This is a genomic window from Streptomyces sp. DH41 (genome assembly GCF_029813785.1).
Lineage (GTDB): Bacteria > Actinomycetota > Actinomycetes > Streptomycetales > Streptomycetaceae > Streptomyces.
The window spans coordinates 1-45,695 of record NZ_JARVKY010000039.1 but is presented as its reverse complement, the minus strand read 5'-3'; the positions used below and the strand labels follow the sequence as shown (position 1 = coordinate 45,695).

The following is a 45,695-nucleotide window of genomic DNA, read 5'->3' as shown; positions in this document are numbered from 1 at the left end:
AATTGGCACCTGGCCGCAGCTTCGGGAGTACCGGGCCCAGCGGGGGCTCTACCGCTCGCGCAGCTCGTACGGGCTGATCTCCTCGTACAGGTCGTCGGACTCATCCCGGCCGAAGCTTTCCTCCCAACCTTCCGGCCAGTTCGCCGGACCGCCGACGCGGAATCGGTCGTCCGCCCATCGCGGTTCTCCCACGCAGAAGGCGTGAACCTGGGGCTGGTCATCACCAGACCGGCGGACGAACTTCTCGTCGTAGATGAGGAAGTGGCCCATGTCGTCGCGGTCCTCGCGAACCTCTTCCGGCAGCGTGACCACACGGGTCACCTTGTCGTCGTCGACATCGACCTCGACCATCACCGGCACCACGTACCGGACCCACCGCTTCGCCACCACTCAACCCCTTCTGCCAGGTCTACCAGCGGCAAGCTATCGGGGAGAGCACCACCAGAGGGAGTTAACCCCAGAGCATCACTCTCAGCTACTTGTCACTTCGCTGTAGCTTCGGGAGTACCGGGCCTGGACGTAGACCGGAGGTGTTTGCCCGCTGAGGCCCTGCTCCAGCAGCCAGTCCGGTTCGGGTGGCCGCGCTGCCTGTGCGCGGCGGCGTTCGGCCAGACGGCGTTCCTCGGTCCTGCACTCCCGCTGCGGCGAAGTGACAAGTAGCTCTGTAAGGGCGCCTGTACCCGGTGGGGTGTTGTGCGCTGGGCGATACAGCGTGTGCTCTTGTACGCCCCTTCGGTATACCGCCTCTTCGGCCGGTGCGGGGATAGCTTCGTTGCCAAGTATCCCAAGTGGCGGGCCGGGCCCGCCGGGCTGGAAGGAGTGCTGGCGTGCTGAAGCGTGCGGGGTTGTCGGTGGCTGCGGCCGCCGTGCTGGCTGGGGCTGTAGTGCCGGTCGGTCTGGCGAGTGAGGCTTTCGCCGCTGGGGCCAAGGCGGGGGTGTGCAAGGACTCGGTGGACGGTGCGTACTGCGGCTACTACTCGGGGGCGGCGTACACCGATCGCGGTGATGCGGGAGCCAAGGTGAAGGAAATCCAGGCCCTGCTGATCCAGCATCACGGCTACCCGGTGGGCCCGAAGGGCGTGGACGGCTACTTCGGGGCGGGAACGGAGTCTGCGGTGAAGCGGCTCCAGAGGGCCCATGGGTCGAAGGCCGATGGCATTGTGGGTGCGAAGACGTGGGTCTGGCTGCGTGGGGAACCGGCAGATCGCTGAGGAGATCTTCTCTCGTTGCCCCCCCGGTAGCGGATAAGGGGGCCAGAGCTCCTCAGTGGCCAACATCTACCGGGCAGAGGCCGCGGGCCGTCCGTCGCGGTAAACCGCGTATTTACCGCGACAGACTCGGATGCCCTGTCACTCCCGCTACATGTCCATCTACCGTAGCTATACGAGAACCGGGCCGATAATGACGTCGGCCAGTTGGTTGACAGCACGGGTCCCGCATCTGGTCGGTAGGTCACTGCTGAGCGCCGCCGCGTGAGCCTCGGGAGCCGGGCGTGGTGGCGGCCTCGGTGACGTCCCACCCGTCGTCAACGCGTTTGCGCAGGGTCGGGTAGGACACGACGCAGTCGGGGTGCTTGCTGAGCTGGGAGAGGGTGTAGCTGCCCCCGAGGACGTCGTAGACGGTGACGGCGGGGCCGCGCTGCCCGGCGCCGGCGGGCCTGGATCCGGTCGGTTTCGGGGTGCGGGGCTTCGCTGTGCGCTGCTTGGGCTGGGGGTCAGGATTCGTCCGGTAGACGGTCCGGAGCTTGGCCGCTTCGAGGGGGCGGAAGGGGAAGGCGTCGATGCAGCGCTCAGCCGCCTCGTGCACGGCGTCGGACCACAGCTCGCGGGCGTCCTGGGGGGCGTCGCTGTGGAAGTCGACGGCCTGGCTCCAGGCGGTGTCCAGATCAGCCAGCAGCATCCGGGGGGCCACCTGGGCGGAGGACCGTCCCGAGATCGTGACGGCATGCAGGCGCAGGTTGCGGCCGATGGCACCGGCGTAGCGGGCCATGTTGGCCAGCTGTTCGCGCGCGGCGGGGTCGGCGAGCTGGCCGGCGGTGCCCAGCTCCATGGATGCGACGGGGATGTCGCTGATCGAGGAAGCGTGCCGGTTGGAGTGCACGGTGGTGGAGAGCACGCCGCGCACGAGGAGGTCGGGTTCGAGGGCGCCGCGCTGGGCTGCGGCTGTGACGTGCTGGATGACGGCACTGTGCTCGCGGGTGCTGTCGAGGAGGACGGCGGCGCGCCAGGGCTGGGGCCAGCCGCTGAGGTCGAGGAACGGGAAGGGGGTCGGCTGGCCGGCCTTGCTCGTGGACCAGGCGGTCATCGGGTCGAGGGGGCTGGTCTGCTGCCAGGCGTCGGTCATGCGGTCGCCGTCGTGATGCGCGACGGCGTCCACGGTGCCGGTGTCGGTGGCGTGCAGCCGGAGGCGGCGACTGGGCCAGGTGAGCAGGTCCAGGCGGCCGGCGGGGGTACGGGTACGCGTCACGGCCGGTGGGGTGTCGCGCTCCCAGACGGGAGTGTCACCGGGGGCGCGCGGCGCGGGGGGCAGGTTGAGCAGGAGGGTGTCCTTCAGGGTCCGCCCGGTCAGGTGGCAGTGGGTGGCCGAGGCGACGGGACCGAGTTTGGAGCCGTAGACCTTGCCGCCCTTGGTGGCGGGGTCACCCGGCGCGGCGCGCTTGATCCCGGCGACGTCGTAGGTGAGCAGGTGCAGCAGCAGTAGCGCGGCCTCGTCGGCCGGGTAGGGCGGGAGCGGGCCGTACAGGGCGGGGTTGAACCAGGCCGCCGAGTCGCCGCCGAGACTGCCCGGGTGGAGGGCCTCGGGGCCGCGGGCGTACTCGGTCAGCGCGGCGCTCTGCAGGGCGGGGTGAGCGGGGTGGAAGAGGTCGAAGTGGTCGTTCCACCGCTCCAGGTAGGCGGTCACCGCGCCGGTGTCGAGCGTGTCGGCCCTCCAGGCGGCGTCCCACTCGGCGGCCTCGCGCGGGGCGGCAGCCGCGTCGTAGAGGGCGACCAGGAGACGCAGCGCGGCGACGTCCTCGGAGCGGGCTACGGACAGCACCAGGCGGTGGGCGCGCACGAGGGCCTCGTGCAGGCCGACAGTGCGGGGTGTGCTGGTGTCCAGGTCCCACACGGGCAGCCAGGACTCGGTGGTGAGCAGGTACGGGATAGGCACGGCGAAGAGGCTCCCTCGGACGGCAGGAGAAGGGGCCGCCGGCACGGCGGCCCCCGGGGGAGAAGGACGGAGGGCGGTCAGGCGGTCGGCACCGTGAAGAGCACGTCCGCGGTCCGCCGGACGGTCGCGGTCCGCGCGTGGGCGATGAGGCTGGTCTCCATGGCGAAGTCGTGGATCTCGCGGGCCGCGTGTTCGGCGGTGACCCGGCTGCTGCCGTCGCTCAGACGCAGCTCGTCCAGGACCTGGGACCGGGTGAGCACGGTGACGTCGCTGTCGACCTGGTCGGCCTGGCCGATGCGCAGGACCGGGTCGCCGTCGTCGTCCAGCGCTAGGTACAGCACGGGGTCGCCCGCCTCGTCGAGGAGTTCTTCGACGTGCTCTGGTGTGACGTCGGGCAGCTCGGGCAGAGGGCCGGGCACCCCGTCGACGTCGGTCACCGCGAACCGCTCCTGGAGGCCGTCGTCGTCGGTGCCCAGGTTCTCGGCGCCGTCGCGGACCAGCGCCTCGTAGCGGGCGTCGGCCTCCGTCTGGGAGTCGCTCTCCTCCACCTCACGGACGACCGGGTCGCTGTAGTCGACGGCCCACATCGTCTCGCCCGAGCCGGGCGCCTCGTAGGTGTGGAGGCGGACGCGGAAGTCGGTCTGTCCCCACTCGTTGACCTGGGTGGTCTCCCGCTGCGGGTTCTGGGCGGCGATCAGCTCCTTGACCTGTTCGGCGTACTCGTCGCTGACATCGCTGCTGGTGACGTTCGAGATCACGTTGCGCATCGGCCGGTGCCCCCTCGACTGCAAGTCCGCCTGACGCGGCGGATGGCGGCGCCCGGCGGACTGCCCGGCACACCCCCACACTAGAACTTTAAAAATTGCCGGGCAACTAGGTTCGCGAGAAACTTTAAAGTTTTCGGGCGGGGGTGTGTCAGTTGGCGCGCAGCTTCCCGCCCCACCGCTGGACGGCCTTGGCGTCGCAGAACTGGCACAACGGCGAAAGGGCTCCGGAGCCGTACTTGTGGGTCGGCCGGCCGCACGCAGAGCACGGGCCGACCTGATCGCCGGGGCACGTGCGCGCCGAAGCGTCCGGCTCACTGACGGGCGGTACAGGGGCAGTCATCGGGGGTCCTCGCCATCCCGGCGGCTACGGGCAGCCGCCTCGAACGAAGAATAGAACGAGATCCTCTCCGCCCCTGGAAAGTCAGCTTCACGGGCTGCCGCCCGCAGGTCCGCGACGATGCCCTCCAGCGTTCCCGGGAGGTGGGTGCGGGGGCGGGTCGCCATCCCGTGGCTCCAGCACAGATCCACCCAGTGCGCCCCGCGTTCGGGAAGCACACGGCGCGGGCGGTGGCCGCAGCGTCGCCGCACACCGTGCAGGGCCGGGGCGGCATCTCCTGGACGCGGGCCAGCGCCTCCCGCCGCACGGGCGGGCCCGGAGCCGCATCCAGGCCGGTCGGCTCGATGCCGTGCTGGTCGAGCAGGTCGGCGGGCTCCATGACGTCCCCGTTTCGCCCACCCCTGGATCGATGCGTGACCGACACACCATAGAATCGAACGCATGAACGATCCAGGTTCGGCGCGTCTGGCGCAGCTCCGCTTTCTGGAGCGGGTGCAGCTGCGCGACCTGGACCGCACCCGCCAATGGATCGCCGACGAGGAACGCCGCGAAGCCGAGCGCCGACGCGGCGCAGAGGAGAGGCCCGCCCCGCCCGACTGGCTCCTGGAGCAAGGGCTGAACCGGGACAGCCTGCCTGTCTACGTCCACGTCGGCGACTGCTGGAACGCAGGCGCCCGCAGCAAGGGGATCAAGCAGGACCAGGCCCGCCGCGCCCTCGCGGACGGTGTCAGTGCCTGCCCACACTGCCGTCCGGACAGTGCGCTGCGCATGCTCGACTAGGACGCGGTGACCGTCACAGACGCTTCAGGCACGTGGCGGGCACCTGGCCTCCCCGGACGATCCTCCAGACGTGTCCCCCGCGGCCGCACTTGTGGTACGCCGGGCCGCTCTGCGTGCGGGCAATCGCCTCGACGCACGAGGTCACCACGTCCCCCCGGTACAGGTAGCGCACGACCGGCGAGTCCGGCGACGCCACGGGCTGGTTGCCCTGCGGCATCCGGACCGCGACCTTCTTGCCGGTGACCTCCCACTTCTTCGCGCACGCTTTCGCACTCGGTGCGGAGACAGCGGACGGCGCCGCCATTGTCGGAGCGGCCGCAGCCGGGGTCACGGTGAGGGCCGCCGCCACGGCGGCCAGCATCATCTTCTTCATGATCGGCTCAACTGATGCACCATCCGTCCCGAGACGCCGCGCCCGGCGTGATCACCCAAGCGAGCGAACCGGCCCCGCCCTTCACCTCTCCTGAACTCACCTCTTAAGAGGTGAGTCGGCGATGTTGCGGCGCCCCGGCCGGGACGACGGGGTGAGTCACGGCGTCCTGCCTCCGCACGTCGGTCTGCATGCGGCTGGGCTGAACCGGGTCGGGCGGGGTTGGGGCCGCTACTTCGGCAGGGCGGTGATCCTGCCGACGCCCATGCAGGTGAATCCGTACCGCACGAGGTCCTGGCGGTTGAGCAGGTTGCGGCCGTCGAAGAGGAGAGGGTTCTTCATCGCCTGCGCGGCTTTGGCCCAGTCCACGTCCACCAGCTCCGGCCACTCGGTCACCACCATGGCGGCATCGCAGTCGGTGACCGCGTCGATGACGTCGCTCTTGCGCTCCACTTGGTCCCACGGTGCTTCTGCACCCGGATGTGCCATAGGGTCCCAGCCCGTGACCTGCGCCCCTTCGGACAGGAGCCGGGCGGCGATGATCGCGCTGGGCGCCTCGCGCATGTCGTCGGTGCCCGGCTTGAAGGTCAGACCCAGCAGGGCGATGCGCCGTCCTCGCAGGCCACCGATCTGCTCCTTCAGTCGCGCGATGGCCCGTCGCGGTTGGAGATCGTTGACCTCGATCACGGCGCTGAGCAGCTGGAAGGGGTAACCGGAGTTCGAGGCCATTGCGCGCAGTGCGCGGGAGTCCTTGGGGAAGCAGGACCCGCCGTAGCCGAGTCCGGCCTTCAGGAAGTGGGGGCCGAGCCGGTGGTCCATCCCGACGGCGGCCGCGACTTCTTCCACATCGGCGCCGGTCGCCTCGCACACGGCTGCGATCTCGTTGGTGAATGTGATCTTCGTTGCGAGCAGGGCGTTCGATGCCAGCTTGACCATCTCCGCCGATGCGATGCTCATCGTCTGCACCGGTCCGTCGACGCCCTTGTGCAGGCTGGCGACGAGCTCCGCGGCCACCGGGTCGGCAGTACCGATCACGATGCGGTCGGGGTGCAGGAAGTCATGGACGGCTTTGCCCTCGGCGGTGAACTCCGGGTTCGACGCATAGCCGACATGGCCGAGACCGGCGGCGGTCATCGCGTTCTGTACCTGTTCGCCGGTACCTACGGGCACGGTGGACTTCATGACGACGGCGGCCAGGTGGGGGGCGTTTCGCAGGTCGTCGATGACGGACCATACGCGGGACAGGTCGGCGTCCCCGGAGGGCGTGGGCGGGGTGTCCACGCAGACGTAGGCGATTTCGGCGTGCTGGAGCGCTTCCTGCGCGTCCAGCGTGAACCTGAGCCGGTCCTCGTTGTTTGCCAGCAGCTCACTGAGGCCCGGTTCGTAGATGGGCACCTCGCCGCGGCGCAGGCTCTCCACGCGGTGCGGCTGAATGTCGCGGACGGTGACCGTGTGTCCGAGCTCTGCCAGGCACGCCCCGGTCACCAAGCCGATGTATCCGGCGCCGAAAACCGCGATGTTCCGCATCTGTCCCACCGTTTCCTGTCCCGTCCTCGCCCTCGTGGCGGCCGAGGCAGCCTATCGAGCAGGTCCCTGTTCCTTGTAACTGCGCAGGCCGGGGCGCGACTTGGAGAGTCGGTCGGCGCCCCGGCGTGTCCACCCGTCAGGGCGGCTGTGTCAGTCCGGCTCGTTCGGCCACCGTGCGGACGTGCTGGTCGAGGAGAGTGAGGAGGTCAGGCGCCTGGCCCTTACGGGTGTAGAGGTGAGCAGTCGCGCACAGTGCTGTCATCGCCAAGTCCAGCAGTTCGTACTCGACGTGCTCCAGCGTGTCGTATACCCCCTTGCGCGGGTTGTGGCCGAGCGCGCCGATGAGAGCGGCGACGACCTCCCCGGCTTCCTCGCTCACCTTGGCGGTACGCCCCCACAGCAGGGCTTCGGGATCACGTTCCCGGTTGGCTGGCGTGCCGTCGATCCACCGCGAGACGGCGAACAGCAGCGCGTTCGTGCCGGTGTCCTCGGTCACCGGTCCGCCGGCCGTTCGGCGATGGCCAGCATGTGCTGGGACAGGCCCAGCACGCTGTGCTCCTCCTCGATGCGCCGCTGAGTGTCCAGGACGTGCTGCCGGCGCTCCGGGTCGGCCATGCGCTCGCCAAGGTCGCCCAGCAGCTTCGCGGGCCCTTCCACCGCGACCAGAGAGCGTACGAGGAGTCCGGCGGAGCGGGCCTCGGCGGCGAGTTCGTCGGGGGCGTGGAAGTACGCGGTGGTCCACAGCCGTTCCTCGCCGCTGGGGTTGCGGTACTCGCCAGTGCGCAACTGCATCTCCAGGGCCTGGGCGACGCCGGGCAGCGGCATCTTGTCCGAGGCGAGGGATTCCCAGCAGGCGTAGTACCGCGACGCCGCGGCGGCAACGATCACGCCTCCGGGCCGCACGCAGCGGCGGGCTTCGGACCACGCCCGGGCGCGGTCGTCAGCCGTGATGAGGTGGTAGAGCGGCCCCAGCAGGAGCACCGCGTCGTGCTGCTCGTCTACGGGCACCTCGCGGGCGTCCCCGCACAAGGCCCGGCGCAGCGCCCGCTCGTGGGCGCGGGAGGCCTGGGTGGCCTGCGAGATGTGCAGGGGGACGGGGTCGACGAGGGTGACGTCGTAGCCGTCGTCGGCCAGAGCGAGGGCATAGGCGCCCGGGCCGCCGCCGACGTCCAGGACCGTGGCGGGCGGTGGGGGAAGGTGGCGGGCGAGGACATCGCGGGTGCGCCAGAACTCGACCGAGCGGCGCGGGTCCTGGAGCCGTGTCTGCTCCAGGCCGAGGTTGTAGAAGCCGAGGACGTCTGAGTCGATCACCGGTTCACCTCCGGGACGGGCGTGGGGGCGGACAGTGCCGTCCGCAGGCGGGCGAGGTAGGTGTTCTGGAAGGCGCGGCGCTCGGCGAGGAGACCGCCGTCCATCACGGGCCCGTGGTGACGGTCGATGACACTGGCGACGGCCCGGCCGATGGCCGGCGCGTGTCCGACGTAGCTGAACACCTTCAGCTGCATCACCAGGAACACGGCACGGGAGGCGGGCAAGTGCGGGCCGACCGGAGTCGGGCTGAACAGGGTGAGGTTGTAGCTGAGGTCGGCCAGGGTCAAGCACCGGTTGGCCAGCTTCGGCCGCGCACGCAGCAGGAGCAGTTCGCGGTCGGTGACATCGCGCAGGACGTGCCGCAACCGCATGAGCAGGATGCGGGAGTGCGGCGACAGCCACGCCAGGCGCGTGAGGCGCTTGTCGACCTGGTCGGGCGGGAGCAGGCTGGGCCGGGACCATGGCAAAGCGGAGTCCGGGGAGCCGGTGAAGGCGTCCCTGACCTGCCGGTAGCCGCTCTCGGCAGCCTGGTGGAGCGTACGCAGGAGGTGCCGGCATTGCGGCGTGGCCAGAAACGGCCAGCCGGGCAGCTGGAGTTTCAGGCCGACGGGCAGCAGCCGCGTGGCGTCCTGGTGCGGGCTGATCGGCAGCAGCCGGCAGCCTGCGGGCAGCGCGTACTCCTTCAGGGCGTCGCGGGCGACGTGCTGAGCGAGGTAGGCAACGGGATCGACCAGGGACCGCCGCAGGGTCGCGTCGGCGATGTCGCGCAGCGACGTGGGCTTCACCCTCTGGCGGACCAGCTTGGGGTACAGGTTGAGGTGCCAGTGCATGGTCTTGTCCCACCACTGGCCGTTGTCCCGGTCGAGCGTACGGTCGTGGTTCCAGCCGACGGTGAGCTGACCGCCGTCGAGCCCGAAGGTGTGCACGGTCTCTGGGTCGCAGACGACATCCGTATACGTCAGCGCGGCCCGCAGGAGTGCCTCCAGCAGCGGGTCGGGAGTGTCGGTGACACTGGTGTGCCGCCCGTGGTCGCTGGCGGCCAGCAGCATGACGTCGTGCAGACTGTGCGGCCATGCCTTGTCGATGACCGCCACACGGTCGGCGCAGCCGTCCACGGGGTATTCGGCGCGGATGTTGGGTCCGTAGTAGGCGCGGTAGTCGCCGTCGTTGGTCCGCTCGGCCGGCGGCGCGGCCAGGCGCGGCGCCGGAAGGGCGGGGTTGACCGGCAGGGCGAGGGCGCCAGGCGGGTAGAGGTCGTCGAGGGTCCCAGCCTCCGGGCGCTTCACCGCGCGACTCCGGCCGCGGAACCGGGCTGCGCTGCTGCGATGGCCTGGGCTGCGGCCATGCCCATCATGGCGGCCTGGACGATGCCCTGGGCGACCCCGGCCGCGTCGCCGACCACGTGCACCGGTAGGCCCGGTACGCGGCACCCGGCGTCGAGCTCGGGCTGCTCCCAGACGAACTCCAGCTCGGGCGCCACGACCAGGACCTGATCCGCGAGGTCGCCGATGGACGCCTCGATGCCGGCGTGCCGCAGAATCGACCCCAGGACGCGGTCCAGGCCCGCGGTCAGGCTGGCGTGTTCCTCGGGGGTGAACAGCTCGTGGACCGGGCCGGTGGTCAGGTCCAGGACGGAGGGCTGGTACGGAAGGCGCTGCTGAAGGTCGGGCCACGCCATGGTGTCCGGGGTGCAGCTCAGGAAGCTGCCCAGCGTCTGGGCGAACGGACGCCCCTGGGTCAGAGCCCGGTAGGTGCCGAGGAAGGACTCCTGGGCCTGCTGGGCGTTCCCGCGGCCCTGCACCTGGCACAGCAGGCCGAAGTTCGCGGCGAGCGGCCGCTCGGCAGGGATCCGGTCGGTCGTCTCGTGCCCGTCGAGCGTGATGACAGCTGGGCCGAAGGCGTTGTGGTAGTGGGTGAACTTCAGCCGGCCCCCGTTGGGGCCGCCGCAGAAGCAGAAGGTCTTGACCTTGTGCACGACGGCTGTGTCCCGCTGACTGATCTTCAGGTCAGGGTGCTCGGTGCCGATCGGGGCAAGGAGCCGTGCGTCCATTTCGAAGCGCACGCCGACGGACAGGTCCGGCGGGGTCATCGCCACGCCCAGCTGCCGCAGCAGCGACGCCGTTGCCGTCACGCCCCGGCGGCCGGTGGCGAGTACGACGTGTCCGGCGTGCACTTCCTTCACGCCGTGGCGGGTTGCCACCTTCACGACCATGCCGCCGCCGACGCGCGGCTGTGCCTCAGCCAGCTCGCTCAGGTACCAGCACTGCGCGCGCAGCCCTTCGTGGCAGGCCTCGATCACCTGCCCGAGATCCTGCTCTCCCAGGACCGCGACCGGGTACTCGCGGATGGACAGGCCGTGGGCGTCGAACGCGGAGACGGCATGGCCGGACAGGGACTCACCGGCCAGCACCGGGGGCTGAGGCAGTGCCGAGGTGAGCCAGGCGTATGCGTCCGCGCACAGCTGGTGCGCGACGGATGCCCCCAAGTGGGGGATCAGACGGCGGCCCGACGGCAGCAGACTCAGCTTCGCGCCGTCGCCGTAGTGCATGCTCCCGCCGAACCCGGAGATCACGTTGCACACCCCGCCGCAACCCGTGCACCGCAGACCGCGGTCCACCGGGCACGGCCGGCGGCGGAAGGCCCGCCCCGCCTCCAGCAGGAGCACCCGCAGATGGGGCGCACGGTCCTGCAGCGTGTGTGCGCAGGCCAGACCCGCAGGTCCAGCCCCGGCGATAACGACGTCGAACTGGTCATCCATGGGGAATCTCCTTCGATTCCGGCCGTCGTAGGCCCGGCCCTCAACGGTTGGTTGAGCTGACGTGGCAGGCTCGGGACGGCAGGTCACGGATCAAGCGAAGGGAACGACATGGCAGTGCAGCAGCCGACCTATGAGGAATGGCTGGCATCGATGGCACGCAGTACGTCAGCCGCGGCCGCCGTCTTCCACGACGCCGAGTTCCGGGTACTGCTGCTGCACGCCACCTACGAGGACTCCTGGCAGCTCCCAGGGGGAACCGTCGAACACGGTCAGGACCCATGGCAGGCCGCTGTCCGCGAGGTGCTTGAAGAGACCGGCCACCAGCTGCCCGTCTGTCCTCAGCTGTTGGGAGTGGACTGGTACCGGCCGACTGGCCTCGACCCGTACGCGCAGTTCCTCTTCAGGGGGCCGCGTGTGGACCGCGCGCAGTTCTCCGTCACGCTGTCCCACGAACACGACGCCTGGGACCTGCGGACGCCAGAAGACTGGGAACCACTCATCGGCCCGCAGCAGGCCGCCCGCCTTACGCTCGCGTGCGATGCACTGCGCACCGGACACCCCCTGTACTTGCAGGACGGGCGACCAGTCGGTTCCTGATCGAGCTCACCGGCAGGCAGTTGCCCTCAACGCCTCCTATGCCTCCTCTCACTCAGGCGAACTCGAGACTTTCCTCCACGGGGCGCACCCCGCCTCGCTGCGGCCGCATAAGAAGAATCCGCGCGACACGGCGTCTTCACCAGTACCGTAGGTGTCGCGAACGGTGGCGAATCCGTCACATGCAGTGACACGAGCCGAAGGCGGCGACGGCCATGGCCAGCGGATCCCGTAACGCACTCCTCGAACTGTGGATCACAGCATCAGGCTTGTCTCACGGTGAAATCGCCCGCCGCGTCGCCACACTGGCCAACGCGCGAGGCCACACGCAGATCGCCCCCGACGCAACCCGGGTCCGACGCTGGATCGACGGCGAAAGGCCACGCCCGCCGGTGCCTGCACTGCTGGCGGAAGTCCTCACAGAGAAGGTCGGCCAGCAGCTCACCCCCGGCGACCTTGGTCTCATGGGTAATGAAGTAATGCTGGATGGCATCCAGCTTCCGCTGCTGCGCGAGGCAGCCGCGCAGACCCTGGCCGGATGGACGCAGATGGACCTCATAGTGAACCGCCGCGACACCCTCAAGCTCGCCCTTGGCGCCCCGCTCATCCTCGCCGCCGAACGGACGCTCGGCGGAACCGCCCGTACGCTCGGCAGCAGCACGAAAGGCTTCGACACCGACACCGTCACCGCGCTGGAGGAGGTCACCCGCTTCTTCGCTGGCGCAGACGCCTCCCGGGGCGGCGGCCTGTACCGCTCAGCCATCGTTGCTCAGCTCGCCGAGGTCGCCCGCCGCATCCAGGACGGCGTCCCACCCTCCCTGAAGACCCGGGTTTTCGCAGCTACCGCCGACTTGGCGGCACTGGCGGGATGGGCCAGTCACGACTGCGGCCGATACGCGCAGGCCCAGCGCTACTGGACCTACGGCGTGTACGCGGCCACCGAGGCCGGGCAACCGGACCGCGGGGTGGAGATCGTCACTCGCATGTCCCATCAGATGATCTACCTCGGTCACCCCAAGGACGCCCTCGGGCTCCTCGGCATCGCCGCGCAGAAGGCCACGCTGCCCTCAACGAAAGCTTTGGTCGCCTCCCAGACCGGGCGAGTACACGCCGCCCTGGGCAACCGCCATGAGTCCGAGCAGCACCTCACCCAAGCCGACCAACTGCTCGCAGACGGACTCGTGCACACCCCTGACTGGGTGGCGTACTTCGATCCCGCCGAGCACGCCGGCGCCCGAGCCGTCTCCGCCCGCGACCTGACCGCACTGGACGGCCGCCACGACCGGGCCAGCACCCACTTCCACGACGCGCTACAGCTGCGCAGGCCCGGCTTCGACCGCGTGAAGGTCATGGACCGGATCGGGCTGGCGGCGGCTTTGTTTGAAGAGGGCGAGGTGGAGCAGGGCGTCACTGCGGCCCATCAGGCACTCGCCGAGGCGGCACGGATCGACTCCGCCCTGGTGGCCTCCCGGCTCAACACCCTGCTGGACGCGGCCCGCTACTACGACTCCACGGCCGTGAAGGACGTACACAGCAGGGCTAGAGAGCTGACCACCGCGCGCCCGACCTCGATCGCGGCCTGAAGGACGGTCGCCCCAACAAGGCTCCGGGCGGCAGCCAGAGGGCCTCGACGAGGGCTGGGACGTCACCGAAGCCGCCACCACACCCGGTGGCCGCGGCTCACGCCGCACGACCTGACGAAGGCAACACCAGGGTCGTTCCGGAGCCCTGCACGGCCTTGAGACAGGAACCATGGACCGCCAGGCAGCCCGCCCCCCCTGGTTCAGTCCAGCTGCATGCAGACTGCCTTACGCAGGTAGCTGGCCTTGACCCATCCCGTCTTCCCGGACTTGATACCGGACGCGGTGCGGTCCATGGTCCACGTCTTCCACCACCCGTCCCGCTTCTCCTGTGGGTTACCCACCCGGTCCCCCTTCCGTAGAAGACCGAGCGACACGTAACCGCTGCCGGGACCGGAGCGGAAGTGAACAGTGGTCGTGGCCTTGTAGCCACAGCCAGACGCTGCGGCCGGCACGGGACCGGAGAAAAGGGCGGTGGCGGTAAAAGTGGCTGCCGCTACGGCAGCGATCATCAGTCGTGTCACGCTTCCCCAACTACAGGCGTGCGCAGCAGGTACGCCTCACAGACAACGATCACCCGGTAGGGGCGTGCGGGTTATCTGGCCAGATAGACCACTTCACGAGGCCGGGCCGGAGCCCGGGCTCTGTGCCCGGGCTCCGGCTGGAACGGTCAGCGCTGGGTGGGCTTGCGTGCTTGCGGCTGCTCGGCGCCACCGCGACGAAGGTGCCCGGCCTGCTCGGTGCTGCCGCCGGGGGCGGGCTTCTTCCCTCGCTTCGTGGTGGTGGACCGGCCGCGGGCGGCAGCCGTGGACACCCCGCGCTTGGCTCCGGGCATCGGCCGGTCCAGGGCCGCCCCCATCTTCCGCATTGCCGGAATGGCCGCCGGGTCCGCCGCGCCGCTCGCGGACGGGGGCGGAGTACCGCCACCCGCACGTCGCGGTCCCCGGTACTCGAGGGCCGCATCTCCCAGCCGCAGGAGCGCCTCCGCACTCGGCAGCGCCTCGCGCTTGTCCGTGCCGCGTTCATCGGGGCGGCGCAGCTTGTCGGCGGCCGCTTGTGCCAGCCCGGCGACCTTCTCGCAGGCTGCGATCGAGACCCGGCGCAAGAAGTCGGAGACGCGACCGTCGGCCATGAGCTTGCCGAAGTGCTCGCCCGCCCGCTCCTTCATGACGTGCATCAGGTGGCCAAAGGCACCCCGCACGCTCTGGATGCGCTGCCACTCCGGCAGGTCTCGGAGTGCAGGCGCGTGGGTGTCGGCCTCCCGCAGCGCCGCGTTGACCTCGTCCGCCGACTGCTGCGGGTCACGGTCCGGCGCCTTCTCCGGCTCGGCAGGTTCCGCGGCCGCCGGGGCGACGGTGGCGGGCTGCTGTGCCTCGGTGGCCGACGCCGCCTCGGGAACTGGCTGCGGTTCGGTGGGCGGGTTCAGCTTGGAGATGGCTTCGGCAAACAGTGCTTCCAGCCGCTGGAGTTCCTCCTCCATGGTGGCGAACAGGTCCGCGCCCGTGCCCTTGTCGGCGGGCACATGTTCGTCCCACGCCTCTTGGACGGCCGCGAAGTCGGCGACGACATCGAGCGGGCGGTCCTCCACCGGCCCAGAGGGCTCCGTCGGGCCGGTCCACAGCGGCAGGTCGGTCTCCGGCTCTGCTGCGGCGGGCGGCGCGGGCTCGGCGGACCCGGGCCGTTCGACGTGGCCCTCGCGCTGCGTGATGTCCGCCGGGGGCTGTTCCTCGCCCGGCTCGGCAGCGCCGTCCGGGCCGGGGGCCGCCGGGCCCTCGGGTGTTACGGGGCGGGCGGGCGTGGCCATCTCGGTTTCCTCCGGAGCGTCAGGAAGCGGGGCAGGCTGGTCGGTCGCCTCGGGAACCGGCTCCGGGCCGGGTGTATCGGCGGGCTCGAGCGGCTCCGCCGTCTCGACGGCCGCCGGGTCCGGAACGGGCTCCGGCGCCGGGGGGGCCTGCTGCACAGTGTCGTCGCGGTCGGGTTCGGCCGGTGCGGCGGCCGCTGCGGCTGCGGCCTCTTGTTCCCGGGCTGCGGCACGGTCGGCCAGCATCGCGTCCAGGGTGGCCTGGAGGCGCCCTTGCATGCGTGTGGTCTCGTGCAGCAGGTTCATGAGCGGGAAGGCGAGGAACTGACGCTCATCGACGGGGTCCGCCGGCAGCGCGGCTCCCCAGGCATTGACCGCCTCCTGGACCGCGGCGAGGTTCACAGCCATCTGCCGCGATCCGTGGTCTTCCACATCTGCCGCACCGAGGCGCCTGAGTTGGGTGCTCAGCGCCTGGAACTGCGGATTCTGCGGGTAATTCGGGTTCGCCCGCGCGGCCGCAAGGGTGATGGTGCGCAGTTGCTGCTCGGCGGTGGTGCGTAGTTCGATGCGCAGCCGGTCCGCCCGTGACTGTGTGCCCCGGACGTTGACGGCGACCGGCGGCTCTCCGTAGGGCTCCCCGGTGACGACCGCGAACATCACGGCGCCCTGACGTGCGGCATCCATGGGTGAGCCGTTGAGTTCGGTGACGTCGGCGGGCATGCCGTCGACCGTCAGCCGGGCGAGCCAGCGGTCGGAGGCGGACAGACGCACTTCAGCGACGGTGGCCTCGCCGTACAGCAGCTCGCCGTTGCGGGGGCCCTCGCCTTCGACCGTGGTCAGCCGGAGTTGGTAGCGGGCGTCGGCGGGGAGCGGGAACGTCTCGGTGAAGGTCCGGGGCGCGGGCGGGTCTTCGACGTCCACGCCAGGCTCCGCTGTCTCCTGCGCCTCGGCTTCAGCCGGGAGGTCTTCCACGGTCGGGGCGGCGGCCGGGACGTCCGTCGCGACGACACTGGGTTCCGGCTCGTCTGCCACTGCTTCCTCCTGGTCTTGCTGGTCGGGGTCCTCATCTGCGCTCTGCGGCGCGGGTGCGTCGTCCGGCGCGGTCTCCTCGTCGGGCGACGCGTCGGGGGCGACCGGGCCCTCTTCTCCGGCTGCCGTGTCCGGGCTGGGGGCGGTGTCCGGGCCGGGAGCAGTCTCGCCGGTCCCGAGGAGGGGGAGCTGTTCGTCCTCGGCGGCCGCGGTGTCCGCCAGCGGCTCCGGTGCGACGGTCTGCGGGGCCTCACTCCATGCGCCGTCACGGAAGACGTAACCGGTCTGCTGCCTGGAGGCGTGGGCCCGCACCCAGGGCATGATCTCCTCCGCCTCCTCGAACCGGCGCAGCCGCTTCGGGGACATGGCGTCCGGGTCCTCATTCGATGCGACGGCGAACTTCGTGCGCCGGTACTCGATGGAGGGTAGGAACAGCAGGTAGCTGGTGCCCGGGAGGGTGATCTCGTAGCGGCCGTCAAAGTGGCCTCGGTACGTCAGGGTCTCGCCGTCGACCAGGCCCAGACTGCCTTCGCGTGGCGCCTCGGCGTCGGCCGCCGTGGTGTCGACCGGGTCGGCCGCCGGTGCCCCTTCTTCCGGGGCGGCAGGTGATTCCGGGGCCGCGGCTGCGAAAAGGTCCAGTTGTTCCTCGTCCCGGTCGGCGGGCGGGCTCTGCTGCTGCACGGAGGCAGGTTCGGGCACCGGCTGCGGCGGCATGCCAAGGAGGTCCCGCCGCTCCTGGTCCGACGCCCTCGGCTCACCGGGAGCACGGGAGGGCTGTTCCTGCCAGGGCAGATCAGCGTGCGGCCCAAGGTCGGTGGGCGGCACGACGGCCTTGGCATCGCCCGTCGAGCCGGACTCGACATGAATGCCGTCGGCCCCGATCGCGGTGACCTTCATCCAGAAGCCATCGGATTCGGGCACGAAACGGTGCCGGGCGCGGACGTAGTCGCCCACCGCCGGCCGCCAGCCAGCTCCGCCCGGGTAGAGGACCTCGTCCACCGCGTCGTGGAACCGGCACACGGCGTCCATGAGCGGCCGGAAGTCGGCGTGGCTGCTCTCCCGGTACCGGGCCAGGATCGCGTGACTGCGCGCCGTGGCGAGGTGACCGTCCCCTTCGGCGAGCCGACCGGCCTCGTACTGGGCCCGGGCCCGCTCCCAGGCCTCGCGCGCCTGGACCAGGGCCGTGGTGGTGCTGCGGCGCTGGATGCCTTCGCGGATGCCCTCCGCTGCGGTGAGGGCTTCTTCGACCTCGGCCAGCGGCGCGGCCAGTGGTACGGCCGCCCGGTCCGGTTCGGGCACGCGAACGCGTTCGCGTGCCCACTCCAGCACACCGTCCCAGTGCACGTGGCGGGTGCTGGTGCCGTCCGGGGCGGTGACCTCCAACCGGTGGCCGTCCTCGCCGGGCTGGCCCTGCTGGTAGACCATCTCCACCTGGTAGTCGGTGCCGCCGACGGTGACGTCCCAGCGCGGGCCGTGCTCGAACGGCCCGCTCCCGCGCGGGCTGTTGGGCTGACGGCTGCTGATGTTCTCGCCCTCGTACAGAGTCAGCTTGCCGCCGTCGTCCCGGTAGTTGAAGAACACCCAGTCGTCGCTGCTGGTCGGGTGGGTCTCCGCAGTGCGGCCAAGGGCCGCCCGCTCCGCGAGTTCGTAGCCGGAACTCGTCAAGATGCCCGTGCCCTGGGAGATGCCGTACAGGTCCCGCAGGACGAACCCGCGGTATCCGCTGGGGGTTTCCTCGGCGAGGCGGTAACGCTTGCCGGTGGGCTGGTGGACGTAGGTCCATTCGTTCTCGGCCGTGCGGCTGCCGGTGACATCGCCCTGTGCGTGCGGGACGGGAACAATGCGGCGGCCGCCGCGCCGGGCCTCGGCGACGTCGGCCTGGCGCTGGTACTCCTTGTAGGACAGGCCGGTGGTCAGCTCGACACAGCTCCCGCACTCGGCGGCCATGGCGCCGCCGTCCTCTGTGCCCCTGTGCCAGCTCCACACCATCGTGTAGCGGTCGGTGTCGGGGGTGCCGCACCGGTCACACTCGCCGTGCCCAGCGTGCCCGTACACGCCCAGCCGTCCATCCTCCGGGCCGCCCTCGGCGCGCGGGTGGATGGCGGGCTCCCTCCGGCTGACGCGCCGTCGGCCGGAGGGTCGACGCGTCGGCGCCGGGGCCTCCGGGGTCTCGCTGGGGAAGAGGTCGAGCTGCGACTCCTCGTCCTCGGCTCCGACGCCCTCGGGTGCTGCGTCGGCCGGCGGCCCGGGGTCGGCGGCCGCCGTGAGCGCGGGGTCCGGTGCTGGAGTGTCCGGTGCCGTCTGAGCGCTGTCTTCGTCCTGCGGGTCGGCGGGGTCGGCCTCCTCCGGCTCTCCGGTCGGTACTGGGGCGCCGGTGTCCGCCGGGGCCGCGGGGTCCACCTCGCTGGCGGCGGAGGCCTGCGTCTGGGTCTGCGCGGGCTCAGGGGCCGGGGCGGGCGCTTCCGTCGTCTCCTGCACCGCCTCGGGCGTCTCCGGCCGGGGGCGGGGCTGGTAGGGCCCGGCGTAGGGGTCCGTCTCACCGATCGGCGGAATGGTGGCCCGCCACCGGGCGGTGTCGTACACCTCGAACTCGAAGCGCTCGGCGGCGTTGCGCAGCACGCGGGCGGTGCGCCGTTCCTCGGCGGTGACGCCGGGGAACGCGTCGGCGGCGGCCTGCGCCGCGTCGCCGAGGGCCTGCATCTGCCCGGCGGTCAGGACGTACTTGCGGTGCGAGGCCACCCACTCCGGCGGCTCGATCGGGGTGCCGTCCGAGTAGGTGGCATCGAGCACCAGGCGACGCAGCTCCCGGACCTGCGCCGTGGTCAGCCGCACCTCGCGGGCGGCGTACTCGGCAGAGACGGGCCAGCGGTGTGTCGGTTCCTTGACCGCGTGCAGTTCGGAGCGGATACTCCCGGCCGCCCGGATCGCCGGTACGCCCGCCGTGGGCGGCAGCGACTCGTGGTAGGGCATGTCATCGGGGGCGCCGCCGCGTGCATCCTGCGCCCACCAGTAGCGGCGGCCGTCGTCGCCGGTGCGGGCGCGGACCCAGCCGATCACCGCGCCGTCGGCGTCGACCACGGTGCCGTGTCCGGCCTCGGTGTCCAGGTCGACCAGCCGGTTGCCGTTGCCGTAGCGCAGCTCGATGCCCTCGGAGGTCGCGGCCTGTGCGGCGTCCGCGGCGTTCTGCCGCTCCTTGGCGGCCCGGTCGGTGTTCTCCGGCTGGGCCGAACCGTCGGGCCACTGCACCTCACCGCGTTCCCAGACCCGCGTGCCGGACTGGGTGGTGACCAGCACCAGGTCGCCGTCGTCGGTGCCGATGACCGTGCCGGGCCCGTCCGGCGTCTGCACGACCACCGTGTCCTCGGCTGCGGGGACGGTGTCGGTGTCGGTGTCGTCGGCCTCCGGGTCCTCCGGCTCGTTCTCCGGCGCCCCCGTGTCGCCGGGTGCGGCGGGCTCGGTCTGCGATTCGGCGGCGGCCGGCGGGGCGGGCTCAGGGCTGACCGTGTCCGGCTCGGGCTCAGCGTCGGCGGCCGCAGCCACCGGAGCGCACTTGGCCCGTGCTTCGGCGAACTGTTCGTCGGTGGGTGGGGCGGCCTCGCGCAAGGCGATGGCCAGGGCACGGAGCGCCAGGGCTGCGGACTCGTTGCGCTCCTCGATCCGGAAATGGATCTCGTGGTCCAGACGGCCATAGCGCCACGCAGGCAGGTCACTGGAGCGGGTGGCGGTGTCGTGCGCGACGGCGGCGTCGATCCAGGCAGGGAGGTGTTCCCAAGGGGTCCTGAAAGACACGTCGCCCTGCGTGATGGTCAGCCCGTTGATGTGGGTCGACAGGCGCACGTCGCCGGCGGCGCGCAGGGCGGGGGGCAGGTCGCTGCTGTCGGAGGCGTAGAAGGCTGTCGTCGGCGTCTGCCGCTGCTCGGCGATCCACTCCCGTACGTGGTCCCCCGGCAGGCGCCGGGACTGGGTACTGACGGGCTGGCCGTCGACTGCGACGGCACTGACCAGTCCGCGCACCTGGTCTTCGCTGAGGACCGCCATGATGGCCCACCCGGCGGACTGGCGGACGGGCGCGAGGACCGCGTCATGCATGGCGGAGACGTCCGCAGTGGGCTCGGTCTGCACCGGCCCGGTCGGGGCCTCGGTCTCCTGCGGGGCGGCCTCAGTGGTCTCTTCTGTGTCGTGCTGGTCGGGGCCGTTGTAGGTGTAGACGACGCCCAGCCGCTCGAAGGCGGCGCGCAGGCCGCGTACGGCCGTGTCGCGGTCCTCGAAGGGGGTGGCGCGGCGCTGGTACCACTTCTGCTGACGGCGCGACCACTGGAAGTTCAGGTCGTTCAGCGCGTCCCGGATGCGCTGGTCCCCGCCGCGCGGGGTGTTGCGGACCTCGGTGCCCTCCGCGTCGTGGTCGATCACGATACGGGCGGCGGCCGCCTCTTCCGCCTCGATCTGCGCCTCGGACGGCAGCTCGATGACGGTTCCGGGCGGGGCGGCGAGGATCGCCTCCAGGTCGACCATGAACAGGGGGTCGGTCTCCCCCTGGTACAGGGTGAGCAGGTCCAGGTTCAGGTTTGTCAGATCGTCGCTCTGCTGCTGACGGCGCTCGCCGACCTGGTAGTTGACCCACTCGTTGTAGCTGACGCGGTAGGACCCGCCGACGCGTTCGGCGACCTTGCCGATCTGGTGGATCAGCTCGGGCAGCGGGTTGTCCGGGTCGTAGGAGAACCCGACGCCGGGCCGGTCGATGTAGGCGACCACGTCGCGGCCGGACAGCTTGTGGCGCTGCAACAGCGGCTCGTAGTACCGCAGGACGGCCGCGCACCGGGCCATGGCCGGCGAGGGGCCGGTGTGCTGCTCCGGCTCCGGCTGCTGCTGCTCCGGCTGCGGGGCAGGGGTGTCCGGCTCACCGGCGGGCGCCTCGGTGGCAGACTCCGCCGGGGGCTGCGGGCCGCCGATGTGCGTGACCGACACCCGGTCGCCGAACAGGTCGACCAGTTCCTGGAGCGGTGCCGTCTCCTCGGGCGAGGCAGGCTCCTCCGGCTCCGGCACGGCGCCGGAGAAGAGGTCGTCCACCGCCTCCCTGAACCGCTGTTCCCTGTCCTGTTCGTCGTCGGCCGCATCGTCGCCCGCGGCCTCGGGCGTGACCGGGCCGGGGGACGGCTCCGCCTCGAGATCACCGGAGCCAGCGGGCTCAGGGGCGCTCTGTCCGGGCCCGGCGTCCGGGCCGGACTGGTCCTGTGCTTCGGCCGGCGGGTCCTCCTGCCCGGGTTCGGCGCCGCCTGCGGACGGACTCGCAGTTGGCCGTTGGGCGCTGTCCTCGGGAAAGAACGCATCGGCCATGTCCTGGGCGAACGCTTCCGCCGCGGCCTTCTCCGCAGGGGTAGGCGCGTCAGGGTTGGGCGCGTCGTCGGACCGGTTCTCGTCCTGCGTCAGGCCCCGGGCCCGGGCCTGGATCTCGTGCTCGTCGGCGATGGTCTTGCGCAGCTTGGCGATGTGCTCGCGCAGCGCTTCGAGTTCCTCGTTGACCTCCTCGGCCGCGTCCTCGTTGACGCTCGCAGCCCGTTCGACCCGCTCGGCGAGGGCGGCCTCCTTCTCGTTGGCGACGACCAGCTTGCCCAGCGCCTTCTCCTCCCGTTCCTTGGAACGGGCCTGGATGCGGTAGGGGTTCTCGTCCTTCGGGCGGAGGTTGGAGACGATCTCCTCGCGGCGGGCCCGCAGGGACTCGGCCGACTGCTCCAGCTTGGTGAGGTCGTCGTCCAGGTGGTTGAGGAAGTGCTCCAGGCTCTGGATGGCGCCGCGGCCGTTGGACTGGGTGACGGATGAGGCCTGCCACTGTGCACGGTCCTCGCGCTGGCCCAGCGGTACGACGTATCCCCAGGCGAAGCGCAGGCGCATCTGGCGGCGGCCGCTGGCCCCGTAGGCGACCTCCGCGTGGAAGTCCTGCCCGCCGAAGGTGCCGACCGGGACGCGCTCGCCGGGCCGCAGCGACTGGTCCTGGGCGACGGCGACCATCTTGGCGCCGAGCGCGTTCGCGGCCGCGTCGCGGCTGCGGTAGGTGGCGTCTCCGACGGTCATGGCGAAGTCGTCGCCGGTGGTCGGGCGCCGGTTGGGGGCCGCCGCCCGCATGCCTTCCAGGGCGGTGTCCGCGCGGGCGAGGAAGTCGTCAATGTCGCCGAGCTGCTGCGTGCGGGTGTCCTGCTGGCGGTCCCAGCTTCGGGCCAGGCCCTGGAGCCGGGCGCGTTCAGCGGTGGCCTCAGCCAGTTGCAGGATTGCCGGGTCACCGGAGGCCAGGGCGGAGAGCATGCCGAGGTTGATGGCGTCGGCGCCGATGTCCTCGATCTCTCGGGCGCTGAAGTCCTTGCGCTGGATCTGGCCGATGAACCTCGCCTTGCGGGCGAGGGTGGTCAGCCGGAACTCATCGAAGGTGCGCTCGGTGATGTAGTACAGGATGCGGACGTGGTCGGGGGTGTTCTCGATCCACGGGGCGTTGAGGTTGCCGCGCCGCTCGATACGGCCGTCGCGCTGGGCCATGTCCGCCGGCCGCCACGGGTAGGACAGGTGGTGCAGTGCGACCGCCCTGTCCTGGATGTTCGTGCCGGTGCCCATCTTCTGCGTAGATCCGACCAAAACGCGGACGCGTCCGGAGCGGCAGTCGGCGAACAGCTTCTCCTTCTTGCGGTCGGTGGCCGCCTCGTGGATGAAGCGGATGGATTCGCGCGGCATCCCCCGCTGCACCAGTTCGTCGCGCAGGTCCGCGTACAGGTCGGCGGCATGCTTGGCGGTGCTGCCGGGGGTGCCTTCGTCCAGGAATACGAGCTGGAGGCCGCCGGGCAGTTCCTGCGGGGTCGGGTCGTCCCCGGAGACCGGGTAGACGATGTCCTTCGTCTCCTGCCAGATCTCCGCGATCTTCTCGGCCGCGTAGGGGATCTTGCTGCCCATCTCCTTGCTGCCGCCGAGGCTGCGCATGTCGACGGCGGCGGCGTCGGCGAGGTCGGCGACCTTCTCCATGTCCAGCACACGCCCGCCGCCCGCCGGGTCCTCGCTAGAGATCTGGTCGGCCGTGATGCTCAGGCCGAGGTTGCGCAGGGCCTCGGTGGCGTCGACCAGGTCCAGGTCGACGGAGGCGCGCAGGCCCTCGCCGAGGGCCTTGAGGACGCCGCCGGGCTTGCGCACCCAGGGCTTGTGCGGCAGCTCCTTGATGAACTGGCGTTGCGCCGGCGTCGGTGGGATGAGGACGGTCTCGCCGCGCTGCCCGTCTTCGTTCTCCAGCACGGGCGGCGTGGGCAGGTCCAAGTCTTCGGCCATCTGCACGTCGGCGAAGACCCTGTAGGCGCTCATCAGCTCTGGCACGTTGAAGAAGCGGCTGAAGCGCGCCTTGTACTTGTACCCGTCGCCCTTGGGATCGGGTTCCAGTTGGGAGACGACCTCGCCGAAGGTGGCGGCCCAGTTGTCGAAGGCGTCGAGCCCCATCTCCTCCAGGATCTGCGGGGCGAGGTAGCGCTTGAGGACGTAGGCCTCGGTCACCGAGTTGGCGATCGGGGTGCCGGTGGCCAGGGTCGCCACGCGGTCGGACTCGTTGGTCGTGCGCAGGTAGTCCAGCACCATGTGGAGCTTGGTGGCCTTCGCCGAGCCCTGGATCGCGGCGCCGGGGATCGCCGAGACGGTGCGCAGGTTTTTGTACTCGTGCGCCTCGTCCAGGAAGACATAGTCGACGCCGGTGTCCTCCAGGTAGACGCCGTTGTCGTCGCCCATGGACTCGATCTGCTGCTGGAGCTTGGCCTCCGCGTTGGCCAGGCTCTCCTCGATCTGCTTGACCGTGTTGCGGTGCATCCCGGCCTGAGCGGCGACGTCGAGCTGGTCGCGCAGCGACTGCATCTCGTGGTCGAGGTAGTTGCGCTGGGTGTCCGGCCGCAGGGGCACCCGGTTGAACGCCTCGTGCGTGAGGATCACGGCGTCCCAGTCGCCGCCCGCGATCCGGCCCATGAATTTCGCGCGGCGCTTCTTGTTCAGGTCGCTCGCGGTGATCGCCAGGATCTTCGCGTTCGGGTAGAGCTGCCGGAAGTCGCGCGACCACTGCTTGAGCATGTGGTTGGGCACGATCAGGCACGGCTTCTTCGCCAGGCCGGTGCGGCGCAGCTCCATCGCGCCGGCGGCCATGGTCGCCGTCTTACCCGCGCCGACGACATGGGCGAGCAGCGCCGTCGGCTCGTTGACGATCCGGCGGATCGCGGCGTTCTGGTGCTCCTTCATCGTCCAGCGGCTGATCAGGCCGGGAAGGGTCAGCGCGGAGCCCGAATACTCGGGCAGCACCAGGTTGTTGAACTGCTCGTTGTAGATCTTCGCGAGGTTGGCCGCGCGGGTCTCGTCGGCCCACACCCAGTCCTCGAAGGCCTCCGCGATCAGCCGGGCCTTCTCCTGCGCCTCGTCCGTGGCGGCCTTGTCGACGTAGGTCCGGCCCTCGTTGTCGCGGTAGGTGACCTGGATGGTCGAGTCGGCCTGCCGCAGCAGTGCGCTGAACAGGTCCTGCGTCGGGCGGGAGCTGGTGCCCCACTCGGTGCGCGCCAGGTCCCCGTTCTTCGCGCCGCGGACCTCCCACACGGTGCCGCCCGCGTGCAGCACGCTGGCGTCCTCGAAGCCCAGGTGGGCGAGGAAGTCGTTGTAGGTCTCGACCGGAATCCACGGGGCGCCGATCTTGGCTTTGATCTCGGAGGGCGCCAGGTCGGCGGGCTGGACCCGTTCCAGGGCGGAGACGTTGCCCTGGAACGTCGGGTCTTCGGCGGCCCGCTCCCGGGCGGCCGCGAGCTTGGTGCGGACGTTGCCGGACAGGTAGCGGTGCCGGGGCTCCCACGCGTCGTCCTGGAGCGGGTCGCGGTAGGCGAGCCCGGCGTCCGCGCACTGCGCGGCCGCGCTCTCCTCGTCCAGCCCCAGGAGGCTGGCGACCCGGCTCATGTCCAGGTGCCCGCCGTCGTACTCCATCGCCAGGGCGATGGCGTCCTCGTGGCTGTTGGCCCGGGCTGGCAGGATGCGCGGCTCCAGGACGCGGGTCAGCAGCACCTTCTGCTCGGTGCCCTTGCCCGTGCGATCGTCCCACTCCTCCAGGCCAAACAGCAGCGAGGCGTCGGGATCGTCGTCAATCCAGGCGAACGCGGTGCGCTGCTTCCACGCGGCCGGGACCTCCTTCAGGCCCTGTGCCTTGGCCTGCTCGCGGGCCTCGGGAGGCGTGAAGACGTAGTGCTGGCGCGGCTTGGTCAGCGGCGGGTGCTTCTTGCGGTAGTCCCGCCAGGCCACCCGCAGTTCCGCGCGGAGCGCCGCGAGCTGCGGAGTCTCCCCCGGCTCGGGGGTGTCCGCCTCCGTCTCGTACAGCTTCAGGGTCAGGCCCTTGAGGCGGATGAGCTGGACAAGCTGGTCGCGCTGGTCGGGATGGATCTCCAGCGGGACCGGGCGGCCGCCGTCGATGATCGTGGGGTTGCCCTCGGCGTCCAGCCCGAGCGCTCCCTCGGTGCCGCCGGTGACGATCGTCTGCACCGGCTCGGTGCGCTGGTCGGCGGCCGCGGTGAGCCCGGCGGCCCGGGCCTCCACCGCGATGGCGGCGGCCGCGGCCGCCAGGGATTCCGCCGGCGCCTGGTCGGTACGGCCGACGACGGTGACCTCCGGCCCCCACTCCCGGGAGCCCGCGCGCAGCTCGCCGAGCACGTACTCGGGGTGCGCGTCGAAGTAGGAGTTCACCGCCAGTTCGTCGTCGTGGCCGGGCAGCACCCGCTTGCGGGACGTCAGCCACGTCTTGTCCCCCGGCTCCTCGCCGGGCATCCGGCGCCGCAGGAACAGCACGTCGGTGACGACGTCCGTCCCGGCCGCCGCCGCGTGCGCCCGGGCGGGCAGACGGACCGCGCCGACCAGGTCGCCGAGCTGGTACATGCGCTCCCGGGCGTCCGACTTCTCCGCGTCCATGGTGTAGCGCGAGGTGATGAGCGCGACGACGCCGCCCGGCCGGGTGGCGTACAGCGACTTCAGCACAAAGTGGTCGTGGATGGAGAGCGACAGGTCGGCGTTGTGGACCTTGTCGAACCGCTTGTACCGGCCGAAGGGCACGTTGCCGACGACGCCGTCGAAGCCACCGTCGGCGAGCGGGACCTCTTCCAGGCCGCTGGTGATGATCTCGGCGTCCGGGTACAGGTGGCGGGCAATCGCCGCGGTGGTCGGCTCGACCTCCACGCCGGTCATCTGCACCGGGGTCGAGGTCAGGATCGGCGCGAAGCCGATGAAGTTGCCGCTGCCGCTGCCGGGTTCGAGGACGCGGCCGCCGGTGAAGCCGAGGCCGCGGACCGCGCCCCAGATCGAGCGGACCAGGTCGGCGTCGGTGTAGTGCGCGTTGATGGTGTTGTGCCGGGCCGCCGCCCACTCGTCCTCGGAGAGGAGTTCCCGGATCTGCTCGCGCAGGTCACTGACCGCGTCCCAGCGCGCTACGGCCCGCTCGTAGGGCTCGTCCGCGTCGAACGCCGCACGCGCCGGCCGCGGGTTGAAGATGACGGGCAGGGCGCCCCAACCGGACCAGCGCGCGAGGGTCCGCTGTTCCTCTTCAGTGGCCGCTCGCTGCTCGCGCTCCAGGACGCGCAGCGTCTCCAGGGCCGCGAGGTTGGCGCGGGCCCGCTCCCCCTGCCCCGCAGGGGCGAGGTCCCGCTGACCCTCCGGCCGGAAGCGGGGCGGGGCTACATCTCCCGGTGCTCCGTCCCCGGCTCCTTCTCCAGCCAGATCTCCTCCGCGTACACCAGCTCCTGCGCCTGCGACCGGGTCGCCCGCCGGGCCGCCGCGCGCTGCTCCATCGGCAGCTTCCGGAGGAGTTCGGTCGTCGTCTGCCCGATCTTCTCCGTCACCCGCAGGTCCAGCTCCTGGAAGAACGCCGCCTGCTGCTCCGGGTTCCCCAGCGACTCCAGGGCCTGCGGCCGGTACGTCTCCCAATACTCCCGAGCCGTCTGCCCGTGCCTGCTGAGCTGCGTCACTGCGGTTCCCCTCGTCCTCGTGGAGCGGCGGCTCCACTCCCTCAATGCTCATACGCGTACTCCCCCGTGGTGCTGGTAGGGCACAGGCCATGGACCCGGCCCGGCACGCCGTCACCGCAGACGGGGCCAGGGGTGCCCCCCGGCCTCGCCCGGATGCTCAAGAGCGGCCGGACATGATCCATCCTCTTTGACCCTACGACTCACCAACAGCGGATTTCCCCTGCCGCACCGGTGGTTGCCTCACGGCACCCTGCGTTCCAGCGGCAGCGGTACGCCTCCCAATTATCTGGCTACATTTCCTCCATGGCGATGGTGAAGATGAAGTTCCACGTGGCGGTGACCGAGGACGCCTTGAAGGCGCTCAACGCGCACCGCAAGGACGAACGGGACCGCGAGGAGGAGTGGATCGCCACACGCCGGCGGGAGCTGATCATGCCCGGCATGTCGCGGCGAGAGGCAGCCGCCATCCGGCGTGACATCCGGGCCTGGGTTGCCCGGATGCGACGCACCGGCGAGTTCGGCGGCACCCGGGACGACATCGTGACCCGCGCCGTACGCGAGGAGCTGCGCGCCCGCGGCATGGACCGCGAGTGGCCCAAGCCCCCGGAAGGCGAGCTGGAGGCGCCGGGCCGCCCGTGGGGCACCCCGCCCAGTGCACCCATGGGGGACGGCGGCTACACCCATCGCGTGTCGGTGAACCTGCCGTACAAGCTCGGTGACACCGTCCGCCGCGCCGCGTACTGGACCAGCAAGGAGGCCGTCGAAGCACTCCAGGACTGGGCAGACCGCTGGGGCGACGGGGTCGAGGTCGCCCTCCGCGAAGCCGAACGCGACGGCATCCCCGCCGAACTCGCCCTCACGGCCGCAGCCGGGCGACCGTCCGCACCGCAGTCCGCGCTGGAGATCCGCGACCGACTCCGCGCCAAGGTACTCACCACCGGCGACCTACTCCGCGCCGCGATCAACCGAGCAGCGGGAGCGAGTCAGCCCGAAATCCCCGAACAGGCTTGAGAGTAGAAACAACTGTTTCCAAGTCGTTCGATTTCACTCGAACGCCATTGCTCTTTCCGGTAGGCCGCGATGCGCATCGACACCCCAAACGTCTGGCAAGCTGTGCCCGATCCGAGTAACCGCCTCTCGCGCGGTGAAATCAACGGAAGGCCTCGGAATGAGTACACCCACAGCCCTGTCAACGGCCATCGACACGGCCGCTGACGCTGTCGCCAGAACGGCGAAAGTGATCGTCGTCATCCAGCAGAAGGGCGGCGCGGGCAAGTCCACCATCGCCGTCAACACGGCCGCGTGCGCGGGCCGATCAGCGGTGATGTCCAACGCGGACGAGTCCGCAGGCGCTCCCGTCGTCGCGGCCGGCATCGACGTCCAGGGCACCCTGGAGAAGTGGTGCGCAGGCGTACGAGAGGAGGCCCTCCCCTTCGACTTCGTCGTCACCAAGTCGAAGCTGCACATCTTGCCCGGCATCATCAACGATCCCGACCGGCGACGGATCATCGTTGACACCCCCGGCTTCCTGGACGTCGACCCTGACGCCGAGTGGGGAGCCGATCCGCTCGGCGAGAGCCGGACAGCCGACGCGCTGCGCGAGGTGCTGGAGGTCGCCGACTTGGCGATCGTCCCGATCACCCCGTCAAAGATCACCTGGGATGAGTGCGAGTACACGATCGAGCGCGTACTCAAGCCGCGCGGCATCCCCTTCCTGGTCGTGATCAACATGCATGATCCCGGCAAGGACAAGTTCGAGACGCAGCTCAACAAGGTCAAGGCGTGGATTGACGAGCGGAACTATCCGCGGGTCGCCGACCCGATCCGCCGGTACACCATCCACGAGCACGCCTACGAGAACGGCACTCTGGTCACCGAATACAAGATGTCGGGTACGGCCCTCAAGGCGCGTGAGGACTTCATGCGCGTGGCCCTGACGATGGAACAGATGCTCTGATGGGTAAGGCGATCAATGTGGGCGGCGCTCCTGCCGCCCCGGGACGTCCGGACAACGCGATCGAGTTGGCACGCGCACTTGGCGACTCCGCGAAGCTTCCCACGAAACAGCTCACCAACACTCCGGCGCTCATCGCGCAGGAGCAGGACATGCTGGTCAAGTGCGAGAGCGCCATCGAGAATCTGCGCTTCGCCTTTTGGGCCGCAGGTAAGGCACTCCAGGTTGTGCGGGACGCCCGCCTCTACCGGGCGCAGTTCGAGACCTTCGAGGAGTACACCCAGGCCAGGTGGGACATCACCCCGCAGTACGCGGGCAAGCTGATCCGCACTTGGCGTGTAGCCGAAGCGCTGTTCCAGGCCAGGCCAGGAGGCGGTTTGGAAACAATTGTTTCTACGAAGCTGGGGTACGGACACGCGTGGGCATTGGTGCCACTGGTCGAGGAACACAGCGTGCAGGCGGCCGTCTACCTGTACCTGGGGCTCGTTAAGGTCAAGGGCTCAAGCGTCACCGCCGCACTCGTCCAGGGCGCCGTGGAGGCCCTACCGAAGGCCGCTGCCGGGCAGAAGGGGAAGACCGAGGATGCGGTGATCGCCTACCTCGCGTCTCTGGAGGCCGGGACACCTTCAACTCCAGCCGCCGACCCCGCGAAGGCCGTTCGAGCCCTGTCGAAGGCCGCGAAGACCTTCGACACGGGCACCGTCCAGGCCGCGCTGGCGCACGACCCTAAGCGCGCCCGCACTGCGGTGAAGTCCCTGATCGAGGTCCTGTCCTCGGTCAGCGGGGTAAAGGTCACGTTCCTGGAGAGCGAGCCCGACGCCGAGACTGCCGAGCTTGAAGGCGGGGCCACTGACGCGACCGAAGCCGCAGAGGAGAGCCCCGAAGGCGAAGCTGCGGCAGCGTAGACCGCCTGAACGCAAAGAAGCGGGCCCCGTCCGAGGACGGGGCCCGCTTCTTGTTGTTCAGCTCAGGTGCCGCGTACAGGCCGCGATGAACGTCCGGCCCGGCGGACGGTGTCAACGGGGTTCCAGTTCTCCTCGGTTGTCGAGCTGGACGGGGAGTGCGGGGGCGGCCATGCATCCGGCCAGAAGTCCGGCCGCTCCCGCGTCGGTGGTCAGCCGACGTTGCGCCGCGGCGTTGGTGTCGACGTCGAACAGGCCGATCTGCATCTCCGTCAGTTCCTGCGTGCGGCGGTCGTTGGCGCGGGCCCGCTCGGCGGCGAGCGCGTCCCGCCAGCAGGGCCAGCACCAGGGCCGCAGTTCTTCCAGCGGCGCGGCCGCGTTCTGGACGTCCGTGGCGTGCGGGGTCTGCGGGGCGGCCAGCAGGGGCTTGTTCTTCCCGCTGCTCGCGGCGTTGCAGCGTTCGCCGTCGCCGGTGTGCGTCTTGCCGCAGGCGCCCTGACAGGCGCAGTGCCCGCCGTGCGTTTCGAGGACGGCGGCCAGGACGTTGTCGGGTCGCTTCACGATCGTTCCCTCTCAGCCTTCGAACCGGTTGTGGGTGCGGGCAATGACGCCGCGGGTGTGGGTGGTGATCTCGGTGTTGTCCTGGACGACCGTGCCCTCGTAGTGGTGGTGGACGACGGGCGGGGCGGCCTGCACTGTTTCCTTGGCCCGGCGGACGAGGCGGCAGAGGGCGAGGACGACGACCGTGGGGGCACCAAGGACGATGCCGCAGACGACGGGGTCGGCGTACTGGGACAGGTACATCAGGATTCCGGCGGACACGCTGACCATGGACACGGAACCCGCACCGGCGAGCATGAGGACGCTGGCATCGGTGGCGCCCTGGCTCATGGGCGCGCGGCCGGGCTGCGTCTCGGGCGGGGCGGTGCCGACGGTGGGGGCGGGGACTGCGTCCTTGTAGAAGGTGGTGACCGGGGCGTTGTTGCTGTAGCCCTCGGCGATGAGGCGGGCGGCTTCGGCCTCGGCTTCGGCTTCGCTGAGCGCGCGGCCGGCGGGGCGGTCGGGGTGGTTCACTGGGGTGGCTCCTTCGATGCGTTGGGGGAGTGGGCAGGGGACCGGCCGGTCTTGACGGAGTAGCCGGTCCCCTGCCGTTTCGGGGCGGGTCAGGGCAGGCGGTAGACGCCCCTGCCGAGCGCGACGAGTTCGCCCTCGGCGGCGAGCGTGCTGACCTCGTTGTTCACGCTGCGGGTGGCGGGGCCGCCCTCGGTGCCACAGCCGACGGCGGCGCGGATCTCCTTGAGCGCCAGGCCCTCGGGGTGGCCCTGGAGGGCGGCGAGAATCCGCTCGCGGATCGTCGGGGCCTTCGCCTTGGCGGCCGCCATGGGCGACGGCGCTTCGGGGAGTTCCTCGGCGTCCCGCTCCTTGCCCTTGCTGTCGGCCTCCAGGAAGCCCGTGGAGGGCCCCGGCTCACCGTCGGGGCCGCCGCTGCCAGCGGTGCCCTGCGGGGGCTGCGACGGGCCTTCTGTGGCCTTTCCTGCCTCCTTGGCGGCCGCGGTACCCCGGTGGGCGTACGCGGCGCCGGCGGCTCGGGCTTCACCCTCGGTGAGGGTGGGCATCGGGTGACCGTCCATCAGCTCCTGGAGCTGGGGGTAGAGGCCGTTGACCTTCTTCAGGACGAAGGTGCGGAACAAGATGGCCTTGCCCTCGGTGATCAGCCAGCCCATGCCGGGGGTCGGTACGCCCTCGGTGTTGGCGGTGCCCTCGAACAGCTCCTTGGCGCCCGCGCCCTCGTAGATCCGTTCCGGGATGGGGGAGATGTGGGCGCCGATCGGGGCGATGCCGTCCAGGCCCATGCCCTGAGTGGAGGAGGAGGCGGTGCGGAGTAGGAAGACGTGGCCTTCCTTGCCCTTCTCGCGGATCTCGTGGTTGTCGCCGAGTTCCTTGAGGTGGAGTGACTGGACTGCGAGGTCGATGCCGATGCCGACTTTCTGGCCCGTCTTCTGGAGGTCGCCGATCATCCAGGCGGCTTCCTTGCGGACGTCCTGGTCCAGGGAGGACAGGAGGCGGTTGATCTCGTCGCCGGTCCACTGGATAAGGCGCCACGGGCCGTTGAAGTCGAAGTCGCCCCGGCCGTTGCTGTGGGCTTCGCGGTACCGCTTGACCGCGTGCAGGGCGCGGAGCTGCTGCATCGTCTCTTCGGGGCCCTTGGCGAACCAGTCGATGCGGCCCTCCATCTCGGGCATCGACATGCCGCCCTGGACGTCGGCCATCCAGGAGATGACGCCCGAGATGCGCTGTGCGGCGCCGAAGAGGCGCATCAGGCCGGACTTGCCCGCGCCGGTGGTCCCGGCGGTGATGCCGTGCTGTGCGCGGCCCGTGTCGTAGTTGAACAGTTGGATGCGGGCGACCGTGCCGTCGTGGGCGACGCCGATGGAGATGCGGCCGCGGTCGTCCATCGTCAGGTCTTCCTTCGTGGGGGGCCTGACGTGGAGGAGGGGGTTGGCCCGGTAGATGTAGACGACCGCTTCGCGCGGGCCCGCGCCTTCCATGACGAGGCGGGAGATGTCGTCAATGCCGAGCGCGGAGCACAGGGCCTCGTGGTTGACCCGCAGCGTCTTGCCGCGCGGGGCGGCGATCCGTAGCCGGATCTGGTCCTCGCCGATCGCGTACGCGACCAGGTCGACGCCGGGGGCGGCACCGCCGGTGTTGTTGACGTGTTCGGCCCAGATGCGTTCCAGGGCGGCGCCCGGGTCCTCGGCTTCCACCTCCAGGGCTTCCTGTACGCGCCGAGCCTCGGCGAGGCGGGGGGCGACCTGGATGGCGAGGCGGCCCGGGCCGTACCCGTCGACCGCCGCGGTGCGGACCGCGTCGACCGGGACGTCGAAGACTCCGGCGATGGCCCGCTCGTCCAGCGTGCGCGGCACGGTGTGGCCGGCGGGGGCCAGGACGATCGCCTCGAAGTCCGGCTCGTGGGGGTCGTACTGGCGGATGCCCTCCAGGGTGGTCTCCCCGGTGGCCTGCGACTGGTTCCACAGGGCCCGCATGTGGTCCGCGAAGGTGACCGGCTCCGCGTCCACGACCTCCGGCTCACCCGCGAGGACCGGAAGGTTGTCGACGGCCCGCTTCAGGCCCTTGGACCGCGTCCAGGGCGTCATGGGGATCATCACGGCCGTCCAGGCGGCCGCTCCCAGCATCGGCCACCCGTTGGGGTAGTCGAAGACGGGGACCAGGAGGCCGCCGGTGTAGGCGGCGGTCCAGCCGAGTACGGGCAGGGACCGCAGGGACGAGACGAGCCGCCGCGTCCAGTCGTCGGTGTCGCTTCGCTTCCACAGAACGACACCGGTGAGGGCACCGGTCGCCAGGGATGCGCCGTGCGCCCACCACGGCACGTCCATCTGCGGGCCGATGGCGGCCCAGGTGCCGGCGGCGGCGTACACGGTGCGCTCCGCCCAGGCGAGGCGGCGGGCGGTCTTGCGTGTCAGCCCCCGCTCACCGGCGGCGGCATCGGCTTTCACGACGTCGGTCGTCGTCATCGTCATTTCCCCTCCGGGAGGAAAGAAGGGGAGGGGCTCCGGCGAATTCGCCGGAGCCCCTCCCGTGAGGGCTTTCCGCCCCGGCGCTTTCGCGGCCGGGGCGGCTATTCAGTTACTTGACTTCGTTGAATCCGGGCTTGGGCTGCTGCACGCCCATGGACTGCACGGCCTCGTAGATCCCGCCGTATTCGCCCTGGTGGGCGTCCTTGAAGCCCTGAGCGTTCATCTGCATCTCGTCGGCGGCGTTCACCAAGTCGCCCGAGGCTTCGGCGACTTCCCGCAGCGAGGTGGCACCTTCCATGATGAGAGCGGTGAATCGCGGCTCGACTTCCGCCGCGTCACACATCTCCGACATGTTGCTCGCCTTATCGGCGTTGCGACGAAAGAGCGCCTGGAGAGCCCAGATCTTCTCTTTGAGCAGCAGTGCCCGCGCGGCGAGCGTGGTGACGGCAAGACCAAGGCTGAGGAAGCCCAGGTTGCTGTCGGGGATCGCCGGGAGGTTGTCGCCGCTGTCGGGGACCGCGGGAACGTAGCTCTCGCGGGGGACGATCTCCCCGGATACGACCTGGCCGGGCACGATTTCTCCGGACACGGGGGCCTCCTAGTTCTCGTTGTGCACGCGGGCGGACGGGGTGCGAAGGCCCGCGTCCGCGGTCGCCTGGGTGAGCGGCCGGTACGCGTCGTCCAGCTCGGTCTTCGCGGTCTCGCAGGTCTCGGCCGCGTGGAGCGACTTGGTGGACATCTCCTCGGCCTTGCGGGAGAGGACCTCCATCGACTCGGCGAGCTTGCGCATCGCCCAGGCGGTGACGGTGCCGATGATGTTGTGCTTGGCGGCCAGCCGGGCGGCCACCTCGTCCAGCGCGTACATCAGCTCCTTGGCCTTTGCGGCGAGCTGGAGGCATTCGTCGTGGGCGGCGAAGGCCTCCGAGACCACCTCGTCCAGGAAGTCCACGACGTCATCGAGCGTCACTTCCGTGGCGTGCTCGGGGTTGATGCCGTCGTCCATCGCGGTCGTGACGGCTCCGGTCTGCACGGCGGGCGAGTTGCCCACGGGCGCCTCCTTCGTGGTCGTGGTGGGGCTGCCGTTTCCGGCGGGGAGGCCGCGGGCCCCGGTGGTCAGGGGCTCGCGCGGGGAGGCCTGGTAGCCGGGCGGGAAGACCTGCTCCGCCTTCCACACCTCCTGTTGCTGCGGGTCGGTGTCCCGCATGGAGTCGTAGGCGCTGCGCCGTTCCCCGCGCGGTGGCGGGGTGTAGAACTCCCAGCCGCTTCCGGCGGAGTCGGCGGTGTCCTCCGTCTTGGTCCGGGCCCGTTCGCTCGCGCGGCGGGCCCGCTCCTTGCGGCTGGCCTTGCGCCGGTCGGCGGGGCCGGTGCCCGTGGCGGAGCCGCGCCTCCTCTTCGACTTCACCCGGACCTTCTTCTTCCTGCCGGGCCCGGAGCCCTTCGTGTCGCCGGGCTTCGGCTTCGGTTTCTTGGTCAGGTCGACCTTCGGGCCGGTGCCCGTGGCGGAACCGCCGGCGGGCTTCGGCTTCTTCGTAAGGTCGACCTTCGGGCCGGTGTCCGTGGCGGAACCGGCGGCGGGCTTCGGCTTCTTCGTGAGGTCGACCTTGGGGGCGGTCCCCGGCTTGGGCTTCGGCTTCTTGGTCAGGTCGACCTTCGGCCCGGCCGGTGCGGTGCCGCCGCTCTTGCCTCCCTTCTTCTTCGACTTCTTGCGCTTGACCGTGGTCAGCACGGGCGGGGCGAGGTTCTTCCGTCGCTTCTTCAGTCGGCGCCGGGCCTCCTTCTTCGTGGCCTGCCACAGCGTCGTGCGGTCCGCGTCGGCGGCTGCCGCCGTCTCCTTCTTCTTCCGGCGGGCCTTGGCCCGGGCCTTGCGCGCCTTCTGCTTGGCCTCGAACCGGTCCTGCCGCACCTGCTCCTTGCGGGCCTGCTTCGCGTCGGCCCTCGCATTGCGGACCCGGTCCTTGGTGTCCTGCCGGGCGTCGGCCCCACGGGTCTTACGGTCACGGGCGGCGTCGCGGTCCTTGGCCCGGTTCTCCGCCCGGGCCGCCTGCCGGTCCGCGCGCCGCTGAATCTTGGCACCCTGCCGTGTGGCGGCCCGTTCCTGGCGGCCGCGGGCCCGCTCCATCGCTGGGCTGGACTTCTTCGAGCTGGGGGACTTGCCATCCGACGGCGACTTGATCCCCGACCCCGAGCCGCCGTTCTTCCCGGACGATCCGTTCTTCCCGGAGCCCGAGCCGGGCGACTTCGAGCCGCCCTTGCCTTTGGTGCCGACCGAGCCGAGCCCGTTGGATGTCTTCGGCGAGGTCTTCTTGCTGCTCGGCGTCAGCCCGCTGCCGGGCCCTCCCTTGCCGCTGCGGCCGGGCCCGGTCCCGCCGGCACCCTTGCCGCCGGGTCCGCTGCCCTTGCCGCCGCCTCCCATGAGGGAGCCGCGGCCGCCCCCCAGCGACTTGCGGCCGAAGTCCTGGCTGGAGGGGATGGACTTGCCGCGCTTCTGCGCCGCCTTGTCGCTGATGCCCTGCATGGCGAGGGAGTGCTTGGCGGCGGCCTCTTCGCCCGCAAGTTGGTGCTTGAGGCGGGCCTCGCGCAGCGGGGCCAACTCCTCGGCGCGCTCCTGGTGCCGCTGGCGCCAGTCCGTCAGCGCCGTCGCAGTGCCCCGGAGGGCGGCCAGCGCGATGGCCAGGGTCGCCGCGAGACCGAGAGCGGCGACGCCGGGACCGTCCGCCTCGGCGTCCCCGTCGTCCCGGCGGGCGGGCGTCGTCCCCTCCGAGCGGAGAGCGACGGTGCCCGCCGCGCCAGTCGAGACGGGGGTCGGCGGGAGTGCCGGGGTGAGGTCGGCCAGGGAGTCGGCCGCCGACCGGCGCCGCCGGGTGGGGACCATCATCCCGTCGCCGCCGCCTGCCTCCGGCTCGGCGGCCGGTGGCGCCGGTTCGGCGGACGGGGCAGGGGGCGCCGGGGGAGGGGCGCCCGGGATCGGGGGGAGCCCCGGCGGGGCCCCTCCTCGTGATCGGAAACGGACGACGTTGTCGCTCCGGTTGTCGTCCCGAGGGTCATCAGCCACGTGCTCTCCAGGGTTGACAGAGGGTGACCGGATGGGAGATCCTCGCGCGCCCGCGCGCCCGTGCGCCCGCGCGCCCGCCTCGGCCCCCAAAACCGGTCCGCCCCCGGGTGATGATGATGGTGATGACGCTTACGCGCCGTGACTGCCGTCGTGACGGCTGGTCCAGTTCTCCAGCGTCCGCGCGAGGTCGTTCCACAATTCCGGATCGGCCTTGCAGAGCGCGCGGGCCCGGTCCCACCAGGCGTCGGCCAGACCCGCGTCGCCTCGCGCTTGGACCTGCCGGGCCTGCCGCTCCGCCCAGTGGGCGGCGCGGCGGGCCCGGCGAACCTCGGAGGTCGAGGGCACCTGCTGCACTGATCAGGCTCCCTTGCGGTCGAACAGGTCGTTGACGCCCCGGACGGTCCGACCTCCGGACCCCTTGGCGGCGCTGTGACCTGCGGTTTCCTCACTCGACTCCTCGTCGCCGTCGGGTCGGGTCGCCATCGCGGCGACCGTCTTGTTCAGCGACTTCGTGGCGAAAGCGTTCACCTGGCCTCGTCGGTCGGCCTTGGCCTTCGCCTTGGCCGCCCGCTGACCGGGCAGGGCCTGAACGGTGCGGACGTGGTCGGCGTACGCGGTACGCAGGCCCTCCGAGGCCTGCGCCGCGTCCCGCGAGGCCTTGACCAGGCGGTTCAGGTGCTTCCCGACCTTCCGGGCCCGCCGCCGGGCGGCCCACTTGCCGTCTCCCTCCACGTGCTGGGAGAGGAGGACGGTCTGGAACAGGGCGCGAACCGCCTCGTAGTCGCCGTGGTCGGCGTTGTGCTCGCGCTGCCGGTCCAGCGTCCAGGTGGCCAGGTGGTCCAGGTTGAGCAGGGGCCGGAACTCCGCCGGCACCCGGTTCAGGACCTCGGTGTTGATGTGCTCGATCTCGGGCACGGGGTGTTCTCCTCTCGGGGGAAGGGGCCCGCCGACTATCGGGGGCAGTGGCGGGCCCAGCCCGCGACGTACGGCGCCGCGCGGATCAGCGAGCGGCGAGGTGCTTCTCTCGGTCCGCAGGGCTCAGGAGCCCTGCTTCGTCCAGCAGCCGTACGGCCCGGTCGCGGTTGCAGCCGACGGCCGTACGGGCGGCGTTGACGGTGACGTAGTCGCCGTCACGGTCCAGGCCCCGCAGGATCTGAACCGCCTCGGCGTCCGTACGGACAGCCGCCGTACGGCCGCCCGTACGGGGCGCGGGTGTACGGGCCGTACGGGTCTTCGCCGTACGGGCCGCCGTACGGTCCGTACGGTCTGCGTCCGTACGGTCTGCCGTACGGGCCGTACGGGCGGGTTCCGTACGGGGTTCCGTACGGTCGGGGTTCGGGTCGCCCGTACGGTCCGGGTTGGGGATGGTCGTACGGTCCGGCTCACCCCGTCCGGCGGACGGGGCGGTCGTGTCCGCCGCGGGCTCGGCGGGCGCCGTCTCCTTCTCCTCGTGGTCGTCCTCCAGGAGGCGGTGGACGCGCCAGACGATGGCGACGACGACGAGGACCGCGACGACGATGAGCCCGATACTCGGGTGCTGCTTGCCGTCGACCACCGTCACGCCGTGGCCGGTCATGTCGGCCACGTGGTACGTGATGTTGGTGGCGGCCATCAGGCCGAGCGCGTAGGGCACGTCCCGCTTCATGCGGAAGGCCGTGACCGCGTAGACGTCGAGACCGAGAGGCAGCGCCCACCCCATGTCTCCGAACGGCGTGTCCCCCAGCCCGACCATCCGGGCGAAGGCCCACTCGCCGGAGGCGGTGAGGACGATCACGGCCGCGAGGGCAACCCAGACGCTGCCCTGCTTGACGACCTCCGCCCGATCCCGGGTCCGCTTGAGGCTGGCCGCGCGCTTCTCGGCGACGCGCCGGGCCTCTCGGGCGGCCGCCAGTTCGCGGTTGGCTTCCGCGAGCTTGGCGTCCGCCTCCTTACGCACCCCGCCGGCGGCGGTCCGGGCTTCCCGCTCCGCCTCCCTGCGCAGCTCCTCGGACTCGGCCGCGAGCCGAGCCCGCTGAGCCTGCCGTTCCCGCTCGTGCTGTTCGCCGAGCTGACGGAACTGGGTCTCGATCTCCGCCCGGGCGGCATCGACCTCCGCCCGGTACTCCGTGAGTTGGGCGTCGATCTCCGCCCGGCGCGCGTTCAGCTCCTCGTCCAGGTCGAGCCGGGCCGACCGGCGGGCCAGCTCCAGCTCCGAGTCGAGTGCCGCCCGTGCCGTCCTGATCTCTACCGCCTGGCCCTGCGCCTCACCGACGATGCAGGCAGCGTCGTCCAGGGCCTTGCGGTAGGCGGCTTCCGCCGATGTCCGGCGCAGGTCCACCAGGGCGTTCGCCCGGTCCTCTGCCTCGGCGAGCACGACGCTCACCTGAGTCTCGGCATCGGCGAGCAGGCCCTTGGCCTGCTCCTCGGCGGCCGCCATGACCTCCTCGGTCGCGGCGGCCGCGTCACGCCGAGCCTGTTCGAGGATCGTCTGCGCGTCGCCCCGGGCACCGGCGCGGATGGTGTCCGCGTCGCCCTCGGCTCGGCGCAGCCGCTCCCCTACTTCGTCGGCGGCCCCCACCAGGACGCGCTTGGCGTCGGCGGCCGCCGCCTGGCGGATCTGCTGGACCTGTTCCTTGGCGGCCTGGATCAGCACCGCCGCTTCCTGAGCCCCGGTCCACCGTGCGCTGTCGATCACGTCGGCGGCGCGGTCACGGAGGTCTGCGGCCAGAGCCTCGCCGTCGTCCCGCGCCTCCGGCTTCGGCGGCGGGGCCGCCGCCTTGGCCTGGCGGCGCGGCGTCGTCGTCTTCCGGGTGTTGCGGTTGGCGGTTGGCTTACGGGCCCCCACACCGACCTCCTCTCATGCAGGTGGCCGCCTCCCGGCGGCCACCTCGGTGTTCGGTCCGTCAGCCCCGTACGCGGCGGGCGGCGGTACGGCCAACGGAGTTGGCCAGGGTCGAGATCCACTCGAAGGCGTTGCTGACGCGCTCGACCAGCGCGTGGTCACCGGCCCGCCTGCACGCGGCCTCGATGTTCGAGCAGCGGTCGTCCAGCCGGTCCATGAGCTTTTCCAGCCGCTCGGAGGCCCGGTTCTGCATCGCCCACAGCAGCTCACCGAGGGCGTAGAGCGGCATCGCTGCGCCGGTCCACATCAGCAGCGTCAGCCGCAAGCGGAGCCGAGCCAGCGGCCCGGGGGCGTTCACAACGACGAGCAGGTCGAGCAAGTGCTCGAAGTCGTCACCGGACCAGCCGTCCATCGGCCCGTGCTGGTCGTGGAAGTGCTGGACGGCCCTCTTCTTCGGCCGGGTGAGCAGGGTGATGGTCATGCGGCCCACCCCGTGTACTCGGTGTACTCGGCGCCGGCGGCGAACGCGTCGAAGTCGACGTCGACCGCGGCAACCAAGGCCTCGATCTGCTCGACGGTGATCTGCGAGCTGTCGACGATGATGCGCAGGCTCACGTTGCCCTGGCACATCGTCCCGGCGACCCGGAAGCCGCTCTCGGTCCGGGTGATGCCGCTGTTCTCCAGCTCCTTGACCAGGGCCGGAAGCAGGTGCGCGGCTTCCTTGCGGACGACCAGGTCCGCGAGGATCTGGCCGGGGCGGACGGTCACCTCGACCTCGATGCCGAGCTTCACGAGGTCCTGTACCTCACCGAACACGCTCCATGCCTCGTTGACGACGTCCTCGACACCGTCGGACACGGCCTTGGTGCGGATCGGGGCGGCGGTGGTGACTGCGATGATGGTCATGCGGATCGGTTCCTTTGCTGGTTGATCCGTGGACCCCCGGCACATCGGCGCTGCAATCGCCGTGTCGGGGGTCGCGCCGTACGAGGGACGGCGCGGTAGGCGAGCGGGGACTCGAACCCCTGTCTCCGGAGAGCCCGAACCAGTCGGGCACGCCCCTCATGACCTGTGCCTTTGGAGTGCCGCCGGGCAGCCCTCGCATGGAGAGCGCCCGGCGGCCCGGCCCAATTACTCATCTCTTGGCACGCTGTTCAGTTCTCAAGTGACGTGCACCCCCGCCCCGGCCTGCCGTCATCTGACGGTGGTCCCGTGCTGGTCAGACTGGTCAGACCAGCTTTGGCGGTGCGCTTTCGAGCAGTTCAAGCAGGTCAGAAGGCATGACGAGCACACCCTTCCCGACCACTTCCCTAGTTAACTGGGGAAGCTGGAAAGACCGTAAGCCTTCACCAGGCAAGCCGTCAACAACCAGGAGCCGCAACGGCTCTGACGGCGCGTCACTGCAACTGGGAAAGCAACTTCTACCTGCGGAAATGGAGTCGGCAGCCAAAGAAGTCCCATCCCGGGGTAGCTTCACTAGACAAGCCGGGTAGTCTGTTCGGCATGACAACCCGCCAGCCAAAGAAGCGGATGGGGGCGAAAGACATCGCCACTGTCCTGCGTTCGCGTATCGACAACGGCGACATTGAGCGCCAGCTACCGCCAACTCGCGTCCTGGTCGCGGAATTCGAGACGAGCGCCGAGACACTTCGGCAAGCCATCGGAATCCTCCGGGCCGAAGGACGTGTCACCAGCCAGCAGGGGAAGGGCGTCTTCGTTCGGCGAGTCGAGCCGATCGAGTTCGCCATGCACCGGTTCGAGCACGGCAATCGTCGCGACGACGTCGAGAACGGCATAGACGACTGGAAGGCCGCGATCCTCGAACTCGGTCGGGTGCCTAGCCAGGACACCCCCATCGTCAGCGTGGAGCGCGCGCCCGCGGACATCGCGAGGGAGCTTGGCGTCCAGCCCGGAACCTTCGTCGTCGCCCGCCGGCGAACCCGCCGCGTCGACGGTGAGCCGTTCCAGCTCGCCGACAGTTGGTTCCCTACCGAGGTCGCGTTCGATACGCCGCTTATGGACGAAGAGGACGTCACCATGCCGGGAGGCATCCTCGCCAACATCAAGGACAGGCAGTACGCCCAGACGCGCAAGGTGGACAAGCTGCGCGCGTGGACCCTGACCGCCGACCAGGCCGTGCGTCTCGGGCTCCCGACCGGCAGCACGGTCCCGGTCCTCCGACACGTCCGAGTCGGCTACAACTCGGCTGGAACCGCCGTCCGCTGCATGGTCACCATCGCCCCCGGTGACCTCAACACGCTCGTCTACGAGATCGAGGACTGACCCTTGTCACAGCTCATCCGCCCAGCTTCCCCGGACGACTCCAACGCCCTCATGAAGCTGCGGATCGAAGCCGAGGAGTGGCTTGCCAACGCAGGCATCGATCAGTGGCGTTCGCCCGGTTTCCGTGAGCGCGCCCTGGCTAAGTGGCAGGTCGACATCGCTGAGGGGCGCACCTGGGTGGTTCCCGACGCCAGCGGCGAGTTGCTGGGGACCATCACCCTGGCGCGTCCGGATGCGGACTTCTGGACGAGGGCTGACGACCCCGAGTCGGCGGTCTATGTCTCGAAGCTCATCACGGCTCGCTCGGCGGCTGGTCAGCAGCTTGGAGGCCGACTGCTCGACTGGGCCGGGGGCGTTGCACGTGACCGAGGGCTCCCGTGGCTTCGGCTGGACGTCTGGCGCGACAACGCGAAGTTGCAGAGCTACTACCTGAACCAAGGGTTCGAGCACGTTCGGACCTTGGCGCCCTCCCACCGCTTGTCCGGCTGGATGGCGCAACGCCCTGCGTCGTTCGTTGTGTACCCCGAAGCACCCCTGTACACCGTCGACACACCGGGTTTGGCAGGCTAACCACGCAGTGGTCCTCGGGGGAGGACAATGCGCGAGATGCAGGGCTCCCCTCCCGAGCACACCGGGAGGAACTGCGCAGGGCGGCAGCCGATTGTGGTGGTCGGCGCCGCACTGATCCGAGTAGCCGCAATCGCGGTGAAACCAACGGAACCAGGAAGGCACCACGATGACTCGTACTCAGCACCCGTCTTCGCCGCAGCAACGCACCAGCAGCTCGAAAATGCGTTCAGGACTCCGGTGCCAGCGGTGCAAGATCGAAGGATGGCCAGTCATCCGCAGCACGTCCGCCGGTGGCTACATCCTCGACTCGCTCCGGCCGGCACGAGCCCCCTAAAACGCCGATGGCCGCCCTGTTTGCCAGCAGGACGGCCACCCAAATCGACTCCCGCCTCCACAGCTTGAGTCGTAGGTCGGCGATGACGCCGGGGCCCGAGCCCTGCCAGGGGCCCGAGGTCACCACTACCAGGATAGAACGAGTAGCGGCTAGCACGCAGCAGCGTGTCCCAGCTCAACGTCTCTTTTCCGTCACTTGCCGGTCTGCGGCTCCCCAAACCACCCAGGGGAGACCCCGCACCATGATCCACACCTCGCCCGCAACACGCAGCGTCGCGACACTGACTCCCTCCGTGGCCCTCGCAGGGCCGCCCGCGACTCCGCCGGCGGTGACCCCGTGAGTCGTCGGCGTCTTCCTCGTCGGCCGACGCCCGACGAGGGTGAGTTCCTGTTCGAGGGCGATATCACCGACTACTGGTCGCCCGCCGTAGTTCGGCACTGGGTGCTGCATCTCTCGGGCATGAAGCCCACCGACTTCAAGCTCTACACGCTGCTGCGCGCCATGCTGACGTCGAGCCCGCGGGGCCTGCGCCGGATGTCGGTCGATGAGCTGTGCTGGCTGCTGACCGAGGAGGGAGAGAAGCCGGTCGGCGAGTCGACCGTGCGAGCCGCGCTCAAGCGCCTGGAGAAGGCCAACCTCGTCACCAACCCGGACGGCGAGCGGATCGTGACCTCTACCGGCAAGGGCGGCATCCAGACCATCTCCCGCCGCTACAAGGTTCACGACCTCCCCCCGGACGTGCATGTCGGCTGGGCGAACACGTGGCAGAAGCTCGACGCGTACCGGCCCGACTGGCGCGAGAACCCGATCACCCCGCCGACCCACACGAAGACCCCCGAGGGCGTCGTCCGCTCAAAAATGAGCGGTCGTACTGACCTGGAGGAACAGGCTCCCGCCGAGGGCCTGGGAGACGAAACCGCAGGTCGTTTCGACCGCTCGATTTCTAGCAGCGCTCAGCAGAAATCGAGCAGTCGAGCGCAGAAATCGAGCGGCTGCAAGCCGCTGACCAGCGGAAACAAGGGTGGTATTCAGACTCCTATTAGGTCTTCTCTCTCTCCTGTCACGGGTGCCCCAGCGGTACCCGGTGACATGGCTGAGGAGACGGTCGAAGAGAGAGAGATTCCGGCTGCGCCGACGAACACCACCTTGGTGCCGGGCAAGGGAGTCGGCGAAGACCCCGCCGTGGCTGCTGCTGCCGTTGCTGAGCAGTTCGCGAACCTGTGGAAGGCAGAGCGTGGCACTCGCCCGAGCCGTCGTCAGTTGGACGGCATCGCCATGGACGCGGCCGAGGCCATCGCGGCGGAGGACTCCCCGGAGTGGCTGACGCAGGCGGTGGTCCCGTTCATGGTCAGCCGCAACTACCTGGACCTGGCCCGGGCTAAGACCCATCCGCAGTGCCCGGCGCCGCGCGGCACGAAGGTGCCCGGCCAGCGGCCTGCCGTCCCTGAGTGGTGCGGCGAGTGCAACGACGGCACCCCGCCCGAACTCGTTGCCGAGCGGTTCCGTCGGCAAGGCGGTCGTTTGGTGAAGTGCCCCGAGTGCCACCCCGGTGGCATGCGGCAACCCGCCGCAGTCTGATCCGCCCCTACAAACGTCACGGCGGCCGTGCTCCCGCGAAGAAACCGGCCGCCGTGGTGATCCCAACCCGTCAAGAGAAGAGATCCGATGACCAGCATGACACCCCAGACCCCCGCCGGCGAAGGCAGCCTGTTCGAGGGCGACCCCGTGATGCTGCCTGCTCAGGACCACGGCGATGTCCCCGACACCTTCCGGGGGGCGTCTAACGGCTTCGACCGAGTACCGCCGCAGGATCTGGATGCCGAGCAGTCCGTCCTCGGCGGGATGCAGCTCTCCAAGGACGCCATCACCGAGGTGGTGGAAATTCTCAAGGGCTACGAGTTCTACAAGCCCGCCCACGAGACGATCTACAACGCCATGGTCGACATGTACGGCAAGGGCGAGCCGGTCGATCCCATTACGCTGGGGGCGGAGCTTACCCAGCGCGGCGACCTTGCGAAGGTCGGCGGCGCCTCCTACCTGCACACCCTGGTGCAGACCGTACCGACGGCGGCGAACGCGTCGTACTACGCCGAGATCGTCCGTGACAAGTGGAAGCTGCGGCAGGCGATCGAGGCCGGTACGAAGGTGACCGCGATGGGCTATGCCCAGGACGCGGACCCGGCCGAAGTGATCGAGGCCTCCGCCGCCCGACTACTGGCGCTCCAGGCGAGCTTCGACATGGGCAAGGACCCCGCCGGGTGGGACATGCCCATGGAGGAGCTGGTCGAGGCCTGGGAAGACGATCAGGCCGCAGGCGAGAACCCGGGCCTGCCCATGCCGTGGGAGGACCTCCAGTCGATGCTGTGCACCGTTCCGGGCCACCTGGTGATCCTCGCGGGCCGCCCCGGTATGGGTAAGTCGGTGGCGCTGCTCGATCTCATGCGCCACCTCGCTGTCGTACATGGTCGGCCGGCGGCGTTCGTCTCGCTGGAGATGGCCCGCCGCCAGATCATGAACCGGCTGATTGCCGCAGAGGCTGAGATCCCGCAGCACGACATCCGCAAGCGGGCCCTGGCCCCGGATCAGTGGAAGAAGTACGACAAGGTCCGCGGCCGTGTCGTCGCCTCGCCCCTTCGGCTCATCGTTCCGCCCGGCGGCATCACCGTGCCGCAGATCCGCTCGGCCCTGCGCCGCTGGCAGATCGAGGACCGCCTGCCCCACGCGCTCGCGATCGACTACCTCCAGATCATCAAGCCCGACGGCCAGAGCCGGGGCGGGAACCGCACCAACGAGGTTGACGCCATCGCCCGCGGCCTCAAGGAGATCGCGTTGGAATTCGACCTTCCCGTTTTCGCCGCTGCCCAGCTCTCACGTCAGACGACCGGTCGGGAGAGCAAGGTCCCGCAGTTGTCGGACCTGCGTGAGTCCGGCGAGATCGAGCAGGCCGCCGACGCGGTCATCCTGCTCCACCGCGAGGACTACTACGAGCCGGAGAGCGAGCGGGCCGGCGAGATCGACATGATCGTTGCGAAGAACCGTGAGGGCAGCACAGGCATTGTGACTGCTGGATTCCGCGGCAGGTTCAGCAAGATCGAGGCCATGGGGCAGGGCTTCTGACCGTGTGTAGGGTCTCAAATTTCGTGTCGGAATCTCACGGTCGATGTCGGATTGAAGTCGGATCCGACACTGAGCTGAGATTCACAGGTCGCTGCCGTACCTCGTTCGAGTGAAAGCATTGCTGGTGTGCT

General features: G+C 70.3%; 33 protein-coding genes. 11 read left to right on the top strand and 22 right to left on the bottom strand.

All coding sequences use genetic code 11. From position 1 onward, the window contains the following. Positions 1 to 48: 48 nt before the first annotated feature. Positions 49 to 387, bottom strand: coding sequence for a hypothetical protein (locus QC283_RS37110; protein WP_279566201.1), 339 nt, complete (start codon positions 385 to 387; stop codon positions 49 to 51). Between the two features lie 440 nt (positions 388 to 827). On the opposite strand from QC283_RS37110, the gene QC283_RS37105 reads away from it, so the two are divergent. Next, a complete protein-coding gene (locus QC283_RS37105; RefSeq protein ID WP_279566200.1) occupies positions 828 to 1,211 on the top strand; it encodes a peptidoglycan-binding domain-containing protein in 384 nt (127 codons plus the stop codon). Between the two features lie 241 nt (positions 1,212 to 1,452). Here QC283_RS37105 and casA read toward each other — a convergent pair whose 3' ends face one another. Next, a complete protein-coding gene (gene casA / locus QC283_RS37100; protein ID WP_279566199.1) occupies positions 1,453 to 3,150 on the bottom strand; it encodes a type I-E CRISPR-associated protein Cse1/CasA in 1,698 nt (565 codons plus the stop codon). Between the two features lie 77 nt (positions 3,151 to 3,227). Then, positions 3,228 to 3,917 carry a hypothetical protein gene (locus QC283_RS37095; protein WP_279566198.1) on the bottom strand — a complete coding sequence of 230 codons (690 nt, stop codon included), beginning with the start codon at positions 3,915 to 3,917 and terminating at the stop codon, positions 3,228 to 3,230. Positions 3,918 to 4,695: 778 nt separating this feature from the next. Here QC283_RS37095 and QC283_RS37090 point away from each other — a divergent pair. Next, entirely contained in the window at positions 4,696 to 5,034 is a 339-nt protein-coding gene (locus QC283_RS37090; protein WP_279566197.1) for a DUF6233 domain-containing protein, read from the top strand. Between the two features lie 13 nt (positions 5,035 to 5,047). Here QC283_RS37090 and QC283_RS37085 read toward each other — a convergent pair whose 3' ends face one another. From QC283_RS37085 to QC283_RS37060, 6 genes are all read right to left on the bottom strand, one after another. Further along, on the bottom strand, positions 5,048 to 5,407 hold the full coding sequence (locus QC283_RS37085) for a hypothetical protein (RefSeq protein WP_279566196.1): 360 nt from the start codon (positions 5,405 to 5,407) through the stop codon (positions 5,048 to 5,050). A 228-nt stretch (positions 5,408 to 5,635) separates the two neighbouring features. Then, positions 5,636 to 6,931, bottom strand: coding sequence for a UDP-glucose dehydrogenase family protein (locus QC283_RS37080; RefSeq protein ID WP_279566195.1), 1,296 nt, complete (start codon positions 6,929 to 6,931; stop codon positions 5,636 to 5,638). 136 nt (positions 6,932 to 7,067) lie between these two features. After that, positions 7,068 to 7,427 carry a MazG-like family protein gene (locus tag QC283_RS37075; protein WP_279566194.1) on the bottom strand — a complete coding sequence of 120 codons (360 nt, stop codon included), beginning with the start codon at positions 7,425 to 7,427 and terminating at the stop codon, positions 7,068 to 7,070. Then, positions 7,424 to 8,242 carry a class I SAM-dependent methyltransferase gene (locus QC283_RS37070; protein ID WP_279566193.1) on the bottom strand — a complete coding sequence of 273 codons (819 nt, stop codon included), beginning with the start codon at positions 8,240 to 8,242 and terminating at the stop codon, positions 7,424 to 7,426. Before QC283_RS37070 ends, QC283_RS37075 begins: the two co-directional genes overlap by 4 nt. Beyond that, a complete protein-coding gene (locus QC283_RS37065) occupies positions 8,239 to 9,528 on the bottom strand; it encodes a hypothetical protein (RefSeq protein WP_279566192.1) in 1,290 nt (429 codons plus the stop codon). Before QC283_RS37065 ends, QC283_RS37070 begins: the two co-directional genes overlap by 4 nt. After that, positions 9,525 to 11,000 carry an FAD-binding protein gene (locus tag QC283_RS37060; protein WP_279566191.1) on the bottom strand — a complete coding sequence of 492 codons (1,476 nt, stop codon included), beginning with the start codon at positions 10,998 to 11,000 and terminating at the stop codon, positions 9,525 to 9,527. Before QC283_RS37060 ends, QC283_RS37065 begins: the two co-directional genes overlap by 4 nt. Before the next feature lie 108 nt (positions 11,001 to 11,108). Between QC283_RS37060 and QC283_RS37055 the strand changes: the two genes are divergently transcribed. Together QC283_RS37055 and QC283_RS37050 are read left to right on the top strand one after the other, a co-directional pair. After that, positions 11,109 to 11,597 (top strand): NUDIX hydrolase, encoded by a 489-nt coding sequence (locus QC283_RS37055; RefSeq protein WP_279566190.1) that lies wholly within the window; start codon positions 11,109 to 11,111, stop codon positions 11,595 to 11,597. Positions 11,598 to 12,058: 461 nt separating this feature from the next. Next, positions 12,059 to 13,177: a Tat pathway signal protein gene (locus QC283_RS37050; RefSeq protein ID WP_279566189.1), complete on the top strand. Its 1,119-nt coding sequence runs from the start codon at positions 12,059 to 12,061 to the stop codon at positions 13,175 to 13,177. A 200-nt stretch (positions 13,178 to 13,377) separates the two neighbouring features. Here QC283_RS37050 and QC283_RS37045 read toward each other — a convergent pair whose 3' ends face one another. The 3 genes from QC283_RS37045 to QC283_RS37035 form a co-directional block, all read right to left on the bottom strand. Then, positions 13,378 to 13,518 carry a hypothetical protein gene (locus tag QC283_RS37045; protein ID WP_279566188.1) on the bottom strand — a complete coding sequence of 47 codons (141 nt, stop codon included), beginning with the start codon at positions 13,516 to 13,518 and terminating at the stop codon, positions 13,378 to 13,380. 326 nt (positions 13,519 to 13,844) lie between these two features. Beyond that, positions 13,845 to 26,219: a DEAD/DEAH box helicase family protein gene (locus QC283_RS37040; RefSeq protein ID WP_279566187.1), complete on the bottom strand. Its 12,375-nt coding sequence runs from the start codon at positions 26,217 to 26,219 to the stop codon at positions 13,845 to 13,847. 485 nt (positions 26,220 to 26,704) lie between these two features. Beyond that, positions 26,705 to 26,995 (bottom strand): hypothetical protein, encoded by a 291-nt coding sequence (locus tag QC283_RS37035; protein WP_279566186.1) that lies wholly within the window; start codon positions 26,993 to 26,995, stop codon positions 26,705 to 26,707. Positions 26,996 to 27,298: 303 nt separating this feature from the next. On the opposite strand from QC283_RS37035, the gene QC283_RS37030 reads away from it, so the two are divergent. The 3 genes from QC283_RS37030 (at position 27,299) to QC283_RS37020 (ending at position 29,854) form a co-directional block, all read left to right on the top strand. Beyond that, positions 27,299 to 28,006, top strand: coding sequence for a hypothetical protein (locus QC283_RS37030; RefSeq protein ID WP_279566185.1), 708 nt, complete (start codon positions 27,299 to 27,301; stop codon positions 28,004 to 28,006). 157 nt (positions 28,007 to 28,163) lie between these two features. Continuing rightward, a complete protein-coding gene (locus QC283_RS37025; RefSeq protein WP_241847167.1) occupies positions 28,164 to 28,952 on the top strand; it encodes a ParA family protein in 789 nt (262 codons plus the stop codon). Further along, the gene (locus tag QC283_RS37020; RefSeq protein WP_279566184.1) at positions 28,952 to 29,854 is read left to right on the top strand and encodes a hypothetical protein; all 903 of its coding nucleotides are present in this window, start codon (positions 28,952 to 28,954) and stop codon (positions 29,852 to 29,854) included. Before QC283_RS37025 ends, QC283_RS37020 begins: the two co-directional genes overlap by 1 nt. A 111-nt stretch (positions 29,855 to 29,965) precedes the next feature. Here the strand turns inward: QC283_RS37020 and QC283_RS37015 are convergent, their stop codons facing one another. The 10 genes from QC283_RS37015 to QC283_RS36970 form a co-directional block, all read right to left on the bottom strand. Next, positions 29,966 to 30,412 (bottom strand): hypothetical protein, encoded by a 447-nt coding sequence (locus QC283_RS37015; RefSeq protein ID WP_279566183.1) that lies wholly within the window; start codon positions 30,410 to 30,412, stop codon positions 29,966 to 29,968. Between the two features lie 12 nt (positions 30,413 to 30,424). Continuing rightward, the gene (locus QC283_RS37010; RefSeq protein ID WP_279566182.1) at positions 30,425 to 30,925 is read right to left on the bottom strand and encodes a hypothetical protein; all 501 of its coding nucleotides are present in this window, start codon (positions 30,923 to 30,925) and stop codon (positions 30,425 to 30,427) included. An 89-nt stretch (positions 30,926 to 31,014) separates the two neighbouring features. Then, positions 31,015 to 33,384 carry a hypothetical protein gene (locus tag QC283_RS37005; protein WP_279566181.1) on the bottom strand — a complete coding sequence of 790 codons (2,370 nt, stop codon included), beginning with the start codon at positions 33,382 to 33,384 and terminating at the stop codon, positions 31,015 to 31,017. Between the two features lie 112 nt (positions 33,385 to 33,496). Continuing rightward, positions 33,497 to 33,976 carry a conjugal transfer protein TraB gene (locus tag QC283_RS37000; protein WP_279566180.1) on the bottom strand — a complete coding sequence of 160 codons (480 nt, stop codon included), beginning with the start codon at positions 33,974 to 33,976 and terminating at the stop codon, positions 33,497 to 33,499. Positions 33,977 to 33,985: 9 nt separating this feature from the next. Beyond that, on the bottom strand, positions 33,986 to 36,262 hold the full coding sequence (locus tag QC283_RS36995) for a hypothetical protein (protein ID WP_279566179.1): 2,277 nt from the start codon (positions 36,260 to 36,262) through the stop codon (positions 33,986 to 33,988). 306 nt (positions 36,263 to 36,568) lie between these two features. Beyond that, a complete protein-coding gene (locus QC283_RS36990) occupies positions 36,569 to 36,793 on the bottom strand; it encodes a hypothetical protein (RefSeq protein WP_079187921.1) in 225 nt (74 codons plus the stop codon). Between the two features lie 3 nt (positions 36,794 to 36,796). Next, positions 36,797 to 37,354, bottom strand: coding sequence for a hypothetical protein (locus tag QC283_RS36985; RefSeq protein ID WP_279566178.1), 558 nt, complete (start codon positions 37,352 to 37,354; stop codon positions 36,797 to 36,799). An 85-nt stretch (positions 37,355 to 37,439) separates the two neighbouring features. Then, positions 37,440 to 39,263, bottom strand: a complete 1,824-nt coding sequence (locus tag QC283_RS36980) for a hypothetical protein (protein ID WP_279566177.1) — start codon at positions 39,261 to 39,263, stop codon at positions 37,440 to 37,442. Positions 39,264 to 39,321: 58 nt separating this feature from the next. Beyond that, entirely contained in the window at positions 39,322 to 39,741 is a 420-nt protein-coding gene (locus QC283_RS36975; RefSeq protein WP_279566176.1) for a hypothetical protein, read from the bottom strand. Further along, positions 39,738 to 40,166 carry a hypothetical protein gene (locus QC283_RS36970; RefSeq protein ID WP_279566175.1) on the bottom strand — a complete coding sequence of 143 codons (429 nt, stop codon included), beginning with the start codon at positions 40,164 to 40,166 and terminating at the stop codon, positions 39,738 to 39,740. Before QC283_RS36970 ends, QC283_RS36975 begins: the two co-directional genes overlap by 4 nt. Before the next feature lie 597 nt (positions 40,167 to 40,763). Between QC283_RS36970 and QC283_RS36965 the strand changes: the two genes are divergently transcribed. The 4 genes from QC283_RS36965 (at position 40,764) to QC283_RS36950 (ending at position 45,564) form a co-directional block, all read left to right on the top strand. After that, positions 40,764 to 41,543, top strand: coding sequence for a GntR family transcriptional regulator (locus QC283_RS36965; protein WP_279566174.1), 780 nt, complete (start codon positions 40,764 to 40,766; stop codon positions 41,541 to 41,543). Positions 41,544 to 41,546: 3 nt separating this feature from the next. Continuing rightward, positions 41,547 to 42,113 carry a GNAT family N-acetyltransferase gene (locus QC283_RS36960; protein WP_279566173.1) on the top strand — a complete coding sequence of 189 codons (567 nt, stop codon included), beginning with the start codon at positions 41,547 to 41,549 and terminating at the stop codon, positions 42,111 to 42,113. 670 nt (positions 42,114 to 42,783) lie between these two features. After that, positions 42,784 to 44,025, top strand: coding sequence for a hypothetical protein (locus tag QC283_RS36955; RefSeq protein WP_279566172.1), 1,242 nt, complete (start codon positions 42,784 to 42,786; stop codon positions 44,023 to 44,025). Positions 44,026 to 44,112: 87 nt separating this feature from the next. After that, positions 44,113 to 45,564: a replicative DNA helicase gene (locus QC283_RS36950; RefSeq protein WP_279566171.1), complete on the top strand. Its 1,452-nt coding sequence runs from the start codon at positions 44,113 to 44,115 to the stop codon at positions 45,562 to 45,564. Positions 45,565 to 45,695: the final 131 nt, after the last annotated feature.

Coding starts and splice junctions, on each gene's coding strand:
- QC283_RS36950 (WP_279566171.1), top strand. CDS start 44,113: ATGACCAGCATGACACCCCAGACCCCCGCCGGCGAAGGCAGCCTGTTC.
- QC283_RS37020 (WP_279566184.1), top strand. CDS start 28,952: ATGGGTAAGGCGATCAATGTGGGCGGCGCTCCTGCCGCCCCGGGACGT.
- QC283_RS36970 (WP_279566175.1), bottom strand. CDS start 40,166: ATGACCATCATCGCAGTCACCACCGCCGCCCCGATCCGCACCAAGGCC.
- QC283_RS37030 (WP_279566185.1), top strand. CDS start 27,299: ATGGCGATGGTGAAGATGAAGTTCCACGTGGCGGTGACCGAGGACGCC.
- QC283_RS37025 (WP_241847167.1), top strand. CDS start 28,164: ATGAGTACACCCACAGCCCTGTCAACGGCCATCGACACGGCCGCTGAC.
- QC283_RS37090 (WP_279566197.1), top strand. CDS start 4,696: ATGAACGATCCAGGTTCGGCGCGTCTGGCGCAGCTCCGCTTTCTGGAG.
- QC283_RS37060 (WP_279566191.1), bottom strand. CDS start 11,000: ATGGATGACCAGTTCGACGTCGTTATCGCCGGGGCTGGACCTGCGGGT.
- QC283_RS37050 (WP_279566189.1), top strand. CDS start 12,059: ATGGGTAATGAAGTAATGCTGGATGGCATCCAGCTTCCGCTGCTGCGC.
- QC283_RS37005 (WP_279566181.1), bottom strand. CDS start 33,384: ATGACGACGACCGACGTCGTGAAAGCCGATGCCGCCGCCGGTGAGCGG.
- QC283_RS37080 (WP_279566195.1), bottom strand. CDS start 6,931: ATGCGGAACATCGCGGTTTTCGGCGCCGGATACATCGGCTTGGTGACC.
- QC283_RS36995 (WP_279566179.1), bottom strand. CDS start 36,262: ATGATGGTCCCCACCCGGCGGCGCCGGTCGGCGGCCGACTCCCTGGCC.
- QC283_RS36965 (WP_279566174.1), top strand. CDS start 40,764: ATGACAACCCGCCAGCCAAAGAAGCGGATGGGGGCGAAAGACATCGCC.
- QC283_RS37095 (WP_279566198.1), bottom strand. CDS start 3,917: ATGCGCAACGTGATCTCGAACGTCACCAGCAGCGATGTCAGCGACGAG.
- QC283_RS37085 (WP_279566196.1), bottom strand. CDS start 5,407: ATGAAGAAGATGATGCTGGCCGCCGTGGCGGCGGCCCTCACCGTGACC.
- QC283_RS37040 (WP_279566187.1), bottom strand. CDS start 26,219: ATGACCGGCGTGGAGGTCGAGCCGACCACCGCGGCGATTGCCCGCCAC.
- QC283_RS37055 (WP_279566190.1), top strand. CDS start 11,109: ATGGCAGTGCAGCAGCCGACCTATGAGGAATGGCTGGCATCGATGGCA.
- QC283_RS36975 (WP_279566176.1), bottom strand. CDS start 39,741: ATGACCATCACCCTGCTCACCCGGCCGAAGAAGAGGGCCGTCCAGCAC.